Source organism: Parasphingorhabdus sp. (assembly GCF_036964565.1).
Taxonomy (GTDB): domain Bacteria; phylum Pseudomonadota; class Alphaproteobacteria; order Sphingomonadales; family Sphingomonadaceae; genus Parasphingorhabdus.
Genome location: NZ_JBALTN010000001.1, coordinates 259,067 through 315,515 on the forward strand (window position 1 = coordinate 259,067; position 56,449 = coordinate 315,515).

A 56,449-nucleotide genomic window follows, 5' to 3' on the forward strand; every position below is an offset into this window, starting at 1 on the left:
TCGGTCGTTTCAGCCGAGAAGTCTACGTCCATGATACGCGAACGGGCTTCGGTAATGTTGGCAACGCGATCGGTCAGGTTGGAAACCGTGGTCTGCAGACGGTTCTGGTCTGCACCCAGGGAAGCCTGAGCGGTCGTGATCGTGTCGAGCGCGGTGTCGAGCGCGGTCAGCGCTGCGGTCGCGCCGGCTTCGGTGCTGATGTCCAGAGCGTTGACGGCGAGTGCGGTTGCATCGACATCGGTCAGGGTAACGGCCACGGTCTGGCTGGCGTCGCTGCCGGTCTGGATGTTGATCGATGCGTTGGTGCCGTCGAGCAAGGCAACGTCGTTGAACGTGGTCCGGGTGGCAACGTCGCCAATCTGGGCGATCAGAGCGGTCACTTCGGTCTGCAGGTTGGTACGGTCACCGGCGGCAAGCGTGCCGTTGGCAGACTGCACGGACAGTTCACGCATACGCTGCAGCATGTTGGTAATTTCGTTCATGCCGCCTTCCGCGGTCTGGGCCAGCGAAATACCGTCGTTGGAGTTCCGAATGGCCATGTTCAGGCCGCGGACTTCCGAGGTCATCCGGGTGGCGATCGAGTTGCCCGCGGCGTCATCGGCAGCGGAGTTTACACGGCGGCCGGTTGAAAGCCGTTCGATAGATTTTGCAAGACCCATTTCAGCCTGGTTTGAAGCATAGCTGGTGCGAAGGGCCGTCACGTTGGTTCCGATTACAGTCATGGTGTCATCCTTTTCACAGTTAACATATTCGTTTCATCTAGCGGGTCACCTCGTCAGATGAAGCGGCCTCGAAGCAGTTAACGGGCGACCCAAAATTTAATTAAGCGGAAAAGTGTCGGGATCCCGACGATGCCTTTCCAGACCGTCCATATCCCGACAGATGTGACGGTATTCCGACAGTATTATGACCGGCAATCGGCAGAAATTTGCCGTTCCGGAATCTGGCACGGTGGTTGCAATGTAGTTGGCGAGCCCCGGGGCCACGGTCCAGGCGCTCACGGTACAATGCAAGGGAATGGTTATGATCAACGATAAACTGAAGCCCAGCCTGGTCTCTAGGTTTCCAGAACTTGTCGGTCTGCTAGCAAGTGTCGAACCGCATGGTTCGGCATCTCCATATTCGTCCGCTGCCGCCCCACTACCCCGCACTTCATGCGACTCAGGCAAAGGTCAGAATATTGGCGCTAAAGATCCCGTCGTGGTTTATCGCGACGGACCATTCCACTTCATTCCGGCTACCCTCAGCCAACCACTGCGCATCGAGTTTGGCAATGCGGACAGAGAATTTGGTCTGTCCTGCATCGTCGAATCGATGCGCGGTGGCAAGGGGCCAGCCTATGCCGATCCCAATTCCATCGCTCTTTACAAATATGCCGCGCGGGTAGCCCGCAGCGATGCCAACGTCATGATCACCGGCGAAACCGGAACCGGCAAGGAAGGCATGGCACGCTATATTCACGAGCATAGCGAGAGGGCGAACAAGCCGTTCGTCACCGTCAACTGTGCCGCAATTACGGAATCGATGATCGAGTCGATCCTGTTCGGACACAAGAAAGGCGCCTTCACCGGTGCCTACAGCAGCGCCGTTGGCCTGTTCAAGGAAGCAGACGGCGGGACGATCTTTCTCGACGAGATTACCGAGATGCCGCTGGAGAGCCAGTCGAAACTGCTGCGCGTGCTGCAGGAAGGGGAGATCCTTCCGGTCGGCGCATCCCGTCACGAGAAAGTCGACGTCCGGGTGCTTTGCGCCGCCAACCGTGATTTTGCGGAAGAGGTTGCTGCCGGCCGGTTCCGCGAAGATCTGTACTGGCGTCTGAACGTGATGCCGATCGAGATTGCTCCGCTGGCAGAACGGCCCGCCGACATCGTCGCCATCGCTGCCTTCATGATGATCGACCTGCAGAAGCGGAGCGACAAGTTCGTTTCGCTGTCCCGCTGCTGCGTGGAACGTCTCAAGGATCACAGCTGGCCGGGCAACGTGCGGGAATTGTCCAATGTCCTGCAGCGCGCTCTGGTGATGTGCGACGGCGATCGGATCGAAGCTGACGACCTGGTCTTCTCGGGCGCAAGGCTGACCGTCAAGCCGAAGCAGGATGATGTCCTGGCCGGTCATTCCTCGCGGTTCATCCGCGGACGTGACCTGCATTCCATATCCAAGACCGTCGAATATGAGGCAATCAACCAGACCCTGGAAAAAACCAACGGCAATCGCCGTGACGCGGCAAAAGAACTGGGCATTTCGGAACGCACATTGCGGTACCGCATGGCCGATATGCGCGCGCTGGCAGCCTAAAGGAATATAGAAAATGTCTTCAGTCAACATGAGCAGCCTGATGGCCGCGCGCAACGCCATTCTAAATCAGAACAATGCGCTGCAGGACATCACCAAAAACAACGGGCTCGGCCGGGCCGGGCAAATCTCGGGACCGAAGGAACCCACGGGGGCGGAGAGTTTCTCGACCCAATTGTCGACCGCGCTGCAGGACGTCAACAAGCTTCAGGCAACCGCTGTCGAAGAAATGACGGCCTACCAGATGGGCGAAAGCAACGACGTCGCTGCCGTGATGCTGGCTAAGCACAAGGCATCCCTTGGATTTGAATCAACATTGCAAGTCCGCAACAAATTATTGTCCGCCTACAAGGACATAATGAACATGCAGGTTTAGTAGATGGCTGACCAACTTTCACCCGGCCAGGCCTTGGCACCGGCTGGTGCGGCGGCGCTGATGCCGCAAGCCGGCAATCCCGCTAGCACCGGCCCGCTCGAGTCCCTGTCATCGCTGTTCAAGCAGCCCGCGATCGCGCGGGCGTTGCCGCTGATCATATTGTCAGCCGTTGTTCTCGCCGCCATCAGCGTCTGGCTGGTGCTTCGCGAACCGCCGCAGCGCGACCTGTTTCGCGGCCTCCCCGACAATGACAAGTCCGCGGTGATGCAGGCCCTGCAGGCCGCCAATATTCCTTATGGTGTCGACGAGGAGTCGGGCACGCTGACGGTGAGCAGCGAGGACTATCACTCGGCGAAGATCGAGCTGGCCGGACAGGGACTGCCACGCTCAGCACCCAGTGGCGATACGATCATGTCGAGCATGCCGATGGGGGCGAGCCGTGCTGTAGAGTCCGAAAAGCTGCGCAACGCCCGTGAAATGGATCTGGCCCGGTCGATTGAGGCAATCGACAGCGTGGTCTCCGCGCGGGTCCACCTGGCGGTGGAACAGCCGAGCATTTTCTTGCGCGACAGAAACGAACCCTCCGCATCCGTGATATTGCATCTGGCGAGTTCCACCCGCCTGGACGAAAAAGAAACCCAGGCTATCCTCAATCTGGTAGCCAGTTCCGTACCCGGGCTTTCGCCATCGAACGTATCCGTGATCGATCAGAACGGGCGGCTCCTGTCGAGCAACGGCGATGAATCGCCCGGCAGCGATGCGCAGCTGAAAGTGAAGGCGGCGATCGAAGACCGCTACCGCCAATCGCTGATCAGTCTTCTGACGCCCCTGCTGGGTCCAGGGAATTTCGTTGCCGAAGTCACCGCCGACGTGAATTTCGATGAAAAGCAGGCTACCAGCGAGACCTATCCGGTGGATGGATCGGTGCTGCGGTTCGAACAGGGACAGAAATCCCAAGAAACCGGCGGCACCGAGGCAGGGGGTATTCCCGGTGCCCTGGCAAATCGCCCGCCGGCAGCCGCGGATGTCGGGGATCAGCCCGAAGGGATGGCCGACGAGGCAGCGACCGCGACCGAGCCCGTGAAAACCAGCGAGGAGTATCGCCGGAATTTCGAACTGGCCCGAGAGGTTGCGGTAATCAATCAGGCGCCAGGTCAGGTATCGCGTCTCTCCGTCGCGGTGGCCATCGATGATCGCGCCATAAAGAACAAGAAGTCGCCCAAAGAAATCCAGGAAATCGAGAAGCTGATCAAGAGCACCGTCGGATTCAGCACCGATCGCGGGGATCAGGTTGCGGTGACCGCCCGACGGTTCAATCCGGTCAATGATGATCAGGCTGCAGAGCCGTGGTACGAAACCTCATGGTTCGGGATGCTTGTACGCAATCTGTCGGCGCTGCTGGTTGCCCTGTTGCTGGTGTTCGGGATCGGCCGACCAATATTGAAGCGCTGGCAGAATTCGGAAAAGGCGCTGCGCTCGAAGGCCAAGCAAGAGGCTGCTGAAGAAAGTGCCGCCGCGCTGCCAGGTCAGGATCGACCAGCAACCTTGGATGGTGGTTCGCTGGTGAACCAGACGACAGACGGATATGCACAGCCGGTGACGATTGACATGATCACGTCCGCCAAGAGCTACCAGGAACGCGCGCTTCTGACACAGAATTTCGTCAAGCAGAACCCGGACCACGCGGCGCTGGTTGTGAAAGAATTACTCAAGGAAGCCGATACGCTGGAGGATGCCAATGGCTGATGCTCAAGAAAATGAGGACGGCGAGGTTGCAGAACAGGCTGGTCCGCTGGAACTGATGACCGGGCGCCAGACAGCGGCGATATTGATGCTGTTGTTCAACGACGAGGAAGCCGCCCAGATACTGGAGCGTCTGGAACCACACGAGGTGGAAGCACTGGGCGAGGCGATGTTCAGCGTTGCCAATGTCGATGCCACGCAGATCGACGGATCGCTTGATCGTTTTCTGACGCTCACGATGAACCAGAGCATGCTGGCCTACAAGTCCGATGAGAAGGTCAGCCGGGTTTTCCGGCGCGCCCTGGGAACGTCGCGTGCGGAAACGATCATGAACCGGTTTGCGCCGAAGAGGCCCAGCAATATTGCGGAACTGCTGAAATGGATCCCGGCGAAGGACCTTGTCGAACTGATTGCGAACGAACCACCGCAGATTTCCGCGGTGCTGATGTCGTTCCTGACCCCCGAGGCCGCCGCAGAAATCATCCAGCTATTGCCCCCGGAAAGCCAGGCCGACCTGATCTATCGCGTTGCCACGCTCGGCCCCGTAAGCGGCAAGGCGCTGGCCCATATCCACGGGCTGCTGGAGAACACCAGTCCACCAGAGGCGGAATCCGCTCCACCAATGCAGGTCGGCGGCGTGCTCGACAGCGCCACAATCATCAACAATCTTTCCAAGGAACGGGGGAGAGCGTTGCTGAAGGACCTGATGAAGCGCGACAAGATAACCGCCAAGCTCATTGAGGATGAAATGTTTGTCTTCGCGGATCTGATGAACCTGTCAAAAAAGGATATCGGATCGCTGGTGCGCAAGGTCGATTCCAGCATATTGGTTCCCGCATTGCGCGGCGCGCCGTCCGAGCTCACCGCAAAGATTTTCGGCGCAATGTCAAAGCGGGCCGCCGAAACCATCCAGGACGACATGGCCGAGGCGCCGCCGCAGCCCATGGACGCGGTAATCGCGGCGCAAAAGGCAATCATTGGCGTGGCAAAGGTCATGCTCGACAACGGCGAGATAAACATGGCGGGCGCGGGAGCAGATTATGTCTGAATCCGGACTCGCCAGGCCATTTGGCGATAATGAGGTCATCCCGTTGTGGCGGACCGCCTCCAGTCAAAGGCAATTCAGTTCCTGGGCCAGCGGGTCGGGTGATGGCGAGGGTGCTGGTGATCTGCGCGGCCCTGCGGGTTTTTCGCCCAGCAGCCGCACCGAGGCACAAGCGCCATCAACCAGCACCGATGCCGATATTTTTGACGTTGCCTACAAGAAGGGCTGGGAAGACGGGCAGGCTGCCCTGGCCGAGGACCAGGACGATGCCACGCGGGCAAGCGATGCGCTGGCGGATGCCCTTCGCAACGTCAATGATCTGGCTTCGCCGGGCAGCTTTGCCTTCATTCTGACGGCAGTCGAGGCGTTGTTCCGACGCTGCGCCGAACTGGCGGTGCCGGATCCAGAGTTGCTGCAGGCCTGGGCCATGCAGTTGGCAGAACTGGTCGATCAGGAACAGAAGGGGGTGACGCTGGTGCTGCATCCCGACGACATTGCGCTGATCGATGGCAAGTCCTGCAAGCTGGCGTTGCGGGGAGACGAAACCATGCTGCGCGGCAACCTCAAACTGAGCCATTCGGGCGGCTGGATCGAAAAGGGTTCGGAAGTGGCGCTGGACGAGTTGCGGGCGCTGATCGACGAGTTCAGCGATGCGCCGGAGCCCGGCCATGGATAATATTGCGACCGTCGATGAACACAGCCCTGCAATGCGGCCGGCGGTGTGCGAAATCTTGTCGCGACTGGACGATATCGGCGGCGAACCGAGGTTTGTCGGCAAATTGTCGGCGCATGACAACGGCATGCTGGAGGTTACCGGCTTTGAATATCCCTTGGGCTATTCGGGCCGGGTGATAGCCACCGATGGGCGCGAAATCAGCGCCGAGGTGGTCGGGTTCCGGGGCGCCCGTGCCCTGATGATACCGATGACCCAGGACGCACCGTTGCGGAGCGGCAGCCGCGTCTTGCCCTATGCCAAATCCAACAAGGCGGCGGTCGGCGAAGCGTTGTTCGGCCGGGTGATCGGACCCATGGGCGAGCCGATCGACGGTGAAGGTCCGATCCTCACGACCGAAACCGTTCCCCTGGCCGGGCAGGAAGGCAATGTCTTGCGCCGGGCAAGCGTTTCCCGGCCGATCGATATCGGCATTCGGGCCCTGAACGGCCTGCTCACCATCGGACGGGGCCAGCGGCTGGCGATCATCGCCGGTTCGGGCGTCGGCAAGTCGATGCTGATCAACCAGATACTCGACGGGGTTGTCGCCGACGTGGTGGTTGTCGGGCTGATCGGTGAACGGGGCCGCGAAGTGAATGATTTTGTCACCCGACGCCGCGGAAACAAGAGCGCTTCGCCTACGGTAACTATCGCCGTGCCTGCGGATCATTCGCCCTCCTCACGTCTGAAGGCCGCCTATCGCGCTACCGCCATTGCGGAGCATTTCCGTTCGAAGGGGCTTTCGGTGGTTCTGGTTATCGACAGTCTGACCCGGGTGGCGCACGCACAGCGGGAAATCGGCCTGGCGGCCGGCGAGCCACCAACGATGAAAGGCTATCCGCCGTCGGCCCTGTCGATGATACCCAGGCTGATCGAGCGGGCCGGCAATGACAGCGAGACGGGCGGATCCATCACCGCAATCTATACCGTACTGGCCGACAGCGACGATCTTGACGATCCGGTGGTCGACAGCGCCCGGGCCATCGCGGATGGCCATATTGTGCTGTCGCGCTCGCTGGCTGAGCAGGGAGTCTTTCCAGCCATCGATATCGGCAAATCGATCAGCCGCGTCGCCGTCGACATCGTCGAGCCGGAGCATCACGAAGCCCAGACGCATTTTCGCCGTCTCTGGTCGATTTACGAAGAGAACAGGGACCTCGTACTGATGGGTGCCTATCAGGCAGGCAATGATCCCGGCATCGACGAGGCGCTGGCCAGCTGGCCGCTGCTGATCGAATATATCAAGCAACGACCCCATGAACTGGTCGACTATCAATCGAGCGTGGCTCAGCTGTGCGAAATGTTTGCGCCGTGAGACGGCGGGTGAAGGGATTGCAGCGTGTATTGAAGGTGCGAGAGACACAGAAGCGCCTCAAGGAACGCGCGATGATGCGGGCGAGCAGTCACTGCGCGTCGCTTGAGAACAACGCGCAGCGGATCCGGAAGCTGCACGCCGAGACCCGCCATGGTGAAGCGACGGGAGCGGCGGACCTGTTTGCCGCCAAAATGGAACTGTCCGACCGGTTGCTGCAAGCATCCGATATCGTGGCGGCGTCCGTGGGGGTGGCGCGGCAAGATTTTGCCGCGGCAGAGCGGCAAAATTTTGCCGCTCGCGCCGTCCACGACGGCACCGAGAAACTGCTGAATTCGAAGCTGTCGGCTCTGCGAAAAAGGCAAAGTCGACAGTCGGATATATCTGCCAACATGCTGTATAATATAGATAATCGCAAAAAAAGGGAGCCCAGAAATGATTGGTAAGATCATGTCGGAAGCCGCGCATTCCATAATTGGCATGTTTTCTGCAAAGCCTGAGGGCATGGAACAGAAAGCTTCACCTTTGGACTTTGTATCGCTCATGGCGACACCCGAACAGCGGCCCCAGGCGACCGTCGATACGGTCGTGGAGGTTGGCGCGCCGGATCAGGATGAACGCGAAACCCTTGATGCGGCTGCTGTCCCCAATTGGTCCGCACCGATTGTCATGCCGGCAGCCATCCAGAATATCGGCCTCGGGCCCTGGACCCGGTCGCTGCCGTCAGGAACTGCCGAACAGCAGCTGCCAGCCGATGAAACGGATATCCTTTCTACCGCTGCCCCGATCGCTGGCCGCCACGCGGCATTGAAGCCCGCTATTGCTGCTGAGCCCGTGGATCTCGTGCCTTCGCCGCTGACCCAAGGGGATGCAAAGCCGCGTGTGATTTTCGATGCCCGCGCGCCATTGGCGACGGGCGAGACGCCGGTCACGGATGACCGTGCCGCGGACGAAGCCCAGCAATCCCCACTTGCTGCGCGGGTGCAGACCAGTGGCGCCGAAGCTGCCAAATTGCTCGGCCACGAACGAGAGGAAGCCAAGAACAAGGGAACGAGCCCTGCGCTTGCCGCATCTTTGGCGACATCCGAAACCGTGCGACCGCTGGCTGCTTCACTGTCGCCGCTGATGGTCAAGCGGACCCTGCAGTCACCGGCCCAGGATGAAGCCGTCACGATGGAGCCGCAGCTTCCGGCAAAAGCCATGGATGTTGCGCTCAGCCAGCCTGCGATGAATAGCTTCTCCCTCACTCCCCCCGTTCGCGAGACCGTTGCCGGCGCAGCGTCCTTCGACCTGTCCGCGCCCCGGCTGGCGGAACGCCTGGCTGCCGATGAGACGGAAATCCTTTCTACCGCCGCCCCAATCGCTGGCCGCCAAGCGGCATTGAAGCCCGCTATTGCTGCTCAGCCCCTGGATCTCGTGCCTTCGCCGCTGACCCAAGGGGATGCACGGCCGGGTGTGATTTTCGATGCGCGCGCGCCATTGGCGACGGGCGAGACGGCGGTAGCGGATGACCGTGCCGCGGACCAAGCCCAGCAATCCCCAATTGCTGCGCGGGTGCAGACCAGTGGCGCCGATGCTGCCAAATTGCTCGACCACGAACGAGAGGAAGCCAACAACAAGGGAACGAGCGCTGCGCTTGCGGCATCCCTGACGACATCCGAACCCGTGCGACCGCTGGCTGCTTCACTGTCGCCGCTGATGGTCAAGCGGACCCTGCAGTCATCGGCGCAGGATGAAGCCGTCACGGTGGAGCCGCAGCTTCCGGCAAAGGCCATAGATGTTGTGGTCAGCCAGCCGGCAATGAATAGCTTCTCCCTCATTCCACCCGTTCGCGAGACCGTTGCCGGCGCAGCGTCCTTCGACCTGTCCGCACCCCGGCTGGCGGAACGCCTGGCTGCCGAGATCTCCGAACTTTCGGCCAGTGGCGGCACCAAAAAGTTCGAGATCAATCCGCGCAACCTGGGCCGCATGGAAATCATCTTCACCACCCGTGGTTCAACCGAGATCATCGAGATCCAGACCGAAAATCGCTCTGCCAAGGATATCATCATGCAGCACAGTCAAGTGCTGCAGGACATGCTGAAGGCGCAGGGCCGCGAGGACCTGAGCTTACGGATCGACGTGAAGGACAGCATGTCTTCTTTCGCAAAGGCGGAGAATGGCAATCTCTTCCAGCAGGACAGCCGCGATGCGAGGGAACAGCAGGCAAGACCCGGCCGACCGGGCCGGACGCTGCCGGTCTTCGACCGCGCGGGGGAGAGCGATAGCGCATCCGACAACAGCCGATACGCCTGAGCCATCATTCCAGTTTACTCCAATTAACAGATCCAGAGGTCAAAATGTCAGATACGAAAGCCAAAGAAGAAAAGCCCAAGACCAAGAAAAAGAGCAAGCTGAAAACCATCCTGCTGGTGACGGGATTGATCGTCGTCCTCGGTGGCGGCGGAGCGGCTGGCGGCTTTTTTGCAGCCGGAATGATAGGGGGGGAGCATGCAGAACCCGAAGATCCCAACAAACCCAAGATCATCCTGAAAGACGGCACTGCGGTCAGCGAGCAGGAAGCGAGCCAGGCCCTGCCCAAAGAAACGCCCAGCGATTTCAAGGTGACCTATCACCAGATCGAGCAGCCGTTTACGTCCAATCTTTCCAACTCGGACAGTTTTGCCCAATTGTCGCTGGCGGTGTCTACTTTCTATGACGAGCGCGTTTTCGAGAATGTCACCAACCACGAGATCGCCATTCGATCGGCGGTTCTGATGGAACTGGGACAGCAGGATGCCGCCGATCTTGAGCTTCCCGAAGGAAAGCTGCGGCTCAAGCGAAAGCTGCGCGACATTATCAACGACACGCTCAAGGAAAAAACCGGTTTCGGGGGCATCGAGGATGTCTATTTCACGAACATGGTTGTTCAATAAACGCTTCGGAAAGCAGCCTTATCATGACCACTGTCCAACCCTCATCCACCGCGACCGAAGAGGCTCCGGCAAATCACAGCCTGCTGAAAAAGGGCGGCCAGGACGATCAGCTTATGCGAGCCTATCAGAAGGTAGAGCGAAAGCTGGATGCCATGATGGGAGCGCATCTGTCGGACATCATCGAATGCAAGGTGAAGGCTGGCGTGGGAGAGGCCGCCAAGCTTTCTTTCGCAGACTGGCTGTCGGCTCAGGCCAGCCCGTCCGTCTATCTCAAATTCCACCTGGGTGCTGCCGAGGGAGCCATTCTGGTGCGGATCGCGCGTACCTTCCTTAGTGCATCCGTCGACTGTTTTTTTGGCGGCCAGTTCGATGGTCAGGCGTTTGTCGCCGGCGACCTCAAGGCATCCGAAATTGCCATGATTGACCGCCTGGCCGGTTCGATTTCCACCGTGCTTACTGGCGCATGGTCGGTGCTCTGCGAGACGCCGGTACGGTATTGCGGCTGCTATGTCGGCGCAGACGAGGTCGAGCTGGAGCTGGACAACGAAACGGTTCTGGTATCCGCCGGTTCAGTCACCCTTTCGGGACACCAGATTGCGGCGATGGATATCGTTCAAACGCTGGACGGACTGATGGCCATCGAACCGCAACTCAACCGTCCGCACCAGAAAGCGACCGATGAGATCGATCCGGTCTGGAAGGCCGATCTCAGGGAATCCGTCGAACAGATATACCTGCCGGTTCGGTCGGTGTTGGGGCGGCCGACGATGCGGCTGTCCGAACTCTCGAGACTTGCGGTCGGCGATATACTGCCGGTTGCTCCCACCGACAACGTCCCTCTGATCATCGGAGACCGGGTGTTCGCACATGGCAGCATTGGCGAGCAAAACGGTGGCGTCGCCTTCCAGATCAAAACATTTTTATAGGACCAGAAAATGAACGACATGACACATGACAGCGATATTCTCGACGCCGCACAGCCTGCCAATATGGGGGAAGTTGCCGCCCAGGATCATTATCGGTTTCTGTCAGACATCAAGGTTCGGCTTTCGGTGGAAGTCGGCAACGTCTCGATGACCATTTCCGAAATAATGGACTTGCGCGAGGGATCGGTTGTCGAACTCGACCGTCAGGTCGACCAGCTGATAGACATCAACGTCAACGGCACGCTAGTGGCCCGGGGCGAGGTGGTGCCGGTCAAGAACAAGTTTGGCGTGCGCATCGCGGAGATCGTGTCCAACGGCATGACCCGCGCGCGCGTGGAAAGGCGCAGCTGATGACCTTCTACATTATCAAGCTTTTCATCATGGTGCCGCTGATCGGGCTGCTGATTTACGGATCGCTGTGGCTCTACCGCAAATATCAGCCGCAGATGATGATGCGGCAGAATTCCAATCTCCTGAATGTTGTGGAGACGCTTCCAATGGGTGTCCAGAGCAAGCTGGCGGTGGTTGATTTTGGTGGCCGGCAGATATTGCTCGCCGTCACCCGCAACGGGATCCAGAAGATTGATGTTCACCATGCGGACTAGTGTAAAGATAATCTGCGGCGTGGCCCTGTTTCTCGGCTCCGCGCTGCTGACCGATACTGCCTTTGCGCAGGAAGCCGCACCCGGTGCTTCCGCTGCCCTGGAGCGGGCGCTGGACGACATTTCCGGTGATGGGCAGCCGCTTAGCACGACCTTGCAGATTCTGATCGTCATGGGGCTGATGACGGTGCTGCCATCGATCATCCTGATGATGACGAGCTTCACCCGGATCATCATCGTGCTGTCGATATTGCGCCATGCCCTGGGTCTGCAGCAGACTCCGCCGAACCAGGTCCTGTTGGGCCTTGCACTTTTCCTGTCGATGTTCGTGATGGCGCCGCAAATCGAGCGGATCAACGAACAGGCGATCGCGCCCTATTCGGCCGACGAAATCGGCCTCACCGAGGCAATCGAGAAATCCGGCACGATCATGCATGGCTTCATGGCCAAACAGACCCGGCAAAGCGATCTGAAACTGTTCATGGAGCTGTCCGGAAAGACCGGCTTCGCCTCGGCAGAGGAGATACCGTTTTCGATCATGCTGCCGGCTTTCGTGACAAGCGAACTAAAGACCGCATTCCAGATCGGTTTTCTCATCTTCCTGCCGTTTCTGATCATCGATCTCGTGGTTGCCGCCGTGCTGATGGCGCTGGGCATGATGATGCTTTCACCGGTGATCATATCCATGCCGTTCAAGCTGCTGCTGTTCGTGATGATTGATGGCTGGGCCCTGACTATGGGTTCGCTGGCTGGCTCGTTTGCGACCTAGACGATGACCGATAGCCCAGATTTCTTCATCGGCATTGCCCAGCAAGCCCTGTGGATCACGGCGCTGGCTGCGGCCCCGCTGCTGATCCCGGCACTGGTCGTCGGCCTCGTGCTCGGCATGGTCCAGGCGGCAACGTCGATCAACGAGCAGACCCTGAGCTTCGTGCCAAAGCTGGTGGTTGTCGCTGGCGTGGTTGCGGTGTTTGGCGGATCGATCCTGCTGCTGATTGCAGACTTTACACGGGAGATATACGCCCGGATACCGGATCTGCTGCTGTGATTGCACCGGCCTTCTCGGAATTTGAAGGGCAGATGTGGATCTGGCTGATGGCAATGATCCGGCCCAGCGCCGCCATGGTCGTGGCACCGATTTTTGGTGCCGCCAACGTGCCCGTGCAGATCCGCATCATTCTGGCGTTCATGATCGGCATGGTGGCGGCCAACAGTGTGGGCTTTGAGCTGCCGACGGACACCGCGATCAGTCTGGCCAATATCCTGTTCGTCATGGGTGAAGTGGTAACCGGGGTTGCGATCGGCTTTGCGCTGCAACTCGGCTATTCCAGCGTCCTGATCGCCGGCGAAACGATCAGCAATGCGATGGGCCTGGGCTTTGCCAGCATGTCCGATCCCCAGACCGGACAGTCGACGCCGGTCATCGGTCAGTTTCTCACGATCTTTGCAACCTTGCTCCTGCTCGCCATCGATGGGCATCTTTTGCTGATTGCCACCATCGTCAAGAGCTATGCCGCCCTGCCACCGGGCTTTGCCATGCTGGACTCGAATATTCTGTACAGCATGGTGGAATTTGGCGGGACGTTATTCTCGATGGGGCTGCTCATTGCCCTGCCGGTGGGCGGCGCGCTCATTCTCATCCAGCTGATGATGGGCTTCCTCGCCCGGACGGCGCCCGCGCTCAACCTGTTTGCGGTCGGCATCCCGGTAACGATCACCGCCGGCCTGATTGCGCTGGCCGTCACCGCGCCGATCATGGCCGACACGATCATTCGCGCGCTGGGCATGGGATTAGACCAGGCGGCCTTTGTCGCGGGAGGCGGCTAGTGGCTGAACAGTCGCCCGGCGGTGGGGAAAAGACCGAAGCACCAACCCCGAAGAAGATGCAGGACAGCGCCAAGAAGGGCGATGTCCTCCAGTCCCGCGACCTCGGCGGGGCCATGGTTATCTTTGCCGGGACCGTGGCGTTCCTGCTGTTCGGAAGCCTGCTGTTCGGAGCCCTGGCGGAAATGGTGAGCAGCGCGCTGGTCATTCGTCCCGAGGACATCGAGGTATTTGATGCCGGTGGCCGCAGCGCCGCGCTGGTGTCCAGCATCATGCCCGAATTCATGGGTCTTTTCCTGCTGTTGATGGTGGCTGCGGTCGCTGCACCGGCACTGCTCGGCTCGCTCGGATTTCGCTGGTCGGCGATGAAACCCAAGCCCTCGAAGCTGGACCCGATCAAGGGCCTGCAGCGCATATTCGGGTCCAACGGCGTGATGGAACTCGGCAAGTCGCTGATGAAAGTGGTGCTGATCGGCGCGGTTGGCGGGTCGATATTATATGTCCACCTTGATCAGATTGCGCAATTTGCCGCGCAGGATCTGGATGGCGCAATTTCCAGCTTCACTTCGCTGTTTCTGAAGCTGCTGGTTGGTATCTGTGTCAGCATGGTGCTGATCGCGATGATCGACGTTCCGATCCAGTTGTTCCAGCGCGGCAAGCGCCTGAAAATGACGAAGCAGGAAATCAAGGACGAACACAAGGAAAGCGAAGGGTCGCCAGAAACGAGAGCGATCCAGCGCCAGCGTCGCAGCGAGATGCTGAACGATTCCACCCGCAAGGCGGTCGCCGATGCAACGGTCATCCTGGTCAATCCAACCCATTTCGCTGTTGCCTTGCGATATGATTCTGACCGGGATGCTGCTCCCGTCGTGCTCGCCAAGGGCTGTGACGCGATAGCGCTGGCCATGCGGGAAATGGCAGGCGAACTTTCCAAGCCGGTTATGGAATATCCCGAACTGACGCGATCGCTGTATTTTACCTCGAAGGCCGGCGATATCATCGACGAACGCCTGTATGCGGCCGTTGCCATGATTCTCAGCTTCCTGATCCAGCTCGATGCCAAGATGATCAGTCCTGCTCACAAGCCGAATATTTCGCTGCCGGAGGATGTCAGATTTGACACCGATGGCTCCCGCCTCGCCTGATGATATCGACCAGGCCGGCCATTAATTTGCGTCAACCGAAGCCGTAGAATACCCAAAGGAAGCTCAACATGTACGGAAATATCGCAAACGCCTTGGGGGCCGGATCGGGCATCAATACGGCGCAACTTGTCACCGACCTGCTGGCCGCGACGCAAGGTGCCAAGCTCGGCCAGCTCAACCAGCGCTCGCAGCTGAATTCGTCCCGAATATCGGCGATGGCGGCCACCCAGTCGGCGCTGACGACGTTTGCCGCAGCCGTTAAGGAAACATTGAACGGCCAGGGATTTGTCGGAGATCTGGTCTCGGGCCGTCAGGATCTGGCGACGGCATCGGTGGTCGAGGGGGGGCGGCCGGAAGGCTTGCCGGTTTCGGTCGAAGTGGTCCAAATCGCCGTGTCGCAGCGCGAGATATCGGGTGTCTTTGCCAGCGCAGCGGAGGCTGTCGGCGAACGGACCCTGACCATAACCAATGGCGGCGGCAGTTTTGATGTCATTATCGACAGCACCAACAACAGCCTGACCGGGATGCGCGATGCGATCAACGCCAGCAACAGCGGCGTGACCGCCATGATATTGACTGACAACGCAGGTGCACGCCTTGTTATGGAAGCGCAGGAAGGCGTCGCGAACGCATTCACGGTCAGTCAGAGCGGCGCTTCGCCAGCGATGACCCTGACCAATATCGCGGCGGCCACGGATAGCATAATCCGGGTTGATGGGATCGAGCTCACCAACAGCAGCAACAAGGTCAACGGCGCAATTCCCGGCGTCGAAATGACCTTGCTCGCCCAGCAAGCAGGGACACAGTTCACCATCAACGGCTCGTCCGAGCCGCTGGATGTTCGCGGACTGGTGACGGAGTTTGTAACGGCCTATAACGAGCTGCGCAGATCCCTGAACACTGCGACAGCGCCGGGCCTGGGAGGTGCCAGCGGCGGCCCCTTGGCCGGCGACCGCGGCGCAAGGGAAGTCATCCGAAAGCTGAGCCAGCTTACCTCCACCCGACTGACCGACACGGGCGATTTCAAGACACTTGCCGACATCGGCGTCCGTACAGGAAATGACGGGACCTTGAGCATCGATAATGTCCGGCTCGATGCCGCGCTGGCAGCGGACAGCGGAGCGGTGAAGCTGATGCTGGAGCCCGCCGTTGTTTCGGAATCACAGATCGGACTGTCAGGTGCGCTCGACGCGATTTCCACGGCGCTGAACGAGGATAGCGGCGCGCTGAAGGTTGCCCAGCAGCGACTGGAATCGATCCGGGAGTCGATCGCCGAAGCCCGTGAAAAAATAAACGAAGACGGTGAAAAGCTGCGGGAGCAGCTGGAGACGACCTTTGCCGGCCTCGAGCGGCAGCTGTCGATTCTGCGTTCAACCCAATCCTACGTCGAACAGCAATTTGCATCCTTCAACGACAACAACTGATCTTGGAAAGCCGATAATAATGACATTTCAGTCCCGAATTCAGAGAGCCTCAAGCTATCAATCCGTAGCCAAGGAAAGCCGCGTGCTGGCCGCAGATCCCTATGAACTTGTCGCAGTTCTCTTCGAGGAACTGCGCGAGACGCTGAACCTGATGATCGAAAGCACGCGGCGCGGCGACGATGCGCGGATGTTCCAGTATCGGGCGAAGGCGCTGGCCATTCTCAACGGGCTCGATGAATCGCTGAACTTCGACGTCGCCGGCGACCTGTCGCAGACCCTGCATATCATCTACACCGAAGCCGCCAAGCGCATTCAGATGGAGGGAAGGGAGAGCTGCATCGAGCGGGTCGAGTCAGCGCGCGAAATGATCCATGAAATCGAAAAGGCGTGGGCGGCAATCGCACCGTACCACTAGTGGCATGAACCGCGACTAGGCAGCAATCTGGCAGATTGCGCCCTCATCCATATCCCAATCGATATTATGCTTGCGCATCTTGTCGATCAGCGTCGTCCGCTTGATGTTGATCGACCGCGCGGCGCGGGACACGATACCGTGCGATGCCTCCAGGGCTGTGAGGATGATGCGGCGTTCTTCAAGCTGAAGATGGGCGTTGAGGTCCCGCACCACATTGTCCTGTCCGTTGCCTTGCCGGCTGGTGGCGAATGGGGGGTTTTCGGACACTGGCGTTGCGGCAAAAGCTATGGTCTCGCCGAAAGCCTGGCCCGCGAGCGGTTCTGCAACCGGCGCGATATCTGACTGAACGAGCATGGAAATGTCAGCCGCGGTGACATCCATCCCCGAAAAGAAAACCATCGCCCGCTCCACGACGTTGCGCAATTCCCGCACATTGCCAGGCCAGCCGTAATTCTGCATGGCGGCAAAGGCTTCGGCGGTGAACACCGGCAAGGGATTGCGGCTATCCTGTTTCTTGAGAAAATGGGCGACCAGTTCAGGAATGTCTTCTGTCCGCTCATGGAGCGCCGGCACCTCAATCGGCACGACGCACAGACGATAGTAGAGATCTTCCCGGAACAATTTGTTCCGGATGCATTCGCCGAGGCTTTTGTGGGTAGCCGCGATGACCCTGACATCGACAGGTATGGGGCGATTGCCACCAACCCGTTGGACGAGGCGCGTTTCCAGCACGCGCAGTAGCTTGACCTGCATGTTGATAGGCATGTCACCGATTTCGTCCAGGAAGATGGTGCCCTTGTCGGCCTGTTCGAAGAGCCCTACATGGCGGTTGACGGCACCGGTAAAGCTGCCCTTTTCGTGGCCGAACAGCTCGGACTCGACCAGCTGGTCGGGCAGGGCGCCGCAATTGACAGCGACATGAGCGCCATGGCCACGGTCAGAGGCCATGTGAATGGCTTCGGCGACCACTTCCTTGCCGCTGCCGGAAGGGCCCGTGATCATAATGGAGCTGTTGCACTGCCCGGCAAATTTTATGATGCGGCGCAACTGCTGCATTTTCGGACTGCTGCCGATCAGCTTTTCAGCCAGTTGCGTCTCTAAGTTCCCATTGGTCATCGAACTACCCAGATAACAATACCCCCGCCTCCCCGATTGCCGGGAAAGGGTGGTTCGAAGATCCCGCAATCTTCGAACCGTCACCTGGTACGTCTGAAATGCCCAAAGATGGTTAAATATAGGTTAACCGAGTTTAACCATTGCTTCTTGCACGGTTTGCCCGGCTTCGTCAGCCGGATCACTCGGGTCCGGCACGATGTTCTAGAAGGGCGCGCTCAGCAAAAGCTCTTCGATCTTTTCGGCACAGTCGTCAGAGATGGAGACGAAGATCATGCGGTTGTCTGCGGCATTCGGTGTTTTGGTCAGCAATCCCTGCTCGACCATCACGTTGATGTACCGCATGGCGGTGGTCATGGGAATGCCGGAACTGTGCGCTATAGCCGAAACCGTGACGCGCTGGTCCTTCAGATCGCAGATGTAAACATCAAGGCACATGTTCCAACAGGAATTGGCGAACAGGCCATTGCCGGCATCCAGTATCCTGGATTTCAGCCGACCCCAGTTCAGATATTTCTCCGCACGGTCGATCAGAGCCGACTGATCGACCTGATCCCTGAAAAATATCGGATCGGTTTCCGTTTGCCTGGCTTCCGGTTCCTCGGTTTCGTTAGAAATCCGCTTGTCCAGAATATCAAATTTTGCGATCGCCTGCTCAATCGTCAATCTCAGCTCAGCCAATTCCGCTTCGACGCTACTCATTGCCGCAGTCCTGCAATTTTCTAGCCTCCCGGTCTGGCCACTATTAGTATTTATTTACCTAGCCGCATTTTCCAAGTGGTACAATGGCGTTCGACGGGTGGTTAGTCATATTCATAGTCGGGGCTTGGCCAATTAGAATATCTATTTGAACAACTTATTGATAAATTCAGTCGGAATGGCGAGGGATCGCATCGGCAGATTATGGCGTAGGGGTGCTGTTTTTGACGCAGCGCCGGATGGGTGGATCAATGATTGTCCAGCAGTGCTGTCGGTATGCGTTTTTGGATAAGGGTGAGCGGGTCAGCATGGGACCAGCCGAACTGACCCGCTCAATAGATGTGCACAAGCCTCGGTATATTCGCTGGTTCGGAGCCGATGAATTGATGAGATTCAACGTGTTCCAGCGTGAGTCTTTTAAGGTGCCATCTGAAATTGTTTACGGCGCTTCCAATCGAAAATTAAGCCCAAGATTCATGTCCTTTTTTCCTGCCAGGTAAAAGCCGGGTCAGAATGTTCTGAGAGCGGAAACGACATGGTCTAGAACCGCGGGGTGCAACGGTGCGGTGAACTGGCAGCCATAGTCATTATAATTTTCCCAGACAATGCGAGCCGCGAGGGTTTGCAGGCCAGGCAAGGAGACAAATACCAGTTTGTCCGTATCCAGGTTGGTGCAACTTTCCATCCTGAAGCCGGTGACCGACAGATCGTACAAGGTGGTGCGAAACAGTTGCGTATTGGATTGACGGACAAAAAGTTCCGCAGAAACGATCTCCCGCGTGCTTGCGCGCAAATCCTCGACCGCAAGATCGCTGGGAAGTTCGGATTGCGGGTAAGCGGGGGGCGTCATTTTGTCATCCTTGGTCTGTGTCCGTCGATATAAACGGCAAACTGCTCGGCAAATTAACCATTTAGCACTGTGACAATCTGCAATATTCGGTGCAGGGCAGGGGCTGGAGCAGAGAAGTGATGGCGACCGCTCCGGCAACGCGCTCAACGATCGCCGGATTTGCGCAAGCCTGCGCAATTATTGCCAACGATTGCCAGACCTTACCGTTTATCATGCAAATGCTCACTTAGCATTTGGCCGACGCGACCGTTTCTCCTGTCGTTAGTAAAAATGAAATGGATAGTGAGATGTGGGGAAAAGACCGCTTCCAGTTTGAGGCGGAAGCAGCGCGGCAGTTTGCCTTGGAGCGATACGATATACTCGATACTGGGGAGGAATTTTGTTTTGATCACATCACCCGAGCGGCGAGCTTGGCACTGGACGTGCCGATCGCTGCCATCTCCCTGATCGACGGGAAGCGGCAGTGGTTCAAGTCAAAGATCGGGATCGACATTTCCGAGACGGCCCGAAACATAACCTTTTGTGATCATACTATCCGGCAAGACGCTCCGATGATCATCGAAGATGCGGCTCAAAGCGCCCTGTTCCGAGATAGCCCGTTTGTGAAGGGAGAGCCTTTCATCTCCAGCTATGTTGGGGTGCCCCTGACGACGCCGGACGGACATCGCATCGGATCGCTCTGCGGCATGGATGTCGTGCCAAGAAAATTCAAGCAGCACAATATTGCGCTGCTAGGGGAGCTGTCGGAACTGGTCATACACGAACTGGAACTGCGGCAGCAGGCCGACAAGGACCGGTTGACCGGCGCCCTTACGCGCAGCGGCTTTTCGGTGGAGGCGCGCAAGGCGATTTCGCTTTTTGATCGGCAACAGATTATCAGCACGCTGATCCTTTTTGATATTGACCTCTATCAGATGTTGGACGGCCCATCCCGTCGTTCTTCTGGCAGCGGGCTGCTGGCGGCCATTATTCAATCGCTGATGAAGCGGCTGCGGCCATCGGACTGCGTCGGACGGATGGGGGGTACGCAATTCGCTGTTCTGCTCACTGGCTCGACAAAGTTGCAGGCCCTGGCGGCAACCGAGGAAATACTGGATTCTGCTCGACAGGCCAACACCGATGTCGTTCTCGACTTGAGTTTCTCGGAGATATCCAGGGAGATCGGGATTTGCGACGACTGGCTGAGGACAGCAGATATCGCGCTGCGCGAGACACGGGAATTGCGTCACGCCCAGCGATGGACCCGTTCCCGATCACCAGTGCCGCATCTCATCCAGCCCCATTGAATCGGTCCGGGCATGGGGCGACGAATATCGCGTTCAGAACCTTAGCCCAGACTTCGTTGGCAGAACTCCCCGCCACCAGGGGATTGCAGACAGATTGGTTGCGAATGCGGTCGAGGCGTGCCAGTTTGCGTCGAAGTTAATTTCCAGACGGAGGAACGGCTCATGGCGACAGCAATGCAAAAGGATGAATCGGCAATAGGCGTAGGCCCGGGCTTTGCGATCCCGGATCCGCACGACATCGACAGCCTTCAGGGCAAGGTATCGGACGCCGAATGGCAGGTGCGTTGCGAACTGGCCGCGACCTACCGGCTCTGTGCGATGCACGCGTGGACCGACCTGGTGTTCACCCATATTTCGGCCCGGCTCCCCGACGAGGATGGCGAGGAGCGGTTCCTGATCAATCCCTATGGCGTGCTGTTCGATGAGATGACCGCGTCGGCGCTGGTCAAGATCGACCTCAACGGCAATATCAAGCAAGATACGCCCTATTTCATCAATCCCGCCGGCTTCACCATCCACAGCGCCGTGCACAGCGCCCGCCACGACGCGGGCTGTGTCATTCATGTCCACACGCCCTACGGCATTGCCGTGTCGGTGCAGAAGGCGGGGCTGCGGCGCTACACGCAATTTTCGATGCAGGTCCATGATGATCTTGCCTATCATGACTATGAAGGCATCGCGCTGGACCTCGACGAGCGCGAGCGGCTGATCCATGATCTGGGCGAGAAGAGCCTGCTGATGCTGCGCAACCACGGCACACTGACGGTCGGCGAGAATTGCGCGCTGGCGTTCCTGCGCATGTATCTTCTGGAGAATGCCTGCAAGACGCAGATACTGGCGCAGTCGGTGGGCGGGGAAGAGCATTTGCACGAAGAGAGCCCGGACATGGGGCACCGGGTCTACCAGCAGGGCGCTGCGGCCTTCCAGCGCGGCTTTGGCGACAATCTGGTCTGGCCGGGTCTGATGCGCAAGCTGCAGCGCACCAATCCGGGATATGACCGCTAGCGTCTAGAGATCGAAGGGCTGGCGGGAGAGGATCTCGACTCTCTTGTTTTCGAACACGGCTGAGCCGAGTTCCCGCTTTTTGGCCATCAACAGCTCGTCGCGTTCGCGGACCATGTCGATGATCGGGTCGTGGAACTGCTGTACCGCCGCGGTCAGCCAGTCGTTGACCAGCGGATCGCCGGGCGCGCCGGTCATGTCGAACCGGCGCAGCCGCGACGCAATGGCCTCGGCTGGCATCATATATTCGTAGGTGACCCAGTAATTGGTGGTGAACCAGCTCATCGGCATGCCATCGATTCCGAAGCTGAGCGCGCCGAAATGGACGACGCCCTGGGTCTTTTTGCCGTTGGGCAGCTTGGCGGGCGGCTGGTAATAGGGTTCGACGCCGTCGAACAGCGCGAGCGGCATGAACAGATGGAAATGGCCATGTTCGCCGGCTTCGCGTTCTTCGGGCTTGTGCGCATGGTAGAACCAGCGCGACTTGCTCACCGGCGCGATGCAATCCCCCTTGGGATAATGCTGATATTGAACGAAAGGGGCGTCTGCCGGTACCACACGGGGTACTAGCGAGACGCCCTCTCTTGCTATCTGGCTCGTAAGCTCAAACAGCTTTTGCAGTGCATTTTTCAATGCGGAATAAGCTTGGGCTTACTCGGTAGCTTCGGTAACTTCTTCCGCAGCAGCGCAGGTTGCGTCTTCAGCAGCACAGGTTGCTTCTTCAGCAGCACAGGTTGCGTCTTCAGCAGCACAGGTTGCTACTTCAGCGGCATCGTCAGCCATGACAGCAGCGTCTTCGGCCGTGTCATCAGCTACCACAGCAGCGTCTTCGGCTGGTTCTGCGCATGCCGAAAGGGCAGGAACAGCAAGAGCCAGGCCGCCGGCTACAGCAAGCATTTTGCGGAAGTTGGTTTCGGTAGTCATTTATAATATCCCCTTTGGATGAACTAGACCTGCACCTTTATCTGGAAAGATACGGGCATGGCAAGTCTATTTCGTAAATATTACATTAATCGGACCGGTGGCCGCCGGAGTGTCGGTTTATGGCACAGTCTGTTCGGCGAGACCGCGAGATGTGGGCCCCACTGGTAGCCCTATCGCTCGACGCCGCGGATCTTGCCCCATTGCCTGGCCACCGTGTAGCCGAGGTAGCCGGTGCCGAACAGGGCGTAGAGTGGCTCGGGTATGCCGGCGAGATAGGCGTTCATGCCGGCGGCAATATCCCGCGCGGCATCGGGCCGGAAGGCGGCGATCAGCCCCATCGGGATCGACCACAGCAAGAGCAGATACATGACATAGAGAAAGCTGGGCCGGGCCCGGCTGGTCCACGGGTCGGGGGATTGCGCCTCCGCCAGAATCGCGGCCATCTGCACGCGTACTTCCTCCAGTTCCTGGCTGCCTTCAAGCTTGAGCAGTTCCAGCTTGGCCCGATCGCGCGCGTCGCGGTCGGGGATGATCTTGTCGATGATGCCGGAAATCGGGCCGACAAGGGTTGAGAGGATGGACATATTATCTGGTTCCTTTCGGGTTTCGGATCGCCTTTCTGATCAAAAACGGGGCCAGGGAGACGGTTCTCCAAGGTTGGTGTTGACGGCAGATGTTCGGCAAAAATCCGATCGGTGCCGGCGATCTTGACAAACTTTACAGGGTTATGAGAAATTTCGCTTCGCACCGGTTTCAGCCGATCCGGTGGGCCAGCCAGCCGTAGAGAAAGGCTTCATTGGCAGGGCGGGATTCAGCGAGCTCGATATAGCGCGCGCCCTGTAGCGCCTCGAGCGCCTTGAGCAGCACGGTCTCCGCTTTGGCGCCCCTTTTCCGCAGGAACGCGTCCAGCGCACCCAGTGTCCGGGCCCCGATCCGACGGTCGACGGCCAGGTCTTCATAGTCCCGGCCATTGCGGTTCAGCGCATTGAGCGCGCGCTGGAGAAAGCCGCTGGCCGTCGCGGTGCCCATGTTGATCCCGGTATCGAACAGTTCGGCGGCGACGGAGGGTGCCAACCGGGCGATCTGGTCGAAGGCGGGACGGTGCCAATATTGCTCCTTGTATATGGCCGCCGCCTGCGCGCGCGGAAAGTGCCGCATGTCGCCGCCATAGCCGTGGCCGCGCGCCACCGCCTCGGTCACGCCCCAGCGGGTGGGTCCGCCGCGGTCGGCCGGATGATCGGAAAAATCGCCTTCGAGCGCGATGACCTTGTCGATCAGCGCGTCGATATCGGGTGGATGGGGCATGGGGAATCGCCTTTCTGGGTTGGAAAGGGATTATATAACCTATTTGGTTAGTTGTAGGAAAGGGGATAGTGGAGAATGGGTGGCCGTGCCTGGGCTATGAGGGGCCTTCCGTCATTGCGAGGAGCGCAGCGACGCGGCAATCCAGGGCGTCTGGCCATGAACGGCGCTGCCTGCCGCTCTGGATTGCCGCGCTGCGCTCGCAATGACGGGGGGCGGTCGAGGGGGCTGCTTGCTGGTCCTGATGTCCGCACCTGCGAAGGGCAGAAAATAACGAGAGCCTGCGGCTAAAAAATCCTGGATCAGATTGGTCCTCTGGTGGGGAGCAAAGCTGACACAATTGACGGGGTTATCCGGCGAAATTCGGTTGGGCCGAAGGTTGGCGGCGATGAGCCGTTGTTGCGGCTCGGGTGCAACCGCATTGCGCGGGGCGGGAGAGAACAGGGACTCGCGGGCTGGCCATCTGGCGCTTTTATCACAGGGGGGAGTGTGTAGGAAAGGGGATTGCCATAGGGGGGGCGAGCATGCTGTCGGCGGTCGACGAGTGGTAATTGAATATACTGTCCCCGAAATTCCCTGTCCCGAAATTCCCCTGTCCCCAAATTGAAGCGCCTAACGCTCCACCGGGGTCGCCGGTGTCATCTGATCAATGAACAGGAGCCCGTCATAGATACGCCCGATATTGTCGATCTCGACGGTGTCATATTTGGGCAGGCGCGTGCGTATCGTCCCGTGCAAGGGGTGGTCGGGCACCCGTTATCATGACTTCTCCCGATCGCTTCTCTACGGTTTTGAGCGAAAACAGGTCAATTGAATATATGGTCGTCGAAAGGCCTTTTCCGAAAATTCAGTGCTATTCACGATATTTTCTGAAGGCAGTCATTGCGCGCGCAGCGACGCAACCCAGAGCGACAATCCTCCATGTTTGCGTCCAGACGCCCTGGATTGCCGCGTCGCTGCGCTCCTCGCAATGACGACAGGTGGTTTGCCCCGTCAGCCATCACTCCCCCTACGCAATATTGCGTATCGCGCGGGTCGCGGTGATCGTCCAGACACGGACCATGACTTGGAAAACCATCCGCCTTGAACTGGCGCGCACCGCTGACCATCCCGAGGGCTCGTCAGCCCATGCCTATGTCTTTCGCGTTCCGCTGGACAGTGACGGCTTCATTGAACCCGGGGCGCTGAAAAAGGTGGAGAAGGTGCCCGTGGTCCGGCGCTTCTGGCCGGGGCAGGCGGATCAGGCCGGGGTGGTGATCGCTTCACCCAAGGGCTGGGCCTTTTCCTACAAGCTTGGCGAGGAGGATGACGAGGTCATCTTCCGGCTCAAGGATCATCCGCTGAAGGTCGGCGAATATCTGACGATTACCGAAACCGACGGCAGCGAGCTGCCGTTCCGGGTGGTTAGCTGTCATGAATAGAGAAGGACCGCTCATGGGGAAATCCAAATGCTGATGGCGTTCAGGCAGGCGGCGCTGGCATCGGCGGCGGCCCTGTTGTTCGCCGGCAGCCCGGCGGCCGCAGAATGCGTCGTCGGATCGGCGCCGCTGTTCGATCCGTTTGCACCCTATAAGGGGGCAGGGGCCATCGTGCACAAGGACAGCGGCTTTGTGTTTCCCGCGACGATCGCTGGCTTCCAGCGCGAATGCGAGATGACCACGGATTTTACCGGCAACAATTTCGAGATCGGCTATCGGCGCGAGGTCGAGGATCATCCGATCTCCATCAAGATCGTGATTGTCCATCTCGAACAGCTGAAGGCGGAAGACCATTATCAGATCATCAAACCCGACGTGATGTCGCATTATTCGAGTGCGGCAACCGTATCGGAGGGCGACTATTTTATCTCGGGACGCCCCGATATTCCGGCCTATCAGGGCATATTCGACGGCGACAGGGACGGCGTGCCCTGGCATTTCAGCCTGACCGCGATGGACTATGGCTATTGGGATGCGCGGCTGGTCGCCTCCTATCCGCAGGAGATTGATGCCGCGGCGCAGACGGCGATCATGGAGCTGATCGCGGCCTTCCAGTGGCAGACGCCGACCGCCGCCGGAGCGGAGGTGGCAAGGCCGTGACCCGTATTGCCGTGATTGACGGCCATCCCGATCCCAGTCCCAGCCGCTTCGGTCATGCGCTAGTGTCGGCCTATGCCGACGCCGCGCGCGAAGCGGGTCATGAGGTGAGGGAAATCGGTCTGGCCGGCAAGCACATACCGATCCTGGAAAGCCGCAAGCAGTGGCTGGAAGACGACGTCCCCGCCGCTGTTCGGCCGGGACAGGATGCGATCAAATGGGCCGAGCATATCGTCTTCTGCTATCCGCTGTGGATGGGGGACATGCCGGCCCTGCTGAAAGCCTTTATCGAGCAGGCGTTCCGGCCAAATTTTGCGCTCGACTACGGCGACGAGGGCAGCGGGCAAATGCCCAGGAAGCTGTTGCGCGGCCGATCGGCCCGCCTCATCGTGACGATGGGGATGCCGGCCTTGTTCTATCGCGCCTATTTCGCATCGCACAGCGTGCGCAGTTTCGAGCGCAACATTCTGAAACTGACCGGTATCAGTCCGGTGACGACCTCGCTGATCGGCAATGTCGACGGCAGCGACCGGCATCGCCGCCGCTGGCTCGACAAGATTGCCGCTCATGGTGTCGCCGGCGACTGATTCTGCGACGCGCGGAACCCTATCCGTATTACTCCTTATACAGGGTCATCCCGCCTCCGGTTACTCTGTCCCATCAATGCTCTTTCAGTGGCGAAGGGGTGAGGAAACAGGAGACAGTCCATGAAATCCGTGATGCTATATATTGCCGACGATTGCGGCCTCGAGGCGCGCTTTCAGGCGGCGCTTGACCTCACCCGCTCGCTCAACGGGCATCTTCATTGCCTGCGCGCCAATCCCTATAATCCGCAAATGGCCTTTGACGGGGTGACCGGCATGTCGGTGATGTATGACATCAGCAAATTGTCGCGGGAGCAGGATGAACTGCTGCGCCAGGAGATCGAGAAGCGGCTGGCCGGCGAAGATGTGTCCTGGGACTATCGCGACGAAAATGCCGATGCGGCCAGGGGGCTGGCCAAGCAGTCGGCGCTGGTCGACATCGTCGTCCTGAGCTCGGCCAGCGGCAAGAAGGACAACAGCCTGCCGATCGGGATATTGGGAGACGTCCTGTTCAACGTGAAAGCGCCGGTCGTCGTCCAGCCGGATGATGTGAAGAAGTTTGACGCCTGCGGCACAGCCCTGGTTGCCTGGAACGGCAGCCTGGAATCGGGCAACGCCCTGCGCGCCGCGGTTCCCTTGCTGAAAATGGCCAGCGACGTGCATATCGTGACGGTCGAGGAAGACGCGGACCATGATCTGCCGCCACTCGCCGCGTCCGAATATCTCGCCTATCACGGCATCAAATCCCAAGTTCACGGCGTGGTTCGCGGAAACGCGTCGGTCGACGAGGTGCTTCTGGCCGAAGCCGACAAGGTGGATGCCGCCTATATCGTGATGGGTGCCTATGGACACAGCCGGGCGCGGGAATTCCTGTTCGGCGGCGTGACCCGCAACCTGTTCAGGGATTGCCCTGTTCCCCTGGTTGTCTCGCACTAGATGAACCGCCGGTTCGCCAGCGAAAGGCCATATTTGCTTGTGGCATTTCCCGCATTCCGTGTAGGGTCGGCGCATTCACCCGGGGCGTCAAGACAGCCAGAGGATAGACACCGCACGTGCGCGACACCAATGGCTTTGACCCGAATCGGACATCGCATCTCGAATCCGTCCTGTCCCGGCTTCCGAATATCGTCATGATTGTCGATCGCGACTTGCAGGCGATCAATTGCAGCCTGGCTGGTCTGCATATGCTGGGCGTGTCGAGCATCGCCGAATTGCCGAAGGGCGCTCCCGCATCCTGCGTGGCACCATCGCACCGGTCGCTTTTCCGGGAATCCCTGGAAGGGATGTTCGACAAGACGGGCAGCGCCGAACCGTTCGAGCTGCTGCTGGAACTGCCCGGTAAGCCGGCAATCAGGGTGGAGTGCACGCTTGCACCGCTGGCCAATGCGCAGGATGAAATTGACGCGATCCTGCTGTCTTTTCAGGACGTTACCTCGCTGCGCACCGCAGAAAACAAGCTGGCGCAGGCCAATTCGCTGTTGCAGTCGATCCTGACGACGATCCCGGATGCCATGGTCGTGATCGACGAGGCGGGCCTGGTCAGTTCGTTCAGCGCCACCGCGGAAAAAATGTTCGGGTATGAACAGGAGGAGATTATCGGCCGGAACGTCAAGATCCTGATGCCGATGCCCTATCGCGACGCGCATGACAATTATATCAGCACCTACATCAGGACCGGCGAAAAGCGGATCATCGGAATCGGCAGAACCGTCGTCGGATGCAAGAAGGATGGCACCAATTTTCCGCTGCAGCTGGAGGTCGGCGAAGCGCGGATAGGCGACGAGCGCTATTTCACCGGCTTCATGGTCGACCTGACGGAAAAGAAGCAGACCGAGGCCGAGATGCAGGCATTGCAGGCAGATCTGGCGCATGCGTCACGGCTGAGCGCGGTCGGCACACTGGCCTCCTCGCTTGCGCATGAAATCAACCAGCCGCTGACCGCCATCGCCAACTACCTGTCGGCCGCCCGCGACATGATGGACAGCGATCTCGAGGGGAACCGGGAATATTTCCTGGAAGCCCTGCAGGAAAGCGTCACCGAGAGCTTGCGGGCAGGGACGATTGTCCGGCGCTTGCGGGAATTTGTCTCGCGTGGCGAGATCAATCGGCAAGCGCTGTCGATTGCGCAGATCGTGGAAGACGCGACCGTGCTGGGGATGATCGGGGCGCAGGAAAAAGGCATCGAATGCTCGATCGAAATCGACGTGAACAGCAATCACGTATTTGTCGACCGGGTGCAGATCCAGCAGGTGATGGTGAACCTGATGCGCAATGCGATCGAGGCGATGGCAGCGAGCGAAGAGAAAAAGCTGCATATCGGGGTACGGTCGCTGGACGCGCACTGGATCGAAATTGCCGTGTCCGACACCGGTTCCGGCATCGACCAGGAACTGGGCGAGCGGATATTCGATCCGTTTGCCAGCACCAAGGGGGAGGGCATGGGACTCGGCCTGTCGATCTGCCGGACGATTATCGAAGCCCACGGCGGCACGATCCGAGCCGAAGCCCATGCCGGCGGCGGCACCACGTTCCGGATCACGCTGGAAAAGGCGGGCCGGATCGAAGAGGAAGCAGCAGAAGGACCAGATTATGACCAGTGAACGGCTAGTCTATGTGGTGGATGACGATGATTCCGTCCGTCGTTCGGCGGCGTTCATGCTGCGCCACGCGGGCTTCAAGGTGCATCCGGTGGAATCGGGAGTGGCTTTTCTGAAGCTGGCGAAAGGCGCGGACCGGGGCTGCGTATTGCTGGACGTGCGGATGCCCGACATGGACGGGCTGCAGGTGCAGCAGCAGATGGTCAAGGATGGCATCGATTTGCCGGTGGTGATCCTGACTGGTCACGGCGATGTCGAGATCGCGGTGCAGGCGATGCGGGCCGGTGCGATCAATTTTCTCGAGAAGCCCTATGAGAAGGAGGCGCTGATTGCAGCCCTTGAGGAGGCCTTTGCCCGTCTGGAAGACAGTAACCTGAAGGAAATGGCGGCCTCAGAGGCGAAGGTACGGCTAGCCTGTCTGACGCGGCGGGAACTGGATGTGCTGGAGGGGCTGATGGCGGGCTATCCCAACAAGACCATCGCCTATGATCTCGGTATTTCGCCGCGCACGGTGGAAATCTATCGCGCCAACATGATGGAGAAGCTGCGTGTGCGCAGCCTGGCCGAGGCCTTGCGGATCGGCTTTGCGGCCGAGAGCGGGGACGGCCCGGAACCGTCCTGACCGAACCGAACGGAGAATAGCCCGGGCGGCTAGCGGTTTTTCTGGGGCTTCTTGCGATTCAGGCAAGCGTGGCAGGGCTTGGCGCAGCTGTCGTCGCCGTCGCCAGGCTGCAGGGGAATGGTCAGCGAACGCACCTGGCCATCGGCGCTGCAGAGCTTGACCGTGATTGCCTCGGCTCCCGCCGACAGCGGGAAGGCGGCCAGCGCCAGCGAGACGGCCGCGGTCAGCCACAGCGCGAGGGGAGAGCGCCGGATACTGGCAATCATGGCCTGTCCTCGTCCTCGATCAAGATCCGCTGCGCGGCACCATCGAGATCCTCGAACTGGTCGTGCCGCATAGCCCAGAAGAAGACCGCTAGGCCGAGCAGTCCCATCAGCAACGCGACCGGAATCAGGATCGCCAGACCGCTCACCGGGCGGCTCCGTTCAGGCGCAGCGCATTGCCGACGACAATCAGCGACGACAGTGACATCGCTATGGCGGCAACCAGCGGCGTGACCATGCCGGTCAGGGCCAAGGGCACGGCGCAGATATTATAGCCGATGGCCAAGGCGAAATTCTGGTGGACGATGCGCCCGGTGCGACGCGCGACCCGGATCGCCAGCGCCACCGGCATCAGGGATTCGCTCGTGAACACCGCGTCGGCCGCCTGCTGTCCGACATCGCTGGCGGAGCCGGGCGCGATCGAGACATGGGCAGCAGCGAGGGCGGGGCCGTCGTTGAGGCCGTCACCGACCATCAGGACCCTGTGACCGCCAGCGGTCAGGCGGGTGATGGCGTCGACCTTGTCCTGCGGCGAGGCACTGGCCTGGCCGGTCAGGCCCAGCGCGCGGGCCACTTTCGATACCGAGGCGATATTGTCGCCGGACAGGATCGAGGCGGGCAGGCCGAGCGCCCGCAAGGTGGCGATGGCCTCGGCGGCATCCGGGCGGATCTCGTCGTGCAGCTGGAGTATCACCGAATCGGGGCCGACGGTCAGCTGGCAGGACAGGTGGTCTTCCGACTTCTCGGGTCGGCCCAGCGCCACGCTCACCCCATTCCAGCGCGCGGTCATGCCCTGTCCCGGCTGTTCGCGGATGTCCTCCAGCGTGGCCGGTTCAATAGCCAGTGCGAGCAGGCCGGTGCGGATGCCCTTGCTCACCGGATGGCGGCTGGCTTGGGCCAGCGCGAGCGCAATCTGCTTCTGCGTCGGGCTGAGGGTGTCGAGATTGACCGGTCGCGGATGGCCGAGGGTGAGGGTGCCGGTCTTGTCGAACAGCACATGATCGGCTTCGGCCAGACGTTCCAGCGCGCTGCCGTCCTTGACCATCACTCCCTTTCGCAACAGCGCCCCGGAAGCGACGACCTGGGCTGCTGGCACCGCCAGTCCCAGCGCGCAGGGACAGGTGATGATCAGGACCGCGACCGCAATCAGCAGGGACTGGTGCCAGCCGGCACCGGCGAGCATCCAGTAGCCAAAGGCGAGCAGGGCCAGGCTGTGCACCGCCGGCGCATAGAAACGGGCGGCGCGATCGGCGATGCGGACATAGAGCGAGCGGCGCTGGCCCGCTTCGTCCATCAGCCGGGCTATGTCGGCAATGCTGGTGTCCTCTCCGGACGCCGTGACCCGGACGACCACTGGCGCGGACAGATTGAGGGTGCCGGCCAGGGCCCTGTCTCCCTTCCCGGCAGGCTGCGCTTCGCTTTCGCCGGTCATCAGCGCGCAGTCGAAATGACTGCTGCCGGATTCGATTACGCCGTCCGCCGCCAGACTTTCGCCTGCGGCGACCATCATCTTCATGCCCGGGCGCAGATCGCGGGCTGCCATCCAGCGGGTGGAGCCATCCTCTGTGAAGACCATCGCGCCGGTCGCGGTCTGCCGGAGCAAGGCCCCGATGCCTTCGCGAGCCCGATCACGCATCATGCCGTCGAGCACGCGCCCCGCGAGCAGAAAGAACAGCAGCATGACCGCGCCGTCAAAATAGGCATGGCTGCCGCCGGTTGCGGTTTCATAGAGGCTGAGGCCCGTTGCCAGCAGGATGCCGATCGAGATCGGGACGTCCATATTGGTACGGCCATAGCGCAGCGCCATGGCGGCGGAGGCGAAAAACGGCCGCCCGGAATAGGCGATCACCGGGATCGCGATCAGCGCCGACAGCCAGTGGAACAGGTCGCGGGTAACCCCTGCGGCACCGGACCAGACGCTGACCGAGAGCAGCATGATGTTCATCATGCCAAAACCGGCGACGGCGAGCGCGCGGATCAGTCGATCGGTGCTGCCCCGTTCTTCGGCCAGCGGATTGTCGGCCAGAACCTGCGCCTCGAAACCCAGCGCTTCGATCTCCCGCCTGAGCTGGTCATCGCCCCATTCGGGAAGATGCGAGATCGCCACCTGCTTGGTCGAGAAATTGACGCGCGACGACAATATGCCGGGCTTGCCGCTGAGACCGTTCTCGATCTTAGCGATACAGCCGGCGCAGCGGATCGCCGGGACCACGAACCGCGATACCGCGGCGGGAACCTGTTCACCGGTTATGGGAGCCAATGCGTTCACCGGATATCCTGCAGCACACGCATCGACTGGTCCCCGCGACTGATCACCAGCTTCAGCTTCCAGCGCCCGACCGGTATTGTCTCGATGCTGTTATATTCCCCGGGCTGCCGTTCGGAAAAGGCGATCTCGAATGGCTCGGTTCGCCCGACGGGATGCTCTGCCACCGCCGTCAGCGTGGCGCCCCGCAGGGCAGAACCGGTCGCATCGTTGATGGTGATGCGGGCGCGGTCTCCAGAGCGATTGGCCTGGCCGACGGCCCAGCCATGAGCCCGCTGATCCCGCGCCTGTTCGAGCCACTGGTTGTATTTCTGGCTGGCCACATAGCTGTTGTCGACCACCGTCCCGCCGAAGGTCGACAGGGCGAAGCGCGCCATCACCATATTGACCCCTACAACCACGGTGAAAAAGGCGACGATGATCAGCGTGGCGTGATAGCCGGTGAACTTGCGTAGGGATTGCTGCTTGCTCATTCGCCTGTCTCCGGTCGTTCGAAAAATATTTCGTCGATATCGCTGGCCCGCGGATCATCGGCCGCGGTGACGGTCAGCGCGAAATCTTCCCGCACTGGACCATTGCCGGGAGCCGCGACATAAACGCGCAACCTGGCGACGCTGTCCGCGGGAACCCGGGTGGTGAGGCTCTGGCCTGCATTCTGCCGCGACCCTTCGTTCGACCACAGCACGCCGCCATCGAGCGTGGTCATGCCGATGACCATCTGGCGGGGGCGGTTTTCCATGTTCCGCAGATTGACGGTATAGCTGTTGCGGACATGGCCATCGGCGAGCTGGACATAGACCGGGTTGCGGTCATGATTGGCGCTGATGTCGATCCGGGTGCGGTTGCCAAGAGCGAACAGCATGGCCAGGCCGATCGCGCCCCAGATCGAGGTGTAAACGATGGTGCGCGGGCGCAGCAGCGTCTTCACGATCGGATTGTGCGGCTTGCCGGCCTTTTCCAGATCCGCATCCTCGAGCGTGGCATAGTCGATCAGGCCGCGGGGCCGACCCACCTGATCCATCACCCGGTCGCAGGCGTCGATGCACAGCGCGCAGGTGATGCAGCCGATTTGCGGTCCCTCGCGGATATCAATGCCGGTCGGACAGACCGCGACGCACTGGTTGCAGTCGACGCAGTCGCCGAAGCTGCCCGGCTGGGCTTCCGCCTTCTTCAGGCTGCCGCGCGGCTCACCGCGCCAGTCCTTGTAGGTGACGGTCAGCGATTTTTCGTCCATCATCGCCGTCTGGATGCGCGGCCACGGGCACATGTAGATGCACACCTGCTCGCGCATGAAGCCGCCAAAGATGAAGGTGGTCGCCGTCAGGATCGCGACCGAGGCATAGGCCACTGGGGCGGCCGCGCCGGACCAGAAATCGACGACCAATGTGGGTGCATCGGCGAAATACATGATCCAGGCGCCGCCGGTCCAGAAGGCGATGAACAGATAGATGCTCCACTTGAACAGGCGCCGGGCAATTTTTCCCGTCGTCCATGGCGCCTTGTCCAGGCGCATGCGAGCGTTGCGGTCACCGTCGACGAACCGGTCTACATGCTGGAAGACATCGGTCCAGACAGTCTGCGGGCAGGCATAGCCGCACCAGGCCCGGCCGACGGCGGAGGTAACCAAGAACAGGCCGATACCCGCCATGACCAGCATGCCGGCAACATAATAAAATTCATGAGGCCAGATTTCGATGCCGAACATGTAGAAGCGGCGATTGGCGAGATCGACCAGTACCGCCTGATCGGGGGCATAGGGACCTCGGTCCCAGCGGATCCAGGGTGTGGCGTAGTAGACGGCAAGCGTCAGCGCCATGATCACCCATTTCAGCCGCCGGAATTTCCCGTCGATGCGCTGCGGGTGCACCGCCTTGCGCTTTTCATAGAGCCGGGCTTCCGGCTCGGGAAATTTTTCAGGACTGTTCATCGCCGACGCCGTTGCTTGGAGCGGCATTTCCCGCCTGCTCGAGACTATCGTCGTTCACCTCTTCCAGCGCCGGCAAGGTTTCTCCACCGCCCAGCGAATGCACATAAGCGGCCAGCATACGGATGGTCGCGGCGTCCAGACGCTGGCCCCAGCGGGGCATTACGCCATAGCGGCTGTTGCTAATGGTGTCGGTGAGCGAGGCTCGATCCAGCCCGTACAGGCTAATCGCATCGGTCAGGTTGGGCGCGCCGAGATCGCGGCTGCCCTTGCCCTGCGGTCCGTGACAGACGGTGCAATTTTCGGCGAACAGGCCTGCGCCTCTGGTAGCGGCTGCGCTGCCTTTTTCCCGACCCGACAAGGTCCGTACGTAGGACACGAGATCGGCAATCTGGGCCGGCTGCAAGATGCCGTCCCGGCCAAACGCCGGCATTTGCGAGAAGCGGGTCTTGTCATGGCCCGGATTGCGGATGCCGTGGACCAGCGTATATTCGATCGCCTCAAGATCGCCGCCCCAGAGCCAGTCATCATCGTTGAGATTGGGATAGCCCTTTGAACCCGCCGCACCCGAGCCGTGACACTGGACGCAGTGCACCTTGAACGCGGAACGTCCGCCCTCGATAGCCTGCTGCATGAGTTCGGGGCTGCCGTTGAGCTTGCGAATGTCGGTCGAGACCAGCGCCTGGCGGATCGGTTCGAGCTCCTGTTGCCGGGCGGCGACCTGCGCCGCATAATCGCCGCGGCTGCTCCAGCCGAACAGGCCTTCGGTCGCGGAGTTGGCCAGCGGTATGGCCGGGTAGACGATGACATAGCCGATCGCCCAGATGATCGTGGCGTAAAAGGTCCATACCCACCAGCGGGGCATCGGCGTATCCAGTTCCTCGATCCCGTCCCATTCATGGCCAACGGTTTCGGTTCCGGTGGGTGCATCAACGCGCTTCTTCTCAGACATCATTCTTGTCCTCGTCAAATATCCTGTGGGCCGCCTCGTGATGGGCGCGCCCGGCGCCAGGGCGAAAAGTCCAGCCGATCAGGGCCAGGAAAACAGCGGTCATGAACAGCAGGCCCCAGCTGTCGGCAAAATGGCGCAGCGCTTCATAGTTCATCGCGGCTGCTCCTGCGCTTCGCCCGCCTCGAAATCGACCAATGTGCCGATCATCTGCAGATAGGCGATCAGCGCATCCATTTCGGAGAGCTTGTCGGGATTGCCGTCGAAATCGCGGACCTGCACCTTCGGATAGCGCTGTTCCAGTTCTGACGAATCGGCCATCGGGTCGACCTGGGTCAGAAGGTCCGCATTGGCCTGTTCGATCGCTTCCTTGCTGTAGGGGACGCCGACGCGGGACAGGGCCGTCAAATGCGCGCCCATGTCGCCCGGCTTCAAATCCTTTTCGGCGAGAAAGGCATAAGGCGGCATGATCGATTCCGGCACGACGGCACGGGGATCGGTCAGATGCTGGACATGCCACTCGTCCGAATAGCGGCCGCCGACCCTGGCGAGGTCTGGTCCCGTCCGTTTGGATCCCCACTGGAAGGGGTGGTCGTACATCGATTCCGCGGCCAGCGAATAATGGCCATAGCGTTCCACCTCGTCGCGGAACGGACGGATCATCTGGCTATGACAGGTGTAGCAGCCTTCGCGGACGTAGATGTTGCGCCCGGCCAGTTCGAGCGGGGTGTAGGGCCGCACGCCCTCGACCTTCTCGATCGTGTTGTCGATCCAGAACAGCGGCGCGATCTCGACAATGCCGCCGATTGTCACGGTGACCAGAGCGAGCACCGCTAGCAGGGTGATGTTGCGCTCGATCTTCTTATGTTTTTGCGTGAATGTGGTCATGATTTTGTCTCCCTCACTCTGCCGGAACCGCGACCAGCGGCTTGTCGGCGGCCGCGTCGTGAGGCGTTTCGGTCATCGACTGTTCATCGCGGAGATGGCCGGCCAGCGTCATCCAGACATTGTAAACCATGACCACAGCACCAGCGAGATAGAGCAGGCCGCCGGTTGCACGGATCAGGTACATCGGGAACATCGCCGTGACGACCTCGCTGAACGCATAGACGAGATAGCCGTCGTCGCCATATTCGCGCCACATCAGGCCCTGCATGATGCCGGCAACCCACATCGCGGCGGCGTATAGAACGATGCCGATGGTCGCGAGCCAGAAGTGCCAGTTGATCATGCGCAGGCTGTACATCCGGCTGCGGCCCCAGAGCCGCGGCACCATGTAGTATAGCGCGGCAAAGGTGATCATGCCGTTCCAGCCGAGCGCGCCGCTGTGGACATGGCCGATGGTCCAGTCGGTGTAATGTGACAGGCTGTTCACTGCCTTGATCGACATCATCGGGCCCTCGAAGGTGCTCATGCCGTAGAAGGCGAGGGCGAGCACCATCATCCGGATGATCGGATCGGTGCGGATCTTGTCCCAGGCGCCGTTCAGCGTCATCAGGCCGTTGATCATGCCGCCCCAGCTCGGCATCCACAGCATGATCGAGAAGACCATACCCAGCGTCTGTGCCCAGTCGGGCAATGCGGTATAGTGGAGATGGTGCGGACCGGCCCAGATGTAGAGGAAGATCAGCGACCAGAAGTGGATGATCGACAGCCGGTAGCTGTAGACCGGCCGTTCGGCCTGTTTCGGCACGAAATAATACATCATGCCGAGGAAGCCGGCGGTCAGGAAGAAGCCGACGGCGTTGTGGCCGTACCACCACTGAGTCAGGGCGTCCTGGACCCCGGCGAAGGCGCTGTAGCTTTTTGCCCCGAGCAAGCTGACCGGCATCGACAGGCCATTGACCAGATGCAGCATCGCCACGGTCAGGATGAAGCTGAGGAAGAACCAGTTGGCGACATAGATATGGGGTTCCGACCGCTTGACGATCGTGCCGATGAAGACCGCGGCATAGCTGACCCAGACGATGGTCAGCCAGATGTCGACATACCATTCGGGTTCGGCATATTCCTTCGACTGGGTGACGCCGAGGAGATAGCCGGTGGCGGCCAGCACGATGAACAGCTGGTATCCCCAGAACACGAAACGGGCGAGGCCGGGGAAGGCCAGCCTCGCCCTGCAGGTGCGCTGGACGACGTAAAAGCTCGTCGCGATCAGCGCATTGCCTCCGAAGGCAAAAATGACGGCGGATGTGTGCAGCGGGCGCAGGCGTCCGAAGGTGGTATATTCCAGGCCAAGATTGAGCACCGGAAAGGCAAGCTGCAGGGCGATGTACAGACCGACGGTGAAACCGGCCATGCCCCAGAACAACGTCGCGATCACGCCCCAGCGGATCGGATCGTCATCATATTTTCCGGGATCGGCCGGTGCATTCAGGATGCCCCTTCCGATGGCGGCATAGTCGGCCTTGCTGATCGTCACCAACAGCGCGATCAGCGCTGCCGCCATGATGATCCCCATGTGCACCGCAAAGCCGCCGTCGGCGGCCATGACCATCGCGATGAATGCCAAAAATACAAGGGCCAGCCATCCGCCGGCCTTCACCAGTAAATTGTCCATAACGTCCTTCCCCGTTGTGTAGGGGTGGCGCTACCAGCCGCAGGGGCGGGGCTATATAGGTAGAGTTACGTAGTCGCCCAACGCCAGCGCGGACGCGGGGCTAGCCGACTGCGAGTTCGGCCCAGACCGGGAGGTGATCGGAGGCCTTGCGCGCGGACGGACTGTCGTGGACGCCGGCCGCCTGAGCGCGGATTGCCCGGGAGTGCATGATCCGGTCGAGGGTGGCGATCGGGCTGCGCGAATGGAAGCTGCGGCCACAATCGACCATGTCGAAGGCGCGGGAAAAATCCTTTAGACATCCCCCGGCAGCGCTCCATTCGTTGAGATCGCCCATCAGCACGACCGGCACGTCCTGTTCCTTCTGCTGGGCAAGCTTGACGATGGCCGCCGCCTGGCGCCGGCGCCACAGGCCCGACAGGTCGAGATGCATGCCGAACACTGCCAGCTGTCGTCCGTCTATTTCGAAATGACCCATGATCGCGCCGCGCGGCTCGAGGCAGGGTATATGCATGATATCGTGCGCGACCACTTCGGCCGACTTGCGGACGAGCAGGGCGTTGCCGTGCCAGCCCATCGAATCGATCTGGACGTCGAGCGGGATGGCCCGATAGTCGCTGTGCATCTCCAGCAGCTTTTCCGGGATCGCGGCGGCACGCGCGCCGAAGCGGCGATCCGCTTCCTGCAGGGCGATGATATCGGCGTCGATCTCGTTGAGCACGTCGATGATCCGGCCGGGATTGCGCCGCCGGTCCGTACCGATGCCCTTGTGAATATTGTAACTCGCGACCTTCAGCATTGCAGGATTGTCAGCTCGGTCAGAACGGGTTTACGGTATAGCCCTGCTGTTGCAGCAGCGCGTGGGCAGTCATCGCGGAGAGCGACATATTGACCCCGGGCAGCAGGTCGGCTTTGGTGATCCCCTGTGAGGCCGCGCTCTGGCCGCAAAGGTGGAATTGCACGCCATGCTCCTGCAACTGCGCGATCGCGGCAGCGCTGGCATTTTTCCGGCCGTCGCGATGCGCGGCGAAAAAATCCTCTTTGGTCAGGTCGAAGGCCGCTGCGCCATGGACGACGATGGCGAGACGGATATTCTCCTCCGGAACCCCGGCGGCAACATGCATGTTGATGAAACGGGCAGCACTTTCGATGGTGCGGTTGATCTTGTCGGGATCAGCGGCGGTGGCCACGTCGAAGGCGATGCTGAAGCGGGCATCCGTTGCCAGCGGCTCGCTTTGCTCAACCGGCGCCGTCGGACCGAAGTCGTCGAAAACCGGACCGGTCCTGAAATTTTCCATCTGTGCGGATGCCGGCTGGGCCAGAGCCAGCAGCGGGAGCAGGGTTAGGAGGCAGAATTTCCGCATTTGCGATTCCATTTCTGTTGAATATCTGGTCGTTAGTTGCGGCCTGTCAGTAGCCGATTGCCTGGCCGTCCTTGCGCATCTCGGTGGCGCCCGTGTAGACGCCGGTGTCCGCATCGCGGGTGATCGCCTGATAGCCGCCGAACATGGCGCCGTTGCCGACCACTTCCACCTTGTGACCCATCGCCCTGAGCCGCTCGATCGTCTCGTCCGATATGCCGGGTTCGACATTGAGTATACCCAGAAGGTCGGCTCCGGTTCCCGCCAGATCATCGGTCGGCTGGCGGCCCCCGTCATGGTTCAGGCGAGCGACATCGCCGGCTTCCTGCAGGTTCATGCCATAGTCGACGAGATTGATCATGACCTGGACATGGCCCTGCGGCTGCATGCCGCCGCCCATCAGGCCAAAGGACATATACGGCTTGCCGTCCTTCTTCATGAAGGCGGGGATGATCGTCTGGAAGGGGCGCTTGCCCGGGGCATAGGCGTTGGGGTGGGCGGGATCGAGCGAATAGAGCTCGCCGCGATCCTGGAACATGAAACCGAGGCCGTCGGCGACCAGCCCGCTGCCCATGCCGCGATAATTGGACTGGATCAGCGACACCATCATGCCGTCCTTGTCGGCAACGGTGAGATAGGTGGTGTCGCCTTCGCCTTCCAGCTTGGGCTCGCCCGGTCCGAAGGCCGGGGTCGCTTTCGCCGGATCGATCAGGGCGAACCGCTCCTTGCCATAAGCATTGGAGAGCAGCCAGTCGAGCGGGGCAGGGGAGGCGTCGGGGTCGGCGTAAAAGCGCGCGACATCCTCGAAGGCGAGCCTTTTGGCTTCGGTGATATAATGCAATACCTCGGCGCTGCCGCGCGGCCACTGCGCGAGATCGACGTTCTTGAGGATATTGGCCATCTGCAGCGCCGCGAAGCCCTGCGAATTGGGCGGCAGTTCGCACAGCTCATAGCCGGCGCGATAGACCACGCAGCCCGGCTCGACCCACTTGCTGTTATGCGCGGCAAAATCCTCGTAGCGCAAATTGCCGCCAATCCGCTTGAAATAGGCGTCGATGGTCCTGGCGATGTCGCCCTCGTAAAAGGCGTCGCGGCCGCCGGCGGCGATCTTGCCAAGCGTATTGGCTAGATCCGGGTTCTTGAAAATCTCGCCCGCTTTTGGTGCGCTGTTCCTGAAATAGGTCGTGCGGGCGTTGTCAAATTCGCCGATCATGTCGAGGCTCTGCTCGAACCGCTTGAGATTGCTTTCGAGATAATAGCCGATCACCGGTGCCACCGGATGGCCTTCTTTCGCATAGGCAATGGTCGGGGCCAGAATGTCGGCCATGCTGAGCTTGCCAAAGCGGTCGTGCATCTCGAACCATGCATCGACCGTGCCCGGTACCGTTACCGGCATCGGACCGAAGGGCGGAATGGTCTCGCTCCCGTTGAGCTGCTCGATGAACTGCTTGTAACTGGTTCCCATCGGGCTTTTGCCGGAGCCGTTCAGGCCATAGAGTTTCTGCGTCTTCGGATCCCAGATGATCGCGAACAGATCGCCGCCGATGCCGTTGCCGGTCGGCTCCATCAGGCCCAGCGCGGCATTGGCCGCAATCGCGGCATCAACGGCGCTGCCGCCTTTTTTCAATATGTCGATGGCGACCTGGCTGGCCAGCGGATGGGCGGTCGCCGCCATGCCATGCTGGGCGTGAATGGGGCTGCGCGACCAGGCTTCGCCAACGGGGCGTCCGCCACCACCAATTTCCAGTGCAGGTTTCGCAGGCGCTTCTGCGTCCTGCGCGGCAACAGGGCTTGTCGTGAAGGCGGCCAGGGCAATGGTGGAGAGAAGCAGGTTGCGCATAATGAGATCCGTCTTGAGGGCCGTGTCCGTCGCGCGGAGCGAGGGTAGCGAAAGGGCCACTCTAACCAGTCTGACCGCCGCATCAAGTGGTAACGATCGACGCTGAGCCAGTTCGACTTCAGCGTTCGTCCGAGATCGCGGAGGAGCGGATCATTCCCGCCTCCCGCATCAAAGACTCCAGTTTTATCCCGTTAAAGCCAAAAGCCTTTTTATAGGATTCATATTGCTCGACATATTTCGGAGACGGCTTGTTCTTCTTTACCGCGGTAATAAGCGTGTTCTTTTGCGTGTGCTCGGTCGAAACGAAATCTATGACATCCACCTGATAACCCTGCGACCGGAGCAGCATCACGCGGCTGTTGTCGGTGATCAGGTCCGCCTGTTTCTGCAGAAACAGGCCGTGCGAGATGAATTTGCGACTCTCGGTCTCGCTCTTTTGCAGATCCACCAAAACCTCGTGCTGGCAGCAAGGGGCGCAGACGATCAGTTTGGATTTCGATCGTATGCCATAAAACAGGGCATCGTCGGTCGCCGTGTCACAGGCGTGCAACGCGACGATGGCATCATAATAGCCCTGAACGAAATCCTCGGCCTTCATATTGTGAAACGCCAAATTTTCGAAGCCGGCGGTTTGCGCCGCATGATTGCACAGATCGATCATTTCGGCGCGGGTATCGACGCCGTCAATCTTGGGGTCGAGTCCGGCCCGGGTGAGCTGGTCATACATGGCAAAGGTCAGATAGCCCTTGCCCGATCCAATATCGAGAACCTTGACCCGCTTCTGCTTTACCGCCTGGGTCCGCTCGATCCGTTCGACAAAAATCTCGACAAAGCGGCAGATCTGCCGGTATTTTCCGTATCTGTTGGGCTTGATCTCGCCGGCGTCGTTGGCAATGCCCAGCGCCTGCAGAAACGGGCTGTTGCTCTTGATCCGGTAATTCTTGTCGCGGTTATGGGGTTTTGCGTCTGTCATCGGCTATGCCATAAATGGATTGGTCAGGATTGATAGTTTTTTGCTGCCTACAGCGTCCGGGAATGAATTTTTTGCAGTGGATGACGGGCATTATCTGCCTTCTTTTCGAAAGCAGATCATCGACACTAACGCTAGCGTGGAGCGCATGCTGGCACCGAAATCGCAACGCAAGTGCAGATACCGCGATCACGACGCTTGACTTAATCGCAGAACAGCCTATGTTGCATCGCAGCAAAGGCGGCAATAAAGATTGACCGTCTGGCGAGAGTTCTGCGTGAGAGATGACTGGATCGTCTCGAACCTATCGCCTTCATTGCTTCTTTCTTTCCGGCAGCCTGATCACGCGGGTCGTCTTAACCGACGGCGAACGCGCGCACGAGTCAAATCCGTGCCGCGCCCACTTGCTGCTTATCTTAAGGTATTATTTTTGACTAAATTTTCTGATTTCGCTCTCGCGGAAGCAATCCAAAAACGCGTGGCCGAAGGCGGCTACACCACGCCTTCGCCAATCCAGCAGCAGGCTATCCCGCCGGCGCTCGAAGGCAAGGACATCCTGGGCATTGCACAGACCGGCACCGGCAAGACCGCTGCTTTCTCGCTGCCTTCTATCCATCATCTGCTGAACAACAAGAAGCGCGCTGGCCGCTTTGAATGCCGCATGCTGGTGCTGGCGCCGACGCGCGAACTCGCCCGGCAGATTGCCGACAGCATGACCGGCTATTCCAAGGGTCTCGGCCTGTTCGTCACCTCCGCCTTTGGCGGGGTGCCGATCAACCGGCAGAAGCGCACCCTGGAGCGCGGCGTCGATGTGCTGGTCGCAACGCCGGGCCGTCTGCTCGACCTGATCGACCAGCGTTATCTGACGCTCTCCAAGGTTGAAATTCTGGTGCTCGACGAAGCCGACCAAATGTTGGACCTTGGTTTCATCGTGCCGCTCAAGAGGATCGTGCCGATGTTGCCGAAGCAGCGCCAGAGCCTGTTCTTTTCCGCAACCATGCCGAAGACCATCTCGCAGCTGGCCGACCAGTTCCTGACCAATCCGGTTCAGGTATCGGTGGCGCCGCAGTCGACTACCGCCGAGCGGGTCGACCAGAAGGTCACCTATATCAACCAGGATGACAAGCAGCGGCTGCTGAAGGATTTCATCAACAATGAAAATCCCGACCATATGCTGGTGTTTACCCAGACCAAGCATGGCGCAGATAAGGTCGTCAAGAACCTGATGGCGGTCGGCATCCATTCCGCAGCGATCCACGGCAACAAGAGCCAGCCGCAGCGTGAACGCGCTCTGGGTGACTTCAAGTCGGGCAAGATCAACATTCTGGTCGCCACCGATATCGCGGCGCGCGGCATCGATGTCGACGGCATCACCCATGTCATCAACTTCGACATGCCCAATGTGTCCGAACAATATGTCCACCGTATTGGTCGGACCGCACGGGCAGGGGCGAGCGGCATTTCCTATTCGCTGGTCGCGCCTGACGAGCGCCAGTTCCTGCGCGATGTGGTCAAGCTGACCGGCGTGAAACCCGATGTGGTGCCATTGCCCGAGGGCTATGATGAGCCGCCCCGCGAGGAAGTCGCTCCGCGTATCTACGGCCAAAAGCCGAAAAAATATGGTGCAACGCCCACCCGCAGCGGACCGCCCAAGAACAAGCATAGCGCCCGCAAGGGTCGTCCTGGCGGCGGCGGTTCCGGACGCGGTGGCCCGGGTTCGAGTGCTGGTGCCAAGAGTGACGGACCGAAGCACTGGAACAATGGTGCGAAATCGTTCAAACGCCGTCAGGCGCGCAACGCGGACGCCTAGGCTAATCCGAGATCAGCGCCTTGCTTTCGGCAAGCGCGCTGATTTCGCTCTCGTCCATATCGAGCCAATCCCGAAGCGCGGCGACATTATGTTCGCCGCGTTTTGCGGTTTTGGCGCTGCTATCAATGCCGCTTTTTGATTGAGAAAAACGATAGGGCGATTGCACGGTTCGCCGGGCATGGCCTTCGTCGTCGGTGACGTCGACGATTGTACCCAGGGACTTGATGCTGACCTGCTCGTAGATGTCCGGTCCAAACGGGTAGACTTCGCCCCAGGCGAGATTGAGCCGGTCAAGCGTTGCGGTCAGGGCGTTGAAGCTGTCGTGCGCGAGGATATGCTGTTCCATCGCCTCCTGCCGCAGGTGAACTTTCGTTTCTATGTCCGCTCCTTCGGGCGTCGGATCCCGCAGGCCGTCCTTGGTCGAAAACATGATCCAAAGCCATTTCATGTCGCCGGTGATCAGGATCTGCCGTCCTTCGGGTGCCTCCCAGACCAGCGTCTCGGGGGCTTTTGGCCAGATATTGTCGAGCGCGAAATGGGCATAGTCGTCGGACGAATGCAGCACGTTCAGCATCGCCAGATCGATATGCTCGCCTTCGCCGGTGCGGTCGAGCGTACGCAATGCGGCCAGTATCGCGATCACGCCGTGCAGTGAACTGTAGCTGTCGGCCATGGCAAACTGGATATCGGTCGGCCTGCCACCGCTCATTTCGGCCTGTCGGGCAATCAGGCCGCTTTCCGCGTGCAACACGGGCGCATAGGCTGCCCGACCGCGTTCCGGACCGGTTTGACCATAGCCGGAAATCGACAGCATGATCAGCCGCGGGTTGACCTTCGACAAATCGGTCCAGCCGATGCCGAACTTGTCCATCACGCCCGGACGGAAATTTTCAACGACAATATCGGCCTTCGCCGCCAGCCGGTGGATCAGATCGCGGGCACCCTCTGCCTTGAGATCGACGCAAATATTGCGCTTGCCGATGTTGAGCTGCAGGTAATTGCCGCTCACGCCGCTTTCCCGCTTGGCCAGCTTGCGCGTCACGTCGCCTTCGGGCGGTTCCACCTTGAGCACTTCGGCGCCGAGGTCGGACAACATGCGCGTCGCATAGGGGCCGGCTACGACGCGCGAAAAATCGAGGACCTTGAGCCCCGCTAGCGGAAATTCTGCATATTTTCCTGACTTTACAGTTTCATCTGCTGCTTCATGGTCTTTTCGGTAGTCGCACCATAAGGCGGAAGGAAACCCGCAATTTTGGCAATGTTAATCTTCGGCTGACGATAAACGGCTTTGGCATGGCTGAATTCCTTGAAGCCGTCAGGGCCGGTATAGGCGCCCATGCCGGAAGGGCCGACGCCGCCGAACGGCAGATCATGCTGGGCGATATGGAAGATCACGTCGTTCACGGTCACGCCGCCTGAGATGGTCCTGTCGAGAATTCTTCGCTTGTCGCTTTCGGTCTCCCCAAAATAATAGAGGCCGAGCGGCCGGTCGTGATCGTTCACATAGTCGATCACCTCATCGAGATTGCGGTAAGTCTTGACCGGCAGGATCGGGCCAAAAATCTCTTCCTGCATCACCCGCATGTCGTCATTTACGTCCTGCAGCAGGGTCAGCGGCATTTTGTTGCTGTTGGTGTTGGAGAAATCCTCGCCTCCCGGATTGACGACGGTCTGCCGGGCGCCCTTTGCCACCGCGTCGTCTATCAGCCCCTGCAGCCGTTCCTTGTGCCGGCCGTTGATCACCGATGTATAGTCGTCATTGCCGATCAGCGTGGGATATTGTTCGGCGACGCTGGCGGCGATGCCGGAGACGACTGCGTCTTCCTTGTCCTGCGGGACCAGCAGATAGTCGGGGGCCAGACAGATCTGCCCGGCGTTCATCATCTTGCCCATGGCGATGCGCTGGGTGGCTTTCTGGATATCCGCGTCCGGTCCGACGATCGTCGGCGACTTGCCGCCCAGCTCGAGCGTGACCGGAGTCAGGTTCTGCGCTGCCGCCGCCATGACATGCTTCGCAATGCCGCCGCCGCCGGTGAAGATCAGATGATCCCAAGGGATTTCCGAGAATGACTTGCCGGTCTCGGGCCCGCCGGTAATCACGGTCATTTCTTCCGGGGTGAAATATTCGGCGACCAGTTTCTTGACCAGTTCGCCGGTCTCGGGGCAGAATTCGGAAAATTTGATCATCACCCGGTTGCCTGCACCAAAGGCGCCGATCGCGGGGTCGAAGGCCAGATTGATCGGGAAATTCCACGGCGCGATCACCCCGACAACGCCTTTCGGCTGATATTCGACCTGGCCACTGGCGCCGAGCAGGCCGAGCGGGAAGTCCATCCTGCGCTTTTCCGGGCGCATCCATTTCTTCAGATGCTTCTTGTGATCCTTGGCATGGCCGACCACCGACATCAGGTCGGTCATCACCGTCTGGACGCTGCTGCGATGACCGAAATCCGCGGAGACGGCGGCACATAGCGCGTCCTTGTGGTCGATGATCATTTGCGCCGTGCGGTTGATCCGGTCCATGCGGACCTCATGGCCGACCGGCAGCTCGGCATGAAAGGCGTCGCGCTGCGCCTGAAACAGCTTCATGATCTCGTCTTTGCTGACTTCGCCAGCGGCGGCTTCCAAGGCTTCCATCTTCGCTCTCCCAAGGGCGGGCATTTGCTGTCCCGTCATCAATTGATTTCAATTGACCACTTAAAACAGTTTTCCGCAGCTTGTCGAGGCTTAACCGGCTATCGGGCGAGGGCCTCGATCGCCTGCGCGGTGGCGACAAGCTGCTTCGCCTGCTTCAGATGCAGCAGCTCGGTCATCTTGCCGTCGACGACGATTACGCCCTTGCCGGCGTTGGCCGGGTCGGCGAAGGCAGCAATGATCGCTTGCGCCTCGTCAATTTCCTTCGGGTCGGGCGAAAATGCGCGATTGGCAATTTCGATCTGGGCCGGGTGGATCAGGGTCTTGCCGTCAAAGCCGAGCTTGCTGGCCTGGAGACATTCGGCTTCGAGGCCGGCCGGGTCGCTGAAATCATTGTAGACGCTGTCGAGTATATCGAGGCCATAGGCGCGCGCGGCGATCACCGCCTGGGTCATCACCGGGAGGAATGTCGCGCGGTCGTGGCCGGCCCGCATCTCCTTGGCCAGATCGTTGAATCCCATGACAAAGGTGGTCAGCCGCTGGTCCAGTCCGAGCGCGGCAATCTCGGCCAGTTTCAATATGGCCTGCGGCATCTCTATCATCGCCCATAGCCGGGTCTTCGGACTGTCTGCATGCTCGTCCATCAGCCGGGTGATCTGGATGATGTCGTCGGCGTTCAGTATCTTCGGCACCAGAACGGCGTCTGCCCCGCTCCGGCAGGCATGCCGGAGATCCTTAGCGAACCAAGGCGTGTCCATGGCATTGATCCGGACCACCAGCTCGCGCTCGCCATAGTCTCCGGACTGCAGCGCGGCGCAGGCGTTCTCGCGGGCCTGGTCCTTGGCGTCGGGCGCCACCGCATCCTCAAGATCGAAAATGATGGTGTCTGCGGCGAGGCCTTTCGCCTTGTCGAGCGCGCGCGTGTTGGACGCGGGCATATATAGGCAGGAGCGGCGGGGGCGGTATTTTGGGTCGGTCATGGAGAACTCTAACATTACCATCAAATTTCGAAAAGGGTAAGTTGATTGCCCCTCCTAAGAATAGAGAAATTTTACCAAATCTTAACCATCCCGCTGCAATGCAGGCAGCCCGAGAAAATTGATTGCCGCAGCAGGAAAATGTCATCTCATGAAGCACGATCACAAATTTAGATCGAATGATGCAGACGGAGCGGCGCTGGAACAGCAACTGACTGTCGGTTGGCGTTACTTCTCGGCACCTAATGATCTGGATGCGGGCTTTTCAACCAACAAAAAGCAGGTCAGAAGAACTATCGGTTTGGCTCTGCTCTTGTTCGATATAGTGTCCATAACTGCTTCTTTCTCGGTTGCCGATATTTTCCGCCATGGTATTCTAACCTATCAGCAATCACTACTGCTGATGGTTATTCTTCCTATTTTTGCGATGATAACTTTGTCGAAAGATGGATACTCGGCGCGGGCGACCATTGATTTCAAATTCGGTATCAGAACAGCCCTTGCCGGCTTCCTGATGGCTGCGGGCTCGGTCCTGCTATTTGCCTTTGCGTTGAAAACTACCGAGGAATTCTCGCGCATCATGTTTGGTTCCGCTATACTATTGACCATTGCTACGCTTACCCTTTCTCGACATTATGTTACAAAAATTGGCAGGAACAAGCTGGGCCATAATCCCTATTCGACGTTGCTGATTGACGAGAATGATCCCGCAACAATGGCTTTTTGTCCAAAGGAATCCATGTCGCCGGTTCCATGGGACTATAATGCTCTGCTTGCACTGGGCGAGATTGCGCGAGATATGGAGCGTGTTGTCGTCAAGTGCGCACCAGAAAATAGAGAAAAATGGGCATTTGCCATGAAATCCCTGAATATTCATGGGGAAATAATCGTCGAGGAATTGACCGAGTTGGCACCTCTTGCTCTGACGCTGATCGCCGGCAAACCGGCTTTGCTTTTGAGTTGTGATCCTTTGAGTTTGAGGCAGCGCCTCTCCAAACGCATCCTTGACCTTGTGATTGTGGCTCTTGCTCTTCCCATTGCATTGCCGATCCTATTGATAGCGGCGGCTGCGATAAAATTGGAAAGCGGTGGGCCAGCCTTTTTTCTGCAGAAGAGAATTGGTCTTGCCAATCGAAATTTCACCATATGGAAGCTGCGTTCCATGCACATCAATGGCGATGGTGCCGATGGCAGCGTATCGACCCATCGCGATGATGGCCGGCTGACAAGAGTCGGTTCCTTTTTGCGGAGCACCAGCATTGATGAACTACCCCAATTGTTCAATGTGCTGATCGGCGACATGAGTATTGTCGGACCGCGTCCTCATGCTGCTGGATCGAAGGCGGACAACCGTTTGTTCTGGGATATTGATGGCCGATACTGGCATCGCAATGCGGTCAAGCCCGGTCTGACAGGTCTGGCGCAGGTCAGAGGGTTTCGTGGTGCGACGCACGCAAAAGCAGATCTCGTAAACCGATTGCAGGCCGATCTGGAATATCTGTCGAATTGGTCATTCTGGAAAGATTTGGAAATCATTCTGAAAACATTCTCAGTAGTGATCCACAAAAATGCCTATTAGCGACATCCACCGCAGTGACGGAAGTTTCCCTGATGTTTCTCTTCCTGTCACTCCAAGCCAATCCTAAACGCTTTGTTAATCATATTCCTTAATAGCTAGAAATTATGAAAATCCTTATTCTCGGGATAAATTACGCACCGGAGTTAACCGGTATCGCGGTCTACACAGCAGGCCTTGCGCGGGAGCTTGCTGCACGCGGTCATGCGGTTGAGGTCGTTACCGCACCGCCCTATTATCCAGATTGGGAGGTAGGGGCTGGGCATTCGTCCTGGCGTTATGCGCGTGACATAGATGTAGGCGTTAAAATCACGCGATGCCCTCTTTATGTTCCTCGAAGGCCGAGTGGCTTCAAGCGAATTCTTCACCATCTCAGTTTTGCGTTAATTTCCCTGTTTCCGATGATTGCCATCGGCGTCCGGATGCAGCCGGATATTATTTTCACGATTTCACCATCACTTTTTTCTGCTCCAATCGGGACATTGGTTGCTCGGATCACCGGCGCCAAACAATGGCTGCATATTCAGGACTTTGAAGTCGAGGCCGCCTTTGCGACGGGACAGATCAATCCACATGCTTTGGTCAAGCGATTAGCGCAATCTTTCGAGCGGTTCTGCCTGTCGTTCCCTGACAAGGTCAGCAGTATTTCATCTGCGATGTGCCAGAAGCTGGTTAACAAGGGTGTTTCTCCGGTAAAAATCTATCAGTTGAACAATTGGGCCGATGATATGTCTATCAAGCCCAAGAGCAAATCCACGTTTCGAGAGCGCTGGCATATTACGTCCGATCACGTGGCTCTCTATTCAGGCAGCATCTCCGAGAAGCAGGGCCTTGAAACCATCGTCGAAGCGGCGCGCCGGCTAAAAAATAACGAAGACATCACTTTTGTCATCTGCGGCAACGGACCCGGTCGTGCCAAACTCGAGAACTATGCAGCCGGCTTGAACAATATCCAATTTCATGGACTGCAAAAATTCGAAGATTTGAATGATCTCTTGTCATTGGCGACGATTCATTTGCTGCCGCAAAAAAGAGATGCTGCTGATTTGCTATTGCCTTCCAAGCTCGCAAATATGCTGGCCTCCGGTCGTCCGGTTGTGGCGGGTGCCGAGGCGGGGACGGGTCTTGCCTCCGCGGTCGCAGGATGCGGTCTGGTCGTGGAGCCGGAAAGTCCCGAAGCGATGGCGAACGCTATTGTGAACCTGGTGGATGAACCTGACTTTTACGGGCAATGTTCAAAAGAGGCACGGCTGCGCTGTTTGCAGGACTGGTCAAAATTACAGATTCTTTTCGATCTGGAACAAGCGTTACTTCAATTGTCCGGCTCGGGCAAATTGTCGCCGGCTGCTGCTACATTTGAAATTTGAAAGGGGCAGGATGAAAATCGGAAAAGCTTTGCGTGCCTTTTGCCATCCAGCCTATTGGCCTGCCTTGTCTCGCGGCGTGGTACCGACGATTGAACATATTGTTGCACTTGATTCGCTCACACCCGACATGATCCTTGACGTTGGTGCCAACAAGGGTCAATTTTCTGCAATGGCTGCAAAATTATGGCCAGTAGCGACACTGATCGCCTTCGAACCGTTGTCGGATCAGGCGAATAAGTTTGCGAGCCATCTTGGAAGACGCGCAACACTCCATCGTTGTGCCCTGGCCTCCGAGCAAGGCCAGATGGAACTGCATATTGCCTCTCGCGCCGATTCTTCATCGCTGTTGCCGCTGGATGATCGTCAGAAATCTATGTTCGGTATGAAAGAAGTTGGATTGCTGACTGTCCCGGTATTCCGACTGGACCAGATAGTGACTAAGCAGATGGTTGCTGAAAAGACGCTTCTGAAAATTGATGTGCAAGGCTTTGAATATGAAGTTTTGCTCGGGGCGAAAGGTCTGCTCGATTCAATCGAATGGATATTTGTCGAGGCGTCGTTCATGGAGTTATATACCGGTCAACACCTCTTTCCTGAAATCGAGAAGCTGCTTGATGGTTATGGATATCGGGAAACAGGGCGTTTCAATATGGTGTCAGATGAGAGGAACAGGCCTGTTCAGGCGGATATCTTGTTCCAGAAGCGATAGTGCCGGATATGTTAAGATGGATCATCGGCCTGACCAAGCCGCTTCGCTACAGGATTGAAGACATGCTTTATCGGCGTTCTGCCGAGAAGGAGCACTTGGCGAGCCTGAAGGACGCCTACAAAGGCAGGCCGCTGCTCATCGTCGGCAATGGCCCCAGTATCAACAAAACCCCGCTCGAAAAGTTCAGTTCGATACCCTCCATCGGAATGAACAAGATCGACATGCTGTTCAATCGATCGAGTTGGCGCCCCTCGCTGATCATGTGCACGAACAATTTGGTGGTTAAACAGCATAGTGACGGTTTCGCCGCCAGCGATATCCCCGTCTATCTGGCCTGGAAAAGCCGATGGTTCCTGAAACAGAAGAGCCGTTCGATCCACTTCTTTAATCTGCGAAGTGACGAGGAATTCAGCGGCGACATAAGTATGGGCATGGGATCCGGGGCAACTGTGACCTATGCGGCGTTGCAGCTGGCCTATCATATGGGCGCCAATCCGGTGATCATCGTCGGTGTAGACCACAGTTTTGACAAATCGGGCTCCGCCAATACCTATGAAAAACGCAGCGGTGCAGATCACAACCATTTCGATCCGAATTATTTCAAGGATGGCAGCTATTGGGGTGTTCCCAATCTGGATGCCAGCGAAGAAGTGTTCCTGAAAAGCCGGATTGCTTTCGAAAAAGACGGGCGCAAGATCTACGATGCAACGATTGACGGCAAGCTGGAGATTTTCGAGAAGATCAATATCGATGAAGCCGTGGCGCTGATCGCGCCCTGACATTGTCGCTGGTTGCTCACTTCAGCCAATGGATCTGCAGCGCGACCAGCAGGATCACCCCCCCGATCGGGAACACTATTGCCCAAATGTCGCGACGCAAAGCATATCCGTACGTATCGAAGGTGAGCGATCTTGCGTAAAATGCATAAGGGATTGCCGCGCCAATTTGAATGGTTGCGAACTGCGTCAGGCTCGGCCGATCTAACAGCAGGAGCGGTATCAGATAAAGGCAGGCAAACAATCCGTTTGCGATGTGAAGCTTGATCTCGTTCGACACGGCAAAGAGATGAAGGTGGGTCGCTCCGTAGCGGGCAATCATGGTCGCAATGGCTAGCAAAAGCCAGATTTTAACCGGGACGAATCCAATATCGGTACCAATCACATCCAAAAACACAAAAGCGAGGGGCACCGGGGCAAGCAACAATGCCGTGAGCCAAGACGATTTGAAGATGATCCGGTCTGCCAATCCCAAGAGCTTATCTTCATTCCCACTTGCATAGGATGCAGCCATTGCCGGCATCGCCCCGTACAGGGGAGACATGGCAAACTGTTGGATGAAGCCCAGGATATTTAGAGCGAGAAGGAAGGCTGCCAAATCAGCTGCCGTCGCATATTGGGCAAAAATGAATCCGCCACCATAGAGTGTGAACATGCCAGCGAATGTACCGATCGACCCTCGCCACGCGCGTTCCCACACCAAAGACAAAATGGGCTGGTCCTTATCGTCCGGAATTTTTGCCGGTGCACGCTTAAATCCTTTCTGCTTGGCCCAGTGCTGGACAAGAAAATATTGGACAACGAAAGGAGAATATAGGGATAGGAGACCAAATACAGGATTATGGGTGAGCCAGAGAACCAGCGGTGTAAGCAGGGCGCCTACCAACCAGGTAAAGGCTTCCGCCCTTCTCGCAGAGGCTGTTTCTCCAACCGCAAAGAGGAACGCCATCAATGGCTGAACAAGCAGTCTTAGGACCGACAGAATGATAAACGTCGTCCACATTATCCAACCATGATCCACGTTGGGAAGAATAGAAAGGCTGCCATAAACAATTGCAGTACCGCCCGTGATTGCCATGAGCAGCCACATCCCGGAAAGGATAAGGAACACAATCCGCAATTGCCGGTTTACACGCGCCATCAAAACTTGATTGGGTCCGTTCTGATTTGTCATCGAATGTTCTGCGGCGGACCCCGTGAGCCGATTTGATCCTGCGAAGGCATAGGAAAGCATCTGCATGGAGATGGTCGGCAAGCTCCCACTCAGAGCGCCTATAATCGATTGAAACGTTATGATCAGCAGCCAGAACGAAACCACGGTGGTGTCGAAATGAGCGTAAAGAACTGGCAGCGGCAGGGCCATTGCCAAGGCGCGAGCAATGACGGAGAAAGCGGTCATGGCCCCAGGCGAATGCCAGTAATGTTTAACGATGTTCAGCATCTCACTTTTCTAATTGCCACGCATCCGGGGGTAGACTTGTTTTACGAGACCGTCGATGTTGTTTAGGGATAGAAGGTCAAACTGTGGCTGTTTCCGGTACGCGATGACATTTCCCCAACCTTTTGGATCAAGCATATCTGTGGTCTCAGCAAACCCCTTCCATTTATGCCTTGCCCCATATTCGCTGATGGGATGCCATTCGGACAAGGTGACCTGATAGCCGCGGTCGCTCAAATAGGCATATAGATCGGCAACGGAATATCCCAAGGGCTGAGTCTTGCTGTTTTCAAATTCGCAGGCGATGACATCCGGTGCAGCGGCTTGCCAGTCGACGCCCTTGAGCGCAAAAAAATCAAAACCCTCGATATCTATTTTTAGGAAATCGATCGCAGACAGTCCGTATTGTTGCACGATATCTGCCATAGTGGTGACGTTGACTGTAGCTGTCTGATGGTGGCTTTCATGAAAGGCGGAAAGTCCACTGATCCCTGAACTTTGTTCACTGGCAAAAAACGGTTTTGCCTCTTCGGCACGATCTGAAACGGCACGGCTGTCGATCTTAACAAGGCAATGATTGCCAAAAGCGGCTTCCAGATGCTTCCGGTTTTTTGCATCAGGCTCAAATGCAACAACTTCCCATCCCAGATCGACAAACATCGCGAGCTCGATGCCGTAGTGCGCGCCGATATCGACCATTGTGCCTTTGTTGCCAATCCGGCGAAAAACCTCATGGATCAGCCGCACCTCATCAAAATGATCGCGCCCGGTAAGCATTTTAAGCCGGCGAACGTTGCTGTCTCCCAGCAAGCGACGAAGTTTGTCTTTTAACACGGGTTCTGGTGCTCTCCATAAAGCGATATCAAGACCCTTAATCACAAAAGCCTTTGGGTGTTATTAACCAGAATAATAAGTTTACGTTAACCCTTTTCTCTTAGGCCGGTTGGCGGAGTATTTAGATGGATATCAGCATTATCATTCGTACGCTAAACGAAGCGAAATGGTTGCCCGATTTGCTCAAGGCGGTGCGTGCGCAGAACGTGCATGATTGGGTGTGCGAGATCATCCTCGTGGATTCGGGTTCAACTGACGGAACGCTCGAAATCGCGGCGGCATTTGGCTGCAAAATCGTCAAGATCGACAAATCGCAATTCACCTTTGGCCGCTCGCTAAACTATGGGTGCGAGGCAGCCAATGGGCGATTTCTTGTGATGGTGTCCGGGCATTGCGTACCGGTCGGACCAGACTGGCTGCACAATCTTTGCAGGCCCTTGGAGGACAATATATGCGATTATAGCTATGGTCGGCAGATTGCCAAGGAAGGCTATTCCAAATATTCGGAAAAACGCCTGTTCCGGAAATATTTTCCGGCTGTTTCGAAACTCCCGCAGGATGATTTTTTCTGCAATAATGCCAATGCTGCGCTTCGCAGCGAGACTTGGCGAAAATTCAAATTCGACGAAGAGGTGACCGGGCTTGAAGACATGATGTTTGCCAAGCAGCTTTGGCAGGAAGGTCGAAAGATCGGGTATGTCGCCGATGCGGTTGTCGAACATATTCACCAAGAAGGATGGGCCCAGATCGGGCGCCGTTATGAACGCGAAGCAATCGCCTTGCAGAAGATCATGCCCGAAATTCAAGTCAGCTTTTCGGATTTTTTGAGATATGCTACCTCAGGTATCCTGTTCGATAGCGCGGCGGCATTGCAGGAACGTAGACTTCTGAGACATATCGGCGAAATCATCCTGTTCCGGGTTATGCAATATTGGGGAACGTGGCGTGGAAACAACGATCATCGTAAGCTTTCTAGAGAAGCGAAGGAAAAATATTTCTACCCCCGTTCAACGGAAAGGTCCTCATCACGTGGCTCAGAATTTTCATACCGTCGCGCTCCTGCCGATGAAGGCGCATAGCGAACGGGTCCAAGGGAAGAATTTTAGGCAATTTGCCGGAAAACCGCTATTTCGCTGGGTGCTGGACGCACTTCTGGGGGTGGAAGAGATCGATGCAGTGGTGATCAACACCGATGCGCGGGGAATATTAGCAGATCACGGATTGCACGATGGAGATGCCGGCGGTCGTATCGCGATCCGGGATCGCAAACCGGAAATTTGCGGAGACTTGGTGTCGATGAACCTCGTGCTTGCCGACGATATTGATGCCGTGGTGTCGGAAAATTATGTGATGACCCACACCACCAATCCCTTGCTGAGAAGCGCGACCATTGCTCGAGCCTTGGCGCAATACAAACGTTCCAAGGAAAATCGGGCAGCAGATTCGCTATTCTCCGTTAATAGGGTGCAAACGCGATTTTACCGAGAGAATGGCTCAGCCGTAAATCATGACCCGGACAATCTTATTAGGACTCAGGACCTGGAGCCGTGGTTTGAAGAAAATTCCAACCTTTATATTTTTGATCGTGACGGCTTCGCAAAGACAAATGCGCGCATTGGCACAAAGCCAGTTATGTTTGAGATGGATACAACGGAGTCCGTTGATATAGATGGACAGGCGCAATGGGATATGGCCGAAGCCATCGCGCTTTATCAGCAGGATCAACACCAATGAGCGATCGCAGGAAAATTCTCGTTACTTGCCCACCCATGCTGGGTCTGATTGAAGAATTCGCCAATGATTTTGAAGCGAAAGGTCTTGATTTTGTCACGGCTCCGGTCGTGCAAGTGATGACTGAAGCGGAACTAATCGATATGCTGCCGGCCCATGATGGCTGGATCATTGGCGACGACCCTGCAACGGCGGCTGTTCTGGAAGCGGGAGCTGCAGGTAAGTTGCGCGCCATCGTCAAATGGGGTGTTGGCGTCGATAATGTTGACTTTGATGCGGCCGGCCGTCTCGGGTTGCGATCCACGAACACGCCTGGGGTTTTTGGGCCAGAAGTCGCGGACCTTGCCATGAATTATGTTAGTGGCCTTGCACGCTTCAGCTTTTTCATTGATCGGGAAATCAGGCAGAAATGCAATTGGCCGAAACCCGCAGGCATATCGCTGGCGAACAAGAACGTGGGGCTGGTCGGCTTTGGTGACATTGGTCGCAATACGGCGAAGCGGTTACTGGCTGCGGACATGCGGGTCGTCGTCTATGATCCGTTTTTCAACGCGGTCAAAGGGATGGAAGTCACCCGCGCCCGCTGGCCGGAAGGGCTGTCGGAATTGGATTTTCTAGTTTTCACCGCTCCGCTCAATGACCAGACCCGCCATATGCTTCATCGCGGATTGCTTGACCAAGT

Annotated in this window: 60 protein-coding genes and 1 pseudogene (2 of these 61 cut by a window edge); 33 read left to right on the top strand and 28 right to left on the bottom strand. The window is 58.5% G+C overall.

Going from position 1 to position 56,449, the window contains the following annotated elements; genetic code table 11:
- Window positions 1–722 carry the 5' portion of a flagellin N-terminal helical domain-containing protein gene (locus V7650_RS01270; protein WP_335654423.1) on the bottom strand. 94 nt of this gene lie to the left of the window's left edge, so the window shows 722 of its 816 coding nt (coding positions 1–722); it begins with the start codon at window positions 720–722; the stop codon falls past the left edge of the window.
- A gap of 478 nt (window positions 723–1,200) precedes the next feature.
- Between V7650_RS01270 and V7650_RS01275 the strand changes: the two genes are divergently transcribed.
- The 6 genes from V7650_RS01275 to V7650_RS01300 are packed head-to-tail and all read left to right on the top strand — an operon-like array spanning window position 1,201 to window position 7,483.
- On the top strand, window positions 1,201–2,295 hold the full coding sequence (locus tag V7650_RS01275; protein ID WP_335654424.1) for a sigma-54 interaction domain-containing protein: 1,095 nt from the start codon (window positions 1,201–1,203) through the stop codon (window positions 2,293–2,295).
- Between the two features lie 13 nt (window positions 2,296–2,308).
- A complete protein-coding gene (fliE, locus tag V7650_RS01280; protein ID WP_335654425.1) occupies window positions 2,309–2,668 on the top strand; it encodes a flagellar hook-basal body complex protein FliE in 360 nt (119 codons plus the stop codon).
- 3 nt (window positions 2,669–2,671) lie between these two features.
- Entirely contained in the window at window positions 2,672–4,414 is a 1,743-nt protein-coding gene (gene fliF / locus V7650_RS01285; protein ID WP_335654426.1) for a flagellar basal-body MS-ring/collar protein FliF, read from the top strand.
- Entirely contained in the window at window positions 4,407–5,459 is a 1,053-nt protein-coding gene (locus tag V7650_RS01290; RefSeq protein ID WP_335654427.1) for a flagellar motor switch protein FliG, read from the top strand. Before fliF ends, V7650_RS01290 begins: the two co-directional genes overlap by 8 nt.
- On the top strand, window positions 5,452–6,132 hold the full coding sequence (locus V7650_RS01295) for a FliH/SctL family protein (protein ID WP_335654428.1): 681 nt from the start codon (window positions 5,452–5,454) through the stop codon (window positions 6,130–6,132). The genes V7650_RS01290 and V7650_RS01295 overlap by 8 nt, the downstream gene beginning before the upstream one ends.
- Before the next feature lie 31 nt (window positions 6,133–6,163).
- The gene (locus tag V7650_RS01300; protein ID WP_335654565.1) at window positions 6,164–7,483 is read left to right on the top strand and encodes a FliI/YscN family ATPase; all 1,320 of its coding nucleotides are present in this window, start codon (window positions 6,164–6,166) and stop codon (window positions 7,481–7,483) included.
- On the opposite strand, the gene V7650_RS01305 is transcribed toward V7650_RS01300, so the two are convergent.
- Window positions 7,456–8,025, bottom strand: coding sequence for a hypothetical protein (locus V7650_RS01305; RefSeq protein WP_335654429.1), 570 nt, complete (start codon window positions 8,023–8,025; stop codon window positions 7,456–7,458). The two genes, V7650_RS01300 and V7650_RS01305, sit on opposite strands and share 28 nt — an antisense overlap.
- Between V7650_RS01305 and V7650_RS01310 the strand changes: the two genes are divergently transcribed.
- From V7650_RS01310 to V7650_RS01360, 11 genes are all read left to right on the top strand, one after another.
- Complete coding sequence (locus tag V7650_RS01310) at window positions 8,024–9,775, top strand: flagellar hook-length control protein FliK (protein WP_335654430.1); 1,752 nt, start codon at window positions 8,024–8,026, stop codon at window positions 9,773–9,775. The two genes, V7650_RS01305 and V7650_RS01310, sit on opposite strands and share 2 nt — an antisense overlap.
- 44 nt (window positions 9,776–9,819) lie before the next feature.
- On the top strand, window positions 9,820–10,395 hold the full coding sequence (locus tag V7650_RS01315; RefSeq protein ID WP_335654431.1) for a flagellar basal body-associated FliL family protein: 576 nt from the start codon (window positions 9,820–9,822) through the stop codon (window positions 10,393–10,395).
- Window positions 10,396–10,418: 23 nt separating this feature from the next.
- The gene (locus tag V7650_RS01320; RefSeq protein ID WP_335654432.1) at window positions 10,419–11,321 is read left to right on the top strand and encodes a FliM/FliN family flagellar motor switch protein; all 903 of its coding nucleotides are present in this window, start codon (window positions 10,419–10,421) and stop codon (window positions 11,319–11,321) included.
- Between the two features lie 9 nt (window positions 11,322–11,330).
- Complete coding sequence (gene fliN, locus V7650_RS01325; RefSeq protein ID WP_335654433.1) at window positions 11,331–11,672, top strand: flagellar motor switch protein FliN; 342 nt, start codon at window positions 11,331–11,333, stop codon at window positions 11,670–11,672.
- Window positions 11,672–11,926, top strand: a complete 255-nt coding sequence (locus V7650_RS01330; RefSeq protein ID WP_335654434.1) for a FliO/MopB family protein — start codon at window positions 11,672–11,674, stop codon at window positions 11,924–11,926. The genes fliN and V7650_RS01330 overlap by 1 nt, the downstream gene beginning before the upstream one ends.
- On the top strand, window positions 11,916–12,692 hold the full coding sequence (gene fliP, locus V7650_RS01335; protein WP_335654435.1) for a flagellar type III secretion system pore protein FliP: 777 nt from the start codon (window positions 11,916–11,918) through the stop codon (window positions 12,690–12,692). The genes V7650_RS01330 and fliP overlap by 11 nt, the downstream gene beginning before the upstream one ends.
- A 3-nt stretch (window positions 12,693–12,695) precedes the next feature.
- Entirely contained in the window at window positions 12,696–12,971 is a 276-nt protein-coding gene (gene fliQ, locus V7650_RS01340) for a flagellar biosynthesis protein FliQ (protein ID WP_335654436.1), read from the top strand.
- On the top strand, window positions 12,968–13,750 hold the full coding sequence (gene fliR, locus V7650_RS01345; RefSeq protein WP_335654437.1) for a flagellar biosynthetic protein FliR: 783 nt from the start codon (window positions 12,968–12,970) through the stop codon (window positions 13,748–13,750). Before fliQ ends, fliR begins: the two co-directional genes overlap by 4 nt.
- Complete coding sequence (locus V7650_RS01350) at window positions 13,750–14,892, top strand: EscU/YscU/HrcU family type III secretion system export apparatus switch protein (RefSeq protein WP_335654438.1); 1,143 nt, start codon at window positions 13,750–13,752, stop codon at window positions 14,890–14,892. Before fliR ends, V7650_RS01350 begins: the two co-directional genes overlap by 1 nt.
- 68 nt (window positions 14,893–14,960) lie before the next feature.
- Window positions 14,961–16,316, top strand: coding sequence for a flagellar filament capping protein FliD (gene fliD / locus V7650_RS01355; protein WP_335654439.1), 1,356 nt, complete (start codon window positions 14,961–14,963; stop codon window positions 16,314–16,316).
- 19 nt (window positions 16,317–16,335) lie between these two features.
- A complete protein-coding gene (locus V7650_RS01360) occupies window positions 16,336–16,731 on the top strand; it encodes a flagellar export chaperone FliS (protein ID WP_335654440.1) in 396 nt (131 codons plus the stop codon).
- A gap of 15 nt (window positions 16,732–16,746) precedes the next feature.
- Here the strand turns inward: V7650_RS01360 and V7650_RS01365 are convergent, their stop codons facing one another.
- The 3 genes from V7650_RS01365 to V7650_RS01375 form a co-directional block, all read right to left on the bottom strand.
- Window positions 16,747–17,847 carry a sigma-54 interaction domain-containing protein gene (locus V7650_RS01365; RefSeq protein ID WP_335654441.1) on the bottom strand — a complete coding sequence of 367 codons (1,101 nt, stop codon included), beginning with the start codon at window positions 17,845–17,847 and terminating at the stop codon, window positions 16,747–16,749.
- Between the two features lie 201 nt (window positions 17,848–18,048).
- Entirely contained in the window at window positions 18,049–18,546 is a 498-nt protein-coding gene (locus V7650_RS01370; protein WP_335654442.1) for a helix-turn-helix domain-containing protein, read from the bottom strand.
- Window positions 18,547–19,051: 505 nt separating this feature from the next.
- Window positions 19,052–19,393, bottom strand: a complete 342-nt coding sequence (locus tag V7650_RS01375) for a PilZ domain-containing protein (protein ID WP_335654443.1) — start codon at window positions 19,391–19,393, stop codon at window positions 19,052–19,054.
- Window positions 19,394–19,626: 233 nt separating this feature from the next.
- On the opposite strand from V7650_RS01375, the gene V7650_RS01380 reads away from it, so the two are divergent.
- Together V7650_RS01380 and V7650_RS01385 are read left to right on the top strand one after the other, a co-directional pair.
- Window positions 19,627–20,679, top strand: coding sequence for a sensor domain-containing diguanylate cyclase (locus V7650_RS01380; RefSeq protein WP_335654444.1), 1,053 nt, complete (start codon window positions 19,627–19,629; stop codon window positions 20,677–20,679).
- Between the two features lie 162 nt (window positions 20,680–20,841).
- Window positions 20,842–21,684: a class II aldolase/adducin family protein gene (locus V7650_RS01385; RefSeq protein ID WP_335654445.1), complete on the top strand. Its 843-nt coding sequence runs from the start codon at window positions 20,842–20,844 to the stop codon at window positions 21,682–21,684.
- Window positions 21,685–21,687: 3 nt separating this feature from the next.
- Here V7650_RS01385 and V7650_RS01390 read toward each other — a convergent pair whose 3' ends face one another.
- The 5 genes from V7650_RS01390 to V7650_RS01410 form a co-directional block, all read right to left on the bottom strand.
- Complete coding sequence (locus V7650_RS01390) at window positions 21,688–22,314, bottom strand: DUF6969 family protein (protein WP_335654446.1); 627 nt, start codon at window positions 22,312–22,314, stop codon at window positions 21,688–21,690.
- Between the two features lie 18 nt (window positions 22,315–22,332).
- Window positions 22,333–22,605 carry a hypothetical protein gene (locus V7650_RS01395; RefSeq protein WP_335654447.1) on the bottom strand — a complete coding sequence of 91 codons (273 nt, stop codon included), beginning with the start codon at window positions 22,603–22,605 and terminating at the stop codon, window positions 22,333–22,335.
- Window positions 22,606–22,775: 170 nt separating this feature from the next.
- On the bottom strand, window positions 22,776–23,189 hold the full coding sequence (locus V7650_RS01400; RefSeq protein WP_335654448.1) for a holin family protein: 414 nt from the start codon (window positions 23,187–23,189) through the stop codon (window positions 22,776–22,778).
- Window positions 23,190–23,358: 169 nt separating this feature from the next.
- The gene (locus V7650_RS01405) at window positions 23,359–23,910 is read right to left on the bottom strand and encodes a glycoside hydrolase family 108 protein (protein ID WP_335654449.1); all 552 of its coding nucleotides are present in this window, start codon (window positions 23,908–23,910) and stop codon (window positions 23,359–23,361) included.
- Between the two features lie 609 nt (window positions 23,911–24,519).
- Window positions 24,520–24,660, bottom strand: a complete 141-nt coding sequence (locus V7650_RS01410) for a hypothetical protein (RefSeq protein WP_335654450.1) — start codon at window positions 24,658–24,660, stop codon at window positions 24,520–24,522.
- A 308-nt stretch (window positions 24,661–24,968) separates the two neighbouring features.
- Here V7650_RS01410 and V7650_RS01415 point away from each other — a divergent pair, with 308 nt between their 5' ends.
- The 6 genes from V7650_RS01415 to V7650_RS01440 all read left to right on the top strand — a co-directional run bounded on the left by V7650_RS01415 (window position 24,969) and on the right by V7650_RS01440 (window position 29,785).
- Complete coding sequence (locus V7650_RS01415; RefSeq protein WP_335654451.1) at window positions 24,969–25,328, top strand: hypothetical protein; 360 nt, start codon at window positions 24,969–24,971, stop codon at window positions 25,326–25,328.
- A 27-nt stretch (window positions 25,329–25,355) separates the two neighbouring features.
- Window positions 25,356–25,985 (top strand): hypothetical protein, encoded by a 630-nt coding sequence (locus tag V7650_RS01420; RefSeq protein WP_335654452.1) that lies wholly within the window; start codon window positions 25,356–25,358, stop codon window positions 25,983–25,985.
- Complete coding sequence (locus V7650_RS01425; RefSeq protein ID WP_335654453.1) at window positions 25,982–26,569, top strand: NAD(P)H-dependent oxidoreductase; 588 nt, start codon at window positions 25,982–25,984, stop codon at window positions 26,567–26,569. Before V7650_RS01420 ends, V7650_RS01425 begins: the two co-directional genes overlap by 4 nt.
- A 120-nt stretch (window positions 26,570–26,689) precedes the next feature.
- Window positions 26,690–27,502 carry a universal stress protein gene (locus V7650_RS01430; protein WP_335654454.1) on the top strand — a complete coding sequence of 271 codons (813 nt, stop codon included), beginning with the start codon at window positions 26,690–26,692 and terminating at the stop codon, window positions 27,500–27,502.
- 116 nt (window positions 27,503–27,618) lie between these two features.
- Entirely contained in the window at window positions 27,619–29,166 is a 1,548-nt protein-coding gene (locus V7650_RS01435; RefSeq protein WP_335654455.1) for a PAS domain S-box protein, read from the top strand.
- On the top strand, window positions 29,156–29,785 hold the full coding sequence (locus V7650_RS01440) for a response regulator transcription factor (RefSeq protein WP_335654456.1): 630 nt from the start codon (window positions 29,156–29,158) through the stop codon (window positions 29,783–29,785). The genes V7650_RS01435 and V7650_RS01440 overlap by 11 nt, the downstream gene beginning before the upstream one ends.
- Window positions 29,786–29,814: 29 nt before the next feature.
- Here V7650_RS01440 and V7650_RS01445 read toward each other — a convergent pair whose 3' ends face one another.
- From V7650_RS01445 to V7650_RS01505, 13 genes are all read right to left on the bottom strand, one after another.
- Window positions 29,815–30,051 (bottom strand): hypothetical protein, encoded by a 237-nt coding sequence (locus V7650_RS01445; protein WP_335654457.1) that lies wholly within the window; start codon window positions 30,049–30,051, stop codon window positions 29,815–29,817.
- Window positions 30,048–30,197, bottom strand: coding sequence for a cbb3-type cytochrome oxidase assembly protein CcoS (ccoS, locus tag V7650_RS01450; RefSeq protein WP_335654458.1), 150 nt, complete (start codon window positions 30,195–30,197; stop codon window positions 30,048–30,050). Before ccoS ends, V7650_RS01445 begins: the two co-directional genes overlap by 4 nt.
- Complete coding sequence (locus V7650_RS01455) at window positions 30,194–32,317, bottom strand: heavy metal translocating P-type ATPase (RefSeq protein ID WP_335654459.1); 2,124 nt, start codon at window positions 32,315–32,317, stop codon at window positions 30,194–30,196. Before V7650_RS01455 ends, ccoS begins: the two co-directional genes overlap by 4 nt.
- On the bottom strand, window positions 32,314–32,787 hold the full coding sequence (locus V7650_RS01460; RefSeq protein ID WP_335654460.1) for a FixH family protein: 474 nt from the start codon (window positions 32,785–32,787) through the stop codon (window positions 32,314–32,316). The genes V7650_RS01455 and V7650_RS01460 overlap by 4 nt, the downstream gene beginning before the upstream one ends.
- Window positions 32,784–34,241 (bottom strand): cytochrome c oxidase accessory protein CcoG, encoded by a 1,458-nt coding sequence (ccoG, locus tag V7650_RS01465; RefSeq protein ID WP_335654461.1) that lies wholly within the window; start codon window positions 34,239–34,241, stop codon window positions 32,784–32,786. Before ccoG ends, V7650_RS01460 begins: the two co-directional genes overlap by 4 nt.
- Window positions 34,228–35,190, bottom strand: a complete 963-nt coding sequence (gene ccoP, locus V7650_RS01470; protein ID WP_335654462.1) for a cytochrome-c oxidase, cbb3-type subunit III — start codon at window positions 35,188–35,190, stop codon at window positions 34,228–34,230. Before ccoP ends, ccoG begins: the two co-directional genes overlap by 14 nt.
- Window positions 35,183–35,344, bottom strand: a complete 162-nt coding sequence (locus V7650_RS01475) for a cbb3-type cytochrome c oxidase subunit 3 (protein ID WP_335654463.1) — start codon at window positions 35,342–35,344, stop codon at window positions 35,183–35,185. Before V7650_RS01475 ends, ccoP begins: the two co-directional genes overlap by 8 nt.
- Entirely contained in the window at window positions 35,341–36,075 is a 735-nt protein-coding gene (gene ccoO, locus V7650_RS01480) for a cytochrome-c oxidase, cbb3-type subunit II (RefSeq protein WP_335654464.1), read from the bottom strand. The genes V7650_RS01475 and ccoO overlap by 4 nt, the downstream gene beginning before the upstream one ends.
- A gap of 13 nt (window positions 36,076–36,088) precedes the next feature.
- Window positions 36,089–37,747: a cytochrome-c oxidase, cbb3-type subunit I gene (gene ccoN, locus V7650_RS01485; protein WP_335654465.1), complete on the bottom strand. Its 1,659-nt coding sequence runs from the start codon at window positions 37,745–37,747 to the stop codon at window positions 36,089–36,091.
- A 100-nt stretch (window positions 37,748–37,847) separates the two neighbouring features.
- Window positions 37,848–38,543, bottom strand: coding sequence for an endonuclease/exonuclease/phosphatase family protein (locus tag V7650_RS01490; RefSeq protein WP_335654466.1), 696 nt, complete (start codon window positions 38,541–38,543; stop codon window positions 37,848–37,850).
- Window positions 38,544–38,562: 19 nt separating this feature from the next.
- Complete coding sequence (locus V7650_RS01495; RefSeq protein WP_335654467.1) at window positions 38,563–39,108, bottom strand: DsrE family protein; 546 nt, start codon at window positions 39,106–39,108, stop codon at window positions 38,563–38,565.
- Window positions 39,109–39,154: 46 nt separating this feature from the next.
- Window positions 39,155–40,945, bottom strand: a complete 1,791-nt coding sequence (locus V7650_RS01500; RefSeq protein WP_335654468.1) for a gamma-glutamyltransferase family protein — start codon at window positions 40,943–40,945, stop codon at window positions 39,155–39,157.
- Window positions 40,946–41,063: 118 nt separating this feature from the next.
- Window positions 41,064–41,918 (bottom strand): class I SAM-dependent methyltransferase, encoded by an 855-nt coding sequence (locus tag V7650_RS01505; protein WP_335654469.1) that lies wholly within the window; start codon window positions 41,916–41,918, stop codon window positions 41,064–41,066.
- Between the two features lie 427 nt (window positions 41,919–42,345).
- Here V7650_RS01505 and V7650_RS01510 point away from each other — a divergent pair, with 427 nt between their 5' ends.
- Window positions 42,346–43,725 carry a DEAD/DEAH box helicase gene (locus tag V7650_RS01510; protein WP_335654470.1) on the top strand — a complete coding sequence of 460 codons (1,380 nt, stop codon included), beginning with the start codon at window positions 42,346–42,348 and terminating at the stop codon, window positions 43,723–43,725.
- 1 nt (window position 43,726) lies between these two features.
- Here V7650_RS01510 and V7650_RS01515 read toward each other — a convergent pair.
- The 3 genes and pseudogenes from V7650_RS01515 to V7650_RS01525 form a co-directional block, all read right to left on the bottom strand.
- Window positions 43,727–44,869, bottom strand: a pseudogene (locus V7650_RS01515) (CaiB/BaiF CoA transferase family protein); the annotation flags it as partial.
- Between the two features lie 38 nt (window positions 44,870–44,907).
- On the bottom strand, window positions 44,908–46,362 hold the full coding sequence (locus V7650_RS01520; protein WP_335654471.1) for a coniferyl aldehyde dehydrogenase: 1,455 nt from the start codon (window positions 46,360–46,362) through the stop codon (window positions 44,908–44,910).
- A 98-nt stretch (window positions 46,363–46,460) separates the two neighbouring features.
- The gene (locus V7650_RS01525; protein WP_335654472.1) at window positions 46,461–47,339 is read right to left on the bottom strand and encodes an HpcH/HpaI aldolase/citrate lyase family protein; all 879 of its coding nucleotides are present in this window, start codon (window positions 47,337–47,339) and stop codon (window positions 46,461–46,463) included.
- A 148-nt stretch (window positions 47,340–47,487) separates the two neighbouring features.
- Here V7650_RS01525 and V7650_RS01530 point away from each other — a divergent pair, with 148 nt between their 5' ends.
- From V7650_RS01530 to V7650_RS01545, 4 genes are all read left to right on the top strand, one after another.
- Window positions 47,488–48,915: an exopolysaccharide biosynthesis polyprenyl glycosylphosphotransferase gene (locus V7650_RS01530; protein WP_335654473.1), complete on the top strand. Its 1,428-nt coding sequence runs from the start codon at window positions 47,488–47,490 to the stop codon at window positions 48,913–48,915.
- Between the two features lie 104 nt (window positions 48,916–49,019).
- Window positions 49,020–50,279, top strand: a complete 1,260-nt coding sequence (locus V7650_RS01535) for a WcaI family glycosyltransferase (protein ID WP_335654474.1) — start codon at window positions 49,020–49,022, stop codon at window positions 50,277–50,279.
- A gap of 10 nt (window positions 50,280–50,289) precedes the next feature.
- Window positions 50,290–50,988: an FkbM family methyltransferase gene (locus V7650_RS01540; protein ID WP_335654475.1), complete on the top strand. Its 699-nt coding sequence runs from the start codon at window positions 50,290–50,292 to the stop codon at window positions 50,986–50,988.
- 8 nt (window positions 50,989–50,996) lie between these two features.
- On the top strand, window positions 50,997–51,767 hold the full coding sequence (locus tag V7650_RS01545) for a 6-hydroxymethylpterin diphosphokinase MptE-like protein (protein ID WP_335654476.1): 771 nt from the start codon (window positions 50,997–50,999) through the stop codon (window positions 51,765–51,767).
- A gap of 16 nt (window positions 51,768–51,783) precedes the next feature.
- Here V7650_RS01545 and V7650_RS01550 read toward each other — a convergent pair whose 3' ends face one another.
- A complete protein-coding gene (locus tag V7650_RS01550; protein ID WP_335654477.1) occupies window positions 51,784–53,205 on the bottom strand; it encodes a hypothetical protein in 1,422 nt (473 codons plus the stop codon).
- Between the two features lie 9 nt (window positions 53,206–53,214).
- Window positions 53,215–54,036, bottom strand: a complete 822-nt coding sequence (locus V7650_RS01555; RefSeq protein ID WP_335654478.1) for an FkbM family methyltransferase — start codon at window positions 54,034–54,036, stop codon at window positions 53,215–53,217.
- Window positions 54,037–54,161: 125 nt separating this feature from the next.
- On the opposite strand from V7650_RS01555, the gene V7650_RS01560 reads away from it, so the two are divergent.
- The 3 genes in view from V7650_RS01560 to V7650_RS01570 are tightly spaced (each overlapping or abutting the next) and all read left to right on the top strand, a layout consistent with a single transcriptional unit that may run on beyond the window.
- Window positions 54,162–55,115 carry a glycosyltransferase family 2 protein gene (locus V7650_RS01560; RefSeq protein ID WP_335654479.1) on the top strand — a complete coding sequence of 318 codons (954 nt, stop codon included), beginning with the start codon at window positions 54,162–54,164 and terminating at the stop codon, window positions 55,113–55,115.
- Window positions 55,066–55,770, top strand: coding sequence for an acylneuraminate cytidylyltransferase family protein (locus V7650_RS01565; RefSeq protein WP_335654480.1), 705 nt, complete (start codon window positions 55,066–55,068; stop codon window positions 55,768–55,770). Before V7650_RS01560 ends, V7650_RS01565 begins: the two co-directional genes overlap by 50 nt.
- Window positions 55,767–56,449 carry the 5' portion of an NAD(P)-dependent oxidoreductase gene (locus V7650_RS01570; protein WP_335654481.1) on the top strand. It continues 262 nt past the right edge of the window, so 683 of the gene's 945 nt are visible here — the first part of the coding sequence; it begins with the start codon at window positions 55,767–55,769; its stop codon lies off the right edge, out of view. The genes V7650_RS01565 and V7650_RS01570 overlap by 4 nt, the downstream gene beginning before the upstream one ends.

Coding starts and splice junctions, on each gene's coding strand:
- fliE (WP_335654425.1), top strand. CDS start 2,309: ATGTCTTCAGTCAACATGAGCAGCCTGATGGCCGCGCGCAACGCCATT.
- fliF (WP_335654426.1), top strand. CDS start 2,672: ATGGCTGACCAACTTTCACCCGGCCAGGCCTTGGCACCGGCTGGTGCG.
- V7650_RS01290 (WP_335654427.1), top strand. CDS start 4,407: ATGGCTGATGCTCAAGAAAATGAGGACGGCGAGGTTGCAGAACAGGCT.
- V7650_RS01295 (WP_335654428.1), top strand. CDS start 5,452: ATGTCTGAATCCGGACTCGCCAGGCCATTTGGCGATAATGAGGTCATC.
- V7650_RS01300 (WP_335654565.1), top strand. CDS start 6,164: ATGCGGCCGGCGGTGTGCGAAATCTTGTCGCGACTGGACGATATCGGC.
- V7650_RS01310 (WP_335654430.1), top strand. CDS start 8,024: ATGGCGACACCCGAACAGCGGCCCCAGGCGACCGTCGATACGGTCGTG.
- V7650_RS01305 (WP_335654429.1), bottom strand. CDS start 8,025: ATGAGCGATACAAAGTCCAAAGGTGAAGCTTTCTGTTCCATGCCCTCA.
- V7650_RS01315 (WP_335654431.1), top strand. CDS start 9,820: ATGTCAGATACGAAAGCCAAAGAAGAAAAGCCCAAGACCAAGAAAAAG.
- V7650_RS01320 (WP_335654432.1), top strand. CDS start 10,419: ATGACCACTGTCCAACCCTCATCCACCGCGACCGAAGAGGCTCCGGCA.
- fliN (WP_335654433.1), top strand. CDS start 11,331: ATGAACGACATGACACATGACAGCGATATTCTCGACGCCGCACAGCCT.
- V7650_RS01330 (WP_335654434.1), top strand. CDS start 11,672: ATGACCTTCTACATTATCAAGCTTTTCATCATGGTGCCGCTGATCGGG.
- fliP (WP_335654435.1), top strand. CDS start 11,916: ATGCGGACTAGTGTAAAGATAATCTGCGGCGTGGCCCTGTTTCTCGGC.
- fliQ (WP_335654436.1), top strand. CDS start 12,696: ATGACCGATAGCCCAGATTTCTTCATCGGCATTGCCCAGCAAGCCCTG.
- fliD (WP_335654439.1), top strand. CDS start 14,961: ATGTACGGAAATATCGCAAACGCCTTGGGGGCCGGATCGGGCATCAAT.
- V7650_RS01360 (WP_335654440.1), top strand. CDS start 16,336: ATGACATTTCAGTCCCGAATTCAGAGAGCCTCAAGCTATCAATCCGTA.
- V7650_RS01365 (WP_335654441.1), bottom strand. CDS start 17,847: ATGACCAATGGGAACTTAGAGACGCAACTGGCTGAAAAGCTGATCGGC.
- V7650_RS01370 (WP_335654442.1), bottom strand. CDS start 18,546: ATGAGTAGCGTCGAAGCGGAATTGGCTGAGCTGAGATTGACGATTGAG.
- V7650_RS01375 (WP_335654443.1), bottom strand. CDS start 19,393: ATGACGCCCCCCGCTTACCCGCAATCCGAACTTCCCAGCGATCTTGCG.
- V7650_RS01385 (WP_335654445.1), top strand. CDS start 20,842: ATGGCGACAGCAATGCAAAAGGATGAATCGGCAATAGGCGTAGGCCCG.
- V7650_RS01395 (WP_335654447.1), bottom strand. CDS start 22,605: ATGACTACCGAAACCAACTTCCGCAAAATGCTTGCTGTAGCCGGCGGC.
- V7650_RS01400 (WP_335654448.1), bottom strand. CDS start 23,189: ATGTCCATCCTCTCAACCCTTGTCGGCCCGATTTCCGGCATCATCGAC.
- V7650_RS01405 (WP_335654449.1), bottom strand. CDS start 23,910: ATGCCCCATCCACCCGATATCGACGCGCTGATCGACAAGGTCATCGCG.
- V7650_RS01415 (WP_335654451.1), top strand. CDS start 24,969: ATGACTTGGAAAACCATCCGCCTTGAACTGGCGCGCACCGCTGACCAT.
- V7650_RS01420 (WP_335654452.1), top strand. CDS start 25,356: ATGCTGATGGCGTTCAGGCAGGCGGCGCTGGCATCGGCGGCGGCCCTG.
- V7650_RS01430 (WP_335654454.1), top strand. CDS start 26,690: ATGAAATCCGTGATGCTATATATTGCCGACGATTGCGGCCTCGAGGCG.
- V7650_RS01440 (WP_335654456.1), top strand. CDS start 29,156: ATGACCAGTGAACGGCTAGTCTATGTGGTGGATGACGATGATTCCGTC.
- V7650_RS01445 (WP_335654457.1), bottom strand. CDS start 30,051: ATGATTGCCAGTATCCGGCGCTCTCCCCTCGCGCTGTGGCTGACCGCG.
- V7650_RS01460 (WP_335654460.1), bottom strand. CDS start 32,787: ATGAGCAAGCAGCAATCCCTACGCAAGTTCACCGGCTATCACGCCACG.
- ccoG (WP_335654461.1), bottom strand. CDS start 34,241: ATGAACAGTCCTGAAAAATTTCCCGAGCCGGAAGCCCGGCTCTATGAA.
- ccoP (WP_335654462.1), bottom strand. CDS start 35,190: ATGTCTGAGAAGAAGCGCGTTGATGCACCCACCGGAACCGAAACCGTT.
- V7650_RS01475 (WP_335654463.1), bottom strand. CDS start 35,344: ATGAACTATGAAGCGCTGCGCCATTTTGCCGACAGCTGGGGCCTGCTG.
- ccoO (WP_335654464.1), bottom strand. CDS start 36,075: ATGACCACATTCACGCAAAAACATAAGAAGATCGAGCGCAACATCACC.
- ccoN (WP_335654465.1), bottom strand. CDS start 37,747: ATGGACAATTTACTGGTGAAGGCCGGCGGATGGCTGGCCCTTGTATTT.
- V7650_RS01490 (WP_335654466.1), bottom strand. CDS start 38,543: ATGCTGAAGGTCGCGAGTTACAATATTCACAAGGGCATCGGTACGGAC.
- V7650_RS01495 (WP_335654467.1), bottom strand. CDS start 39,108: ATGCGGAAATTCTGCCTCCTAACCCTGCTCCCGCTGCTGGCTCTGGCC.
- V7650_RS01500 (WP_335654468.1), bottom strand. CDS start 40,945: ATGCGCAACCTGCTTCTCTCCACCATTGCCCTGGCCGCCTTCACGACA.
- V7650_RS01505 (WP_335654469.1), bottom strand. CDS start 41,918: ATGACAGACGCAAAACCCCATAACCGCGACAAGAATTACCGGATCAAG.
- V7650_RS01520 (WP_335654471.1), bottom strand. CDS start 46,362: ATGGAAGCCTTGGAAGCCGCCGCTGGCGAAGTCAGCAAAGACGAGATC.
- V7650_RS01525 (WP_335654472.1), bottom strand. CDS start 47,339: ATGACCGACCCAAAATACCGCCCCCGCCGCTCCTGCCTATATATGCCC.
- V7650_RS01530 (WP_335654473.1), top strand. CDS start 47,488: ATGAAGCACGATCACAAATTTAGATCGAATGATGCAGACGGAGCGGCG.
- V7650_RS01535 (WP_335654474.1), top strand. CDS start 49,020: ATGAAAATCCTTATTCTCGGGATAAATTACGCACCGGAGTTAACCGGT.
- V7650_RS01540 (WP_335654475.1), top strand. CDS start 50,290: ATGAAAATCGGAAAAGCTTTGCGTGCCTTTTGCCATCCAGCCTATTGG.
- V7650_RS01545 (WP_335654476.1), top strand. CDS start 50,997: ATGTTAAGATGGATCATCGGCCTGACCAAGCCGCTTCGCTACAGGATT.
- V7650_RS01550 (WP_335654477.1), bottom strand. CDS start 53,205: ATGCTGAACATCGTTAAACATTACTGGCATTCGCCTGGGGCCATGACC.
- V7650_RS01560 (WP_335654479.1), top strand. CDS start 54,162: ATGGATATCAGCATTATCATTCGTACGCTAAACGAAGCGAAATGGTTG.